We start from the raw sequence: 40,534 nt of genomic DNA, 5'->3' as shown, positions 1-40,534 counted from the left end.
CAACCCGCACACATCATCGCATGGTCCTTCTGGCGCAGAGCTCACCAGGCTGCCGCTCAACGCGCCCACTTCAAATCAAAAAAGCAACTGTAATGCTAGCATTACAGTTGCTTTGTTTGCGGGCTTCTGAATCCATGGGCAACCATGATTCGAATGTCGTGGACGCGCGCCGCGTCGATTGAGGAGACGCTTGCGTTGTGGGCGGCGTCGCTTCGAGAGGTCAAGCAGCGGATACGTCCGTTGTTCACGCAAGAGCGTGTGGCGACGAATGCAGGCCTGTTCCTGGAAGGTCTGCTCGGAGATGAGCAGCGCAAGACCGGTTGGATGCGCGCGGAGGCGGCTGGCGATCCCGGCCCATGGCGGCAGCAGGCGATCCTGGGTCGCGGGGATTGGGACGCTGATGCCCTGCGCGACATCGTCCGGGACTATGTCATCGAGCACTTGGCAGATGACGATGCGGTGCTCGTGATCGACGAGACCGGCTTTCTCAAGCAGGGTAAGTCCTCGTGCGGAGTGGCGCGGCAATACACTGGTTCGGCAGGGAAGATCACGAACTGCCAGATCGGCGTCTTCGCTACCTACGTTTCGCGTCATGGTCATGCGTTCATCGATCGCGCGTTGTATCTTCCGAAGGAATGGACCGACGATCCAGATCGTCTGGAAGCCGCATACGTGCCTGCCGATGTCGGCTTTGCGACCAAACCAAAGCTTGCGACGAAAATGATCGCACGTGCGATAGCCGCGTCTGTACCATTCAAGTGGGTTGCCGGTGACACCGTCTACGGTGTTGGCGATATCGAACAGCAGCTACGGCGGGCACGCAAAGGCTATGTGCTCGGTGTCAGCAGCTCTCATGTCTTCCGATCCTGGGGCAAGCGACAGCCGGTCTCCGGCAAGGCCGAAGACATCGCCCGGACGCGGCGCCCGTCCGACTGGAAGCGATTGTCGGCGGGAGCCGGAACCAAAGGACCGAGGCTGCATGACTGGTGTTATCTCGAACTGGCCGATCTCGAGGTCGACGAATCCAACACTGCAAATCAAGGTCTGTGGACGCGCGGTCTGCTGATCCGTCGCCATATCGCTGATGGCGATCTCGCCTTCTTCACCACCTGGTGTCCAGCGGGAACGTCCATCGAAACGCTGGTGGCGGTCGAAGGCCATCGGTGGGCGATCGAGGACAGTTTCGAAACCGCGAAAAACGAATTCGGGCTCGATCACAACGAAAGCAGGTCCTGGCATGGCTGGCATCGCCACGTCTCCCTGGTGATGCTCGCCTTCGCCATGATGGCGGCGATCCGCCATCGCGCCAATCCGCCACCGCCCAAAAAAACAAAACGCCGCCACCCGGCAAAAGCCAAAGCACACCCACGCCGCCGCTGATCCGTTGGTCAATCCAGGAAATCCGCCGCATCGCCATCAGGCTTGCTCGAAAGCGGATCCAACCCGCGCATGTCATCGCATGGTCATTCTGGCGCAGAGCCCACCAGGCTGCCGCTCAGCGCGCGCATCTCAAAGCAAAACAGCAACTGTAATGCTAGTGTGAGGTAATTTCAAAGGACCATCATCGCCAAACGTTCGGCACGAGAGGCGACGGGTGTCCTTCGCGTCGTTGTCATGCTCAGTCGCGTCCGGTTTCAGATCTATGTTCGGAGCGCGACGCTAGGGTGTAAGTATTTCGTCGGCGCGGCACAAAGTAGATGGATTTGCATCTCCTCTGGCCTGCACAGCGTTTTATGGCACGCCGATTGCTGCAGCGAGCGTAAAGCATCGTTGCGAAATGCCGATGGCCCGAGAGTTCATGAGACGGTCTCGATATATCCAAGTCAATACCCTAGACAGCAGCACTGTCGCGTGCCGTCCCGCAAATTTGCGTTTGCGTCGTGCGGTTCGAAAGAACGCCCCGAAATCGCGAAAGTTTTAGGTTCACGGCTGTGTGCCACCCGGGGCGGACGTCAAAGAAAACCGAAAGCACATCAATGTCCGAAAGCCTGATCGACCTGCTCGCTATCTTCGACGTGGAACCGATCGAAACGAACCTTTTTCGTGGCAAGAGTCCGAACACCAACGCGCAACGGGTGTTTGGCGGCCAGATGATCGCGCAGGCGATGATCGGGGCATGCAGTACGGTCGAGGGTCGGCTACCGAACTCGCTGCACGGCTATTTCATCCGGCCCGGCGACCCCCAGGTGCCGATCGTTTACCAGGTCGAGCGGCTGCGTGAGGGTAAGAGCTATTCGACGCGCCGCGTCACCGCCATCCAGCATGGCAACGCAATCTTCTCGATGGTGGTCTCGTTCCATGCCGGGGAGGAGAGCGCGTTTCACCACCAGGACAAGATTCCCCGAGTGCCGCCGCCGGAAAAGGTCATAGCGGGGAAACTGCCTAAGCAGCCGATGTATTGCGAAACGACGGAGTTCATCCGCCGCTATTACGCGATAGAGTTGCGCCCGGTCGAGATCGGCCGTTATGTCGGTCAGAAAATTGACGGCGGTCGCGTTCATATCTGGATCAGGGCCGCAGCGAGGTTGCGCGACGATCCAGCGCTGCATATGTGCGCGCTTGCCTATGCCTCCGATTACTCTCTGCTCGATGCGGTAACGGCGCGCTACGAGCGCCCACTGTTCGACAAGAGGCTGATGATTGCAAGTCTCGACCACGCGATGTGGTTCCACCGCCCGTTTCGGGCCGACGAGTGGCTACTTTACGCCAAAGAGTCGCCGAGCGCGCAAGACGGACGCGGTCTCGTGCGCGGCTTAATCTTCAAGCCTGACGGCACGCTGGTCGCGTCTGTCGCCCAGGAAGGTTCGGTTCGCGAGCGACGCTGAGCCTTCAGTATAGACGTGCGATGATCCCAGCGCCGTCGATCCTCCGGCACGTGATGCGTTCATGTCTCTTTCATGTGCCTTGTCGTGTTCGGGCGGTGTCTGGTTGGCAGCCCGACAGTAAGCGGAAGTGTCGTTGCCGAGCACATCGATTTCGCAGCTGTTCAAGTATACCGTCGTGGCACGGTGATTGCTAGGGAGCATCATTGGAATGGTCGACGCGGTAGTCTCGCTCGCACGAGTTCACTAGGAATTCTCGATCTGTCCAATTCAATATAGTCGCAGTTGGGGTTCCTTAGCTGCGAAAAGATGGACGAAAAAAAAGAATCCCCTCGGGGTGGCGCGAAAGAATGCCAGCTCTCGAGAGCTCGGCTTCGTCACTAGGCCGGCATGCCGGGGAATGATGCCGAGGAAGAACGAAAGCGCGTCAATGTCAAAAACCTCGATCGATCTATCCGCCATCTTCGACCTTGAACCGATCGAGGTGAACCTGTTTCGCGGCAAACACTCGAACACTCGCTCGCAACGGGTGTTCGGCGGCCAGGTGATAGGGCAAGCGATGGTCGCGGCATGTCGCACCGTCGAAAACAGGCTGCCGCATTCGCTGCATTGCTATTTCATTCAGGCCGGTGACCCGCAGGTTCCGATCATCTACGAGGTCCAACGGCTGCGCGATGGTAAGAGCTATTCGACACGGAGCGTAACCGCGATCCAGGAGGGTAAGCCAATCTCTTCCATCATGGTGTCCTTTCATGCAGGCGAGCAAGGCGCCTTCGACCACCAAAACAACATGCCCGATGTTCCGCCGCCAGAAGGGCTCACCGCCGAGGAATTATCCAAGCGGCCGATGTTTCCTGACATGCCGGAATTCATCCGGCGCTATTATGACTTCGATCGACCGATTGAATTGCGTCCGGTCGAGATTGGCCGTTATGTCGGTCAGAAGATCGACGACGGCCGCTTCCATATCTGGATCAAAGCCGCAGCAAAGCTGCGCGATGATCCCGCGCTGCATATGTGCGCGCTGGCCTATGCCTCAGATTTGTCGCTGCTCGATGCCGTAATGGTGCGTTATGGCCGCACTCTGTTCGACGGGCACATGATCTCGGCGAGCCTCGATCACGCAATATGGTTCCACCGCCCGTTTCGGGCCGACGAGTGGCTACTTTACGCCAAAGAGTCGCCGAGCGCGCAAGGCGGACGCGGCCTTGCGCGCGGCTTGATCTTCAAGCGTGACGGCACGCTGGTAGCGTCCGTTTCTCAGGAGGGCTCGGTGCGCGAACGTCGTTCGGTTTCCAATTGAGCAAAAACGTTCGGCGATCGGCAGTCATGCGTCTCACCCACGCCAGCAGGATTGCGATCAGGCCAATCAGCATCTGCGGCTGCGTGGATCTTCGTGCTGTGCCCTCCGCTCGCGCGGCCAATAACTTGCTTGCGCTCCCACTTTTTCTGCTCGCTGCCGAGCGGTGCGCTTTTACGTGCGTGGCGTCGATCATTTGCGTGTCCGTAGCGCGCGTCAGGCCAGCAAGCTCCCGGAACAGGATTTCCCATACCCCACGTCACCCAGCGCACGAAGCGATTGTAGATTCTAGCCGCAGGATCACACGAGCGGCAGCGACTTCTCAAAAGATGAACGACGCCGGTGATGACGCGGAGATCATCTGCAGGCTGAAACCCCGGGGACGAGGACGTTCAGTTCCCCCTCCGACTGTTCGTCACTCACGCAAGGTCGCAGCCCGCTTCCACGCGAGTCAAGATCGTATTGTCAGCGCAGAGAAAAGAGGCCTGACCCTAGTCAGTTTCAGCTCCGCCCGTTCGCATCGCCAAAAAGATTGACTTTTGCCTCCTGTCTGGCGGCTTGAGATCCGCACAAGAGGTTCGAGGACAGTGAGTACTGTTGAATTGGCATCTAAAGACGAACCAGCCCGTGAATCAACGACCAAGCGACGCAGACCTTGCGCCTGCGCGTCCACGAGGAGCGGAATCCGCCGCGACCAAACCACGACGCGTACCACGCGTCTGATAGCCCGATGAAATGCAGTGCCGCCTGATTGTCAGACTTGGACTTCCGAAGTATGCAACTGCTCGGGTGATTAATGAGAAGCGGCCACGCGGGACGCTTCAAGAAATTCGAGGAGCGTCACCTTGGCCGACGGCGTCAGGAAGGACGAGGAGTTTTCGGGCACGAGACCCGTCGAAGAGCGACATCGCATCGACGAGATCCGTCTTGATCGTTGGATGCGCAAGCATGTCGAGGGCTACTCCGGCCCCTTGACCGTCTTACAGTTTAAGGGAGGCCAATCCAATCCCACCTACAAACTCGACAGCCCCGGCCGCTCTTACGTGATGCGCAGAAAGCCTTTCGGAAAATTGCTGCGGTCGGCGCATGCGGTGGATCGCGAGTTCCGTGTCATCTCGGCGCTCGCCGATCAGGGCTTCCCGGTCGCGCATGCATTTGCGCTCTGCACTGACGATGCCGTCATTGGCACGACCTTCTACATCATGTCGATGGAGGACGGACGGGTCTATTGGGATCCGACCTTACCGAGCGAGCCGGTCGAGATGCGACCGAAGATTTTCCGCAGCAAGATCAAGACTCTCGCGAAGCTGCACATGTTTGATCCCGATACGATCGGCCTTGCGGACTTCGGAAAGGCTGGCAATTATTTCGCGCGCCAGGTCGATCGCTGGACCAAGCAGTACCGCGCCTCGGAGACGCAACATATTCCGGAGGTTCAAAAGCTGATCGAGTGGCTGCCGAGCACGGTCCCCGAGCAGAAGCGTGTCTCCATTGTGCATGGCGATTATCGGCTCGACAACATTGTCTTCCACGCAAGGCAGCCGCGCGTGATCGCGGTGCTCGACTGGGAATTGTCGACGCTCGGCGATCCCATGTCCGATTTTACCTATCTGTTGATGCAATGGATTAGGCCGGGGCTTGCGACCGCCGACCTGAAGGCGCTCAATATTCCTAGCATGGACGAGGCCGCGCAAATCTATCGCGACTACACGGGCAGCGAGCTGCCGGATTTGAACTGGTATTTTTCGTATAATCTCTTTCGCTTAGTCGGCATGACCCAAGGCATCGCAGCCCGGATCCGAGATGGCACAGCCGCCAATGCCAAGGCGATCGAAGCTGCCAAGCGCACCGTGCCGCTCGCGAAAGCGTCATGGAAATATGCGCAGAAGGCGGGCGCGAGGTAATGGAAATCGTTGAAACGAGCTCGATGTTAGGAAAGCTCTAAGTGACCAGTTCTTGCCATTAAGGTCAATAAAGTCGGCCAAGGGGCGTTGTTGGTCCGTTGAACCTCGGCTGAAGCTCGTGCGCCGCGGTTCGCGTCGAAATAGCAATAGCCCTTCTATCAAATGTACTCCTTATCAGAGTAGGTAGTGTCTCGATCAGAGTAGGTAGTGTCTCGATCAGAGTAGGTAGTGTCTCGATCCTTGTTGACGGTGTACAGCAATACTATGACAGCATACGCTATGTCGCAGGTCACAGCTGGACGGAGTACAGACATGAATATCGTAGTTGATCCGCTGCACGTCCCATTGCTGCAAGTATATGATCATGCCGCCGCCGCGAGGAGAAAGACAGGATCCGATTTCCATAAGTCTGTCGCGATCGCGCTGACTAGATCAACAAAGGCGCCCACGTCTCCAACTTTAAAGCTTGATCGCTCCCAAACAAAGTCATGCGATAGATTTTGGATGATAGGCCTCGACAAAAACCACGAGGTCGCGTTTTGTAGGTTGTTCGAGGGTATGAGCTTTCTCGCGCCAACTCTAGAGATCATCTTACAGAGGTGTTTAGCGCTGATCTGCTTCAGAAGGCACATCTTCACGACTTTATATAGCACCAAGCGCGAAAGATGACCGTTACAGTAGCCTTCCATGTGGTTTGGCTGTGAACAGCATCTTCAAAGGTAACCCCCAAAATGATGGCAAGACTAGCATTGGACCGCTCTTTTCCCATGGCTTCGTATTTTGCGTTGTAGGATCGATGGCAGCCGGACCGGTCCTTGCGCAATACGGACATGCGCATCAATGACGGCTGCGATGTCGGCTGAGGCTCTCAAAGCGTCCGGTACTAACTACCGCGGCGATGATTGTGTCCACGAGCACCGCGCGGCTCAACGGGGATCCCAACTCAGGCATCTAAGGACTTGCGGGTGTCCGGTGATGCACAGCGAGAGGCAGTGCTTCGCTGCTCCCCTGCCGCTGCCTCGACGACGGCCATTGCCCCACCGTGGTGAATACCGGCGCTCTTCATGCATGAACGGTCGGTATTCTTGTCAAGTTGCTGACAGCTTAAAAGATCTGACCTTCAATACATCGATCATCGTTTCCTATGTGCGAGCATTGTCAAAGGCAAAGCTTAATGCGTTTGAAAGCCGCAGCACGGCCGGTATCTATTTAGAAGCGGCTGCTCTGAGTGAGGAGCGCAGCAGGACTGGAACAAGGCAAAGCCGATGAAGATTACGAGCGTTCGCACTCATATCCTTCAAGCCGCGCTGTCGGAGCCTCTTGCCTCCGCGCGTGGCTGGTACGATACGCGTACAGCGATGCTGGTCGAAATCGAGACCGACCAGGGTCTTGTTGGCTGGGGCGAATGCTACGGACCGGCGAGGATGACGGCCGCCGTGGTCGAGAGCGTCGCGCCATGGCTAGTTGGCGAAGATCCGCTGCGCACAGAGTATCTCTGGCAAATGATCTATGCGCGCCTGCGCGATCACGGCCAGAAGGGTGTCGTGATAGAGGGGTTGAGCGGTATCGATATCGCGCTCTGGGACCTCAAGGGCAAGTATTTTAGCGTTCCCGTGCATCAGCTGCTCGGCGGCGCGCAGCGGAGTCACATCGTCGCCTACGCGGCTGGCCTCCACCGACGCAAAGCTGACGACCCGAGCCGGTATCTAGCTGAGGAGGCAGCGGGCTACGTCGCGGAGGGATTCTCGGCGGTGAAGCTCAAGGTCGGCTTCGGTGTCGAGGAGGATGCGGCCGCGACACGCGTCGTGCGCGAGGCGGTCGGGTCAACTGTGTTGCTGATGGTGGATGCGAACCACGCCTTTGACAGCCTCGCAGCGATCCGTCTGGGGCGGATAATCGAGAAATACGATATCGGCTGGTTTGAGGAGCCGGTAGCGCCAGAGGATCTTGCCGGCCACCGCGCGGTAAAGGGGGCGATTTCGATCCCGATCGCAGGCGGAGAATGTGAGTTCACGCGCTTCGGGTTCCGCAACGTGTTCGTCTCGCGCGCGCTCGATATAGCGCAGCCCGACATTTGCGCGGCCGGCGGTTTGACCGAATGCAAGAAGATCGCCGATATGGCAGAAGCGTTCGGCGTCCGTTACAATCCGCATGTTTGGGGCACCGGGATTGCAATTGCCGCGTCGCTGCATTTGCTCGCCGTTCTGCCGCCGCACACGCGGTCCTCGCCCATACCCGTGGCGCCGTTGCTGGAGTTCGACCGAACCGAAAACCCGCTCCGGCAGGCGATTTTCACCGAGCCCATCGAGCACACTCGCGGCATCGTCGCTGTGCCTAACGGGTCGGGATTGGGCATCGAGATCGATCGGAAGGCGCTGGCCCGATTTGCTAGGCGGTGATGCATCAGCCGCTGCGCGCGACCCCAGCATTGCTGATTGGCTTGAGTCTCGCCATCCCTGCCACACATCTGATGTTTTCGGGCAGACGGCGAGCGATGCTTCCGCGTCCTTGCTCACGTTCAGGTCGTGCCCGGTGTTGGATCAGCATTGATAAGCAAGCGGATCGAAGAGCCGTTCGGCTGGATGATGATGTCGGTGGTCTGCTTAGGACAATCTATTGCGGCAGACGGCTCGTCGAACCGGCTGGCAGGTCGGCTATGGGAGCGTCGAGGACTGCGCGCGTCGGAAGGCGTCCTGGACTGTCCTCGCAGGGCCGTCGTGCCGAAAACGCCTCAACTGCGCGACCGCCAGCATTTCGGCAAACCTGAGGCTTCTGCATCCGTCCGTTCTCATGACCACAGGGCTCGAAACGGCAGTCGAACGTTAGTCCACATCGATCCGCATCGAGCTGAGAGATAATGAAGGCTAGCAAATTTGAATCCGTTAGCCGTGCGGCAATGGAAATAACGGTCCACTCTCGATGGTTGTCCGATCTCTGACAGCGTACCATTTCTGTTCGGTTCAAAACGGAGGTCGTTGTTTGCGAAGTACGAGTCATTCTCAAAACGAATCAGAAGTTTAAAGCGCTCGAACGCGGCTGGCACGAGCGTTGCTACAGAGAGGTGGCAACCCTGAGAAGGGGCGGCTGAATGCATTTGGAGCACAGGACGAGCAATGCTTCGCTCCCGTAAACCAGGGTGCGGCATTCCTGACGGAGATAGAATGCGGGAATAGCTGCGCAAGCGTTAACGCTCGCTTGATGGGGGCAAGACGCCCTTGGTGGGACAAATCGCGTTTTGCGACAAATTGAACAGCGGGAAGTTGAGCGTGGACATAGGACGCTTTCATCCAACAGGTTCGCAGAGGCCAGGAAGGAGAAGTTCTTGGTGTCGCCACGCAAGGGCGCTAGGAACAGGCGGATGCTTTGCCCTTCGTCAGTCCCGCCGATCCTCTTCGCGTTCAGTTCTAACTCACGTCGAGGCCTCTTCCGATTGGTAAGTATGGAGAGCGTTTCGCCATCGTAGCGCGTCCCGAATTAATTCGGTTGCAGGAGAATCCGATGGATGTTGTATTCACCGAGGAAGAACAAGCCTTCCGGCAGGAAGTGCGGCAGTTTCTACGCGACAATGTATCGCCGCAGATGCGGCACAAGATGATCGAAGGTCGCCATGTGTCGAAGGAGGAAATGGTTACGTGGTGGCGCATTCTCAACAAGAAGGGGTGGAACGTAAGTTCCTGGCCGAAGGAATACGGTGGCACAGGCTGGAGCTCGGTCCAGCACTACATCTTCAGGGAGGAGCTGCAGATGTATCCTGCGCCGACGCCGCTCGCCTTTGGCGTCGGCATGGTCGGCCCGGTCATCTACACCTTCGGTAATGAGGCGCAGAAAAAGTATTACCTGCCGCGCATCGCAAACGTGGATGACTGGTGGTGCCAGGGCTTTTCGGAACCCGGCGCTGGCTCGGATCTCGCCTCGCTCACGACCAAGGCCGAACGCAGGGGCGACAAGTGGATTATCAATGGCCAGAAGACCTGGACCACGCTCGCGCAGCATGCCGACATGATCTTCTGCCTATGCCGCACCGATCCCCGCGCCAAGAAGCAGATGGGTATCTCCTTCATCGTGTTCTGCTTGAATTCCAAGGGCGTGACGGTGCGTCCGATTCAGACCATCGATGGTGGCCATGAGGTCAACGAGGTCTTCTTGGACGACGTCGAGGTGCCCTACGAAAACCTAATCGGCGAGGAGAACAAGGGCTGGGACTACGCAAAGTTCCTGCTCGGCAACGAGCGCACTGGCATTGCACGGGTCGGCGTCTCGAAGGAGCGCATCCGGCGCATCAAGGAGGTGGCTTCTTACGTCAAAAGTGGCGGCCGGCCTATGATCGAGGATCCCGCGTTCCGGGAGAAGCTGGCTATCTCCGAGATCGAGTTGAAGGCACTGGAGCTCACGCAACTACGCATTGTCGCTGACGAAGGCAAGCACGGCAAGGGTAAGCCAAATCCAGCGTCTTCCATGCTTAAGATTAAGGGCACACAAAGCCAGCAGGCTGCGACTGAACTCTTGATGGAGATGATCGGGCCATTCGCTGCGCCCTACAACGAACATCCCGAGTCTTCGTACGAAGCGATGGACTGGACCGCACAGATCACGCCGAGCTACTTCAACAACCGCAAAGTCTCGATCTACGGCGGCTCCGACGAAATTCAGCGTAACATCATTGCCAAGGCGGTGCTGGGACTCTAACTCTTCTTCCATCCCCGCAAATAGGGACCCCCAAGAGTCCAGATCCGTCGCCAGGAGAAGCTGAGATATGGACTTCAATTTGTCCGAGGAGCAGCGGCTTCTCAAGGAAAGCGTCGATGGACTCTTGACCGATGTCTACGCTTTCGAGCAGCGCAAAAAATATTCGAAGGAGAAGGGCGGCTGGAGCAGATTGATCTGGAGCCGCTTTGCTGAGCAGGGTCTGCTCGGACTTCCCTTTGTAGAAGCCGATGGCGGGTTTGGTGGCGGCGGCGTGGAGACTATGATCGTGATGGAAGCGTTCGGCCGAGCGCTTGTGGTCGAGCCCTATCTCGCCACGGTTGTGATTGGCGGCGGCTTCCTGCGCCGTGGCGGTTCGAACGCGCAGAAGGCAGATCATCTGCCTGGGATCATCGACGGCAGCAAGACCTTCGGATTCGCGCAACTTGAAAAGAACTCTCGCTATGATCTGAACGACGTGACCACCTCCGCCAAGAAGAGCCGCGATGGATGGGTCATTGACGGCGAAAAATTTGTTGTGCTCAATGGCGAGAACGCCGACACGTTGATCGTCACCGTGCGCATCAAAGGCGCTCAACGCGATAGAGGCGATATCGCGGTGCTTCTGGTGCCTGGCGACGCGAGAGGCATCTCCAAAAAGAGCTACCCGACCCAAGATGGGCTGCGCGCCGTCGACATCAGCTTCACAAGGGTCGAGGTGGGCAGCGCAGCGGCAATCGGCGATCCCGAGAATGCGCTGCCGCTTATCGAACGGGTGGTTGACGACGCCCGGACCGCGCTTTGCGCGGAAGCGGTAGGCCTGATGGACGAATCGCTGGGGACCACAGTCGATTATATGAAGACGCGAAAGCAGTTCGGGGTGCCAATCTGCTCGTTTCAGAGTCTGCAGCACCGCGCCGCGGACATGTTTGTGGCGCTCGAACAGGCGCGCTCCATGGCGATGTACGCCACCATGGCGTGGGATATCGATAATGCTGCCGAGCGTGCAAAAGCGGTTGCTGCGGCTAAAGTGCAGATCGGGAGGAGCGGAAAATTTATCGGCCAGCAGTCGATCCAGCTTCACGGCGGGATAGGCATGACCATGGCGGCTAAGGTGGGCCATTATTTTAAGCGGCTGACCATGATCGAGAACACCTTTGGGGATGCCGACTATCACCTTCGTCGGGTGAGTGAGACGGGCGCTTTGGTGTGATTGGTGACACTTAGGAAGCTAGGCGTTTAGTTCCGGCATTTGCTAGAGCGGGTTAAGTGCGAATCGTTTTGCTGGGAGCCGAGCAATTGCAGATGTAGTCGTAAAGTGTGAGACACCTTCAGTGTCCTCAGCCGCCGAGTGTAGTTGGTGTGATTGGTGACACTTAGGAAGCTAGGCGTTTAGTTCCGGCATTTGCTAGAGTGGGTTAAGTGCGAATCGTTTTGGTGGGAGCCCAGCAATTGCAGATGTAGTCGTAAAGTGTGAGACACCTTCAGTGTCCTCAGCCGCCGAGTGTAGTTGCTGGCGTTGATGAAGTCGGCAAGGTTTGCTTCGAGCCGATCGTGTCGGTTGTATTGACGGTCTTGGAAGGTTGCTTCCTTGATCGAGCGTTCATACGTCTAACTGGCAAACAAATGCTTGAGCGACAAGTAGTCCTAAGCAATTTGGTGTCGTATTAATACCGATCGCTATTAGCCGATCGTTCGTCGGGCCTGTATTTGCTAGACCGCACCCAGATTCCGCTCGAGCTTTTCAAGATCCTGCTAGGGCTAGTAGCATCAGAATAGTTGGCGATTTCGGTCCGCGTTAAATCTGACTGACATAAGTGAGTATCTGGGGAAGTGGATGACGGGGGGAGCCAAGCGCAACGGCGTCATCGCAGCCGGGGGGTTGAATGCGGTGCAATGGAAGGGACGGTTAGTGCTTGCGCCGCCGACCAACAACTAGAGCTCACTCGCGGCGCGGTCGGGCACATCATCGTTCCAGCGTACCGATCCAAACGGACGGACCAGCATACGACGGATACGCACTGGCTCAGGCCCGATATGGAAAGCCATTGCCTTCTCATCTAATGCACGTTCCGACTGGGTCCAGCGGTTGCGTTGGCGCAAATAGTCGAGCCATGTCGGGCAGTGATAGCGCTCAGTCCACAGCTCGGGGTCGGCGATATCACGCGCAATTGACCAACCATAGGCCCCGTTGCGTTGTCGGTAGAGCTGCACATCCTGCATGAGGTTGTGGAAGGCTCGGGCATTCTCCAAGGCCACCCGATATTCGAGCTCAACCACCAGTGGGCCGCTCCGGTAGGTCAGCGGGAGCCGCATCTTAGGATCGGCAAGCATCTCGGCGCCCTCCCCGCGCTCGGTGATGGCCGGCATGCGCAGCCAGCGCCCAAGCAGCGGCAAGAGCAGCATCAGTCCGGCAGAGATGAGCAGCGTGACGTCGACACCGACGGCATCGGCTAGGCGACCCCAGCCCCAACTGCCAACTGCGAGGCCCCCAGAGAACGCAGCCTGCCAAGCCGCAACGGAGCGGCCCGCAACCCAGCGCGGAGCGGAGAGCTGCACGCCAATATTGAACAGCGTCCACACGATGGTCCATACGGCACCCGCTAAAACCAGAGCTGCGGCTGTTAAGACCGAATTGTGACTGAGCGCGACCGCCGCGATTGCGCCGCTCATGGACAGTGTGCAGGCACGAACCGCAGCCTCGCCACTCATACGCCTGCGCATTTCGCCGATGTTGAGAGCTCCTACTACCGCGCCTAACCCGAACGCACCTAGCATGATGCCGTAAGTCTGAGCGCCCCCGTCCAACAGGTCGCGAGCGACCAGCGGCATTAGCGCTTGGAGCGCGCTGCCGACGAAGCCGGTTATCATGGTGCGCGCTACCACAATCCTAATCGAAGGCGAATTGGCGATATAGCGTACGCCCGAAACAATGGCGCGGCTCAGGTGTTCGCGCGGTAGCCGCGACGGCTCCGCGATACGGTTCCAGAGGAACAACGCCACGATCAGTGGTAAATAGAGGAATGCGTTGATTGCGAAGGCCGCACCCGCGCCCGCGGTCGCAACAACAATTCCCCCGACCGCGGGCCCAAAGCTACGCGCGATGTTGTAGCTAATGCCATTGAGGGCAATCGCCGCCGGCAGCGTCTTTGGCGAAACCTGCTCGCTGACCGAGGAGCTCCAGGCCGGTCCCATCAATGCCATGCCACCGCCGACCACAAAGGAAAGCACCAGGAGTAGATCCGGCGTGGTAAGCCCCGACCAATCGAGCGCAGTCAACGCTGTCGCGCCGCAGAGCGCAATAAAGAGCGCAACGAGCATCACAATTCGGCGGTCATACATGTCAGCGATGGCACCGGCCGGCACAGCGATCAACATCACAGGCAGCAACAAAGCCGTCTGCACCAACGCAACTTTATCGGCTGACGATGTCATCTCTGTCATGGCCCAGGCCGCGCCGACCCCTTGGACAAGTATACCGAGGTTCGACAGCAAGCTCGCGATCCAAATCCGGCGGAAGGTGGGGTAACACAGCGGCGCCGCAATACCATTGACGCTAAAAATCTGAGGATCGGAAAGTTTCGTCATTTAGATCCACGGACCGTGCACCACGACCTAACCAAAGTCAGTGTTTGTCGCGGAACGCCGAAGCCAAATCGGACGAGCGGTTCCGGCCCACCCTCAAACATCTGAAATTCGCGTTGTCTGCCCGGTTCGTTTAGGAATTTGCTGCTTCTACCACGACCTGCAAAAATGATATCCAGATCAAGGAATAAATTTGTCGAGTTCTCTGACAGCTTTTTAGCATTGCTCCAGCAACGATCCGATCGGGGCGTCACAGCCGCAACGGCAGTTCGATTTGCTCTCAGATGTCCGCGACGTCGCCTCACTTGGCCGCCATTCCTTCTGCTGGAGCAGCCATGCTCCTCTGCCTCAGCGCGTATCAACATCCATAGATACTACAAGAGCGCGGGTGCTTGTTTCTCGCTTTGTGAGAGGATGGGCGATGAAAAAACGCGCGAGGCCTCGAAACAACGACCGCAAAGATACGAACATCAATCTTCGTCTGGAATCTCTACCGGAATCGCAAAACCAGTCTTTACACGATCCATAACAACCATCGTCTTGAACCCCTTGATGTCAGGGTTCTCATAGAAAAAACGCCGCGTGAATTGCTCATAATCTTCCATCGTCCGCGACGTAATATACAGAACGAAGTCGGCGTCCCCAGTGACGTAGAATCCGTTGACGACCTCAGCTGACGACTTAATCGCCTTCTTGAACCTGTCTATGATATCTGCGCGCTCGCGCTCGAGGCTTACGAGCACCAGCATCTGAATAGGCCTTCCTACCGCCTTTGCCGAAACAATCGAGACATCCGCCTCGATGATGCCGTCAGACCGGAGCCTCTTCAAGCGCCTTTGGCACGCAGTTGCAGAAAGCCCAGCCAGCTCGCCGATGATCTCAGATGTCAGCCGATTATTCTTCTGCACGATCTCCAGGATACGGGCGTCAGTTCGATCATATTGCATAAGTCCGGGGCTCCGTTGAATTCCACTGCCAAGCAGCGAGGTCCTGCAGGAAACCGTCTAAACGACGGTGAAATGCGACGCAAATCTGTCTCCAACATTAGTATCCTGATTGGCAGCAGAATTTCAACAAGATGACCGCCAAGGACTTCGAAATGGTGTTGCAAGCTGCCCGGCCTAAAAGTCCACCTCTGGTCGGGCTGGCTAAGAGGCATATAGACAATTTGCTCCGTCGAGATTTTATCGCGGGAGCTGCTCTGATCGATGGTCGCTGGATCGCGGGCGACCAAAGAGATGTTGTCATCGATCCGGCAACTGGCGAAGTCTTCGCTGAAGTTGCTCGCTGCAGCGCCGCAGACATGAATCTTGCGATCGACGCGGCGCAGCGATCATTTGCTCAATGGCGAGAGCTGCTACCAGAGAGGCGGGGTGCAATTCTCAGGACTTGGGCCTCGCTAATGCTCGCCCATGCGGAGGAGCTTGCGGTCCTCATAACGAGCGAGCAAGGCAAGCCGCTTGCGGAAGCAAGGTTCGAAATTGGATATGGTGCCGGGTTTCTCCAGTGGTTTGCCGCAGAGGGAGAGCGCGCCTATGGCGAGACGATCCCAAGCCATAAGCCTGGAAGTCTGCTTCAGGTCAGAATGCAGCCAGTTGGTGTTGCAGCGGCAATCACTCCTTGGAATTTTCCTGTCGCTATGATCACGCGAAAGGCCGGCGCCGCTATGGCGGCTGGCTGCCCCGTCATCGTGAAGCCTGCGCCCGAGACGCCGCTGTCGGCTCTTGCCCTCGCAAGATTGGCTGAGGAGGCTGGAGTTCCACGTGGCGTGTTTCAGGTGCTCGTCGGCAATCCGATCGAACTCTCGGAGCCGCTGTTGCGGGATGCACGGGTGCGAGCCCTTTCGTTCACCGGGTCCACAGAAGTCGGTCGGTTGCTACTGGAGTGGGCCGCGCAGACGGTAAAGAAGGTCTCTCTCGAGCTTGGGGGACATGCCCCCTTCATTGTCTTTGATGACGTCGATCTCGATAAGGTCGTCAAAGGTGCGATGGCCGCTAAGTTTGCCACGTCGGGGCAGGACTGCCTGGCGGCTAATCGGATCTACGTACAGAGGGGCGTTTATGGCGCCTTCGTTGAGAAGTTTGCTGCGGCGATCGCTCGGCTCGGGGTTGGCCATGGCCTGGAGGCTGCGACTGATGTCGGACCGATGACGAAGTCGTCCGTGGCCGAAAAGTGCAGGGCTCAGATTAAGGATGCTGCGGCAAAAGGGGCACGGGTTATTTCTGCAAAGCAAGATGAAGTCTTCGGGCCGAACTTTGTCGCTCCAGCGCTGCTGAGCGATGTCACTGACGACATGCTCATCTCAACCGAGGAGACGTTCGGCCCGGTCGCCGCGGTACTTCCGTTCGATTCCGAAGAGGAGGTTCTCGCGCGGGCCAATTCAAGTGAAATGGGCTTGGCGGCCTATATCTACACAGACAGCTTGCGTCGGGCGCTACGACTTTCTGAGAAGATCGAATACGGAATGGTCGGCATCAATACGGCCTCATTCACTGGACCTCCAATTCCGTTTGGAGGTTGGAAGCAATCCGGGCTCGGTCGCGAAGGTTCTCGATATGGCATTCAGGAATTCATGGAATTGAAGTACGTCTGCTTCGGCGACCTGGCTTAGGAGAAATGGTATGAACGAAATCAAGACGATCGCGGAAAAAGATCGCGCGGCTGTTCTGCATCCTTTCACCCAACTTAAGGATTTTGCCACAGGTAAGCTTGGTGATCCGACCATCGTCACGGGAGGAAAGGGTATCCGCATCGAAGACGCACAGGGACATACCTATATTGACGGGTTTGCTGGCCTTTACTGCGTCAACATTGGGTACGGCCGCACCGAGGTGGCCGAGGCGATTGCGCGCCAGGCCTATAAGTTGGCCTACTACCATACATATGCTGCCCACACGACGGACGAGCTGGCAAATCTGTCAGACCGCCTCGTGCGAATGGCGCCGGGTAAGCCAAGCAAAGTCTTCTACGGGCTATCCGGATCAGACGCCAACGAAACGCAAGCCAAGCTTGTCTGGTACTATAACAATTTGCGCGGTCAGCCGAAGAAGAAGAAGATTATCTCGCGCGATCGGGGTTACCATGGTTGTTCGGTAATTTCCGGATCTATGACGGGCATGTCGTTCTACCATGATCACATGGACCTGCCCTTTCCAGGCATTTTGCACACAGGCGCGCCTCACCACTACTGGGGTGCCGAGTCAGGTGAGACGGAGGAGGCGTTCTCTGGTCGACGTGCAGCCGAACTAGAAGAGATGATCGTGCGTGAAGGACCGGAAACGATCGGCGCCTTTATTGCGGAGCCGGTGCTGGGTACAGGAGGGATCACGCCCCCGCCCGATGGTTACTGGCGTGAAATTCAAGCCGTGCTTAGGCGCTACGACGTCTTGTTGATCGCCGATGAAGTGATTTGTGGGTTCGGCCGGACCGGCGCTGAGTTCGGCAGCACTCTTTATGGAATGGAGCCTGACCTTGTAACAGTAGCGAAGGGTCTGACTTCCGGTTATATGCCCCTCTCGGCAGCAATCGTCGGGCAGAAAGTCTACGCGGTCATGGAAGAAGCAGCCGATCGCGTCGGCGCATTCTCCCACGGATATACCTATTCCGGTCATCCGATTGCGGCCGCAGCTGCTAATGCCGTCCTCGATATTGTGGAGAAGGAGCGACTAAGCGAGCGCGCGAGAACCGTGGGTTTGCATTTGTCGAAGCGGCTGAAGGAGCGGTTCGCCCAGCTTGAGATCGTCGGTGAGGTAAGGGGAGTGGGTTTGCTCGGTGCCCTTGAGTTTGTCGCCGATCGGCAAACCAAACGACGCTTTGACCCGCAGCTCAAGGTGGGCGCCCGCATCTCCAAGGCGGCGCGCGACAAGGGACTCATCGCGCGAGCGATGCCGCATGGTGACATTCTAGGTTTCGCTCCGCCTCTCGTCGTTTCCGAATTTGAGATAGATGAGATCGTCGAGATCGCCTATCGCGCGACCAAGCAAGTCATGGACGAACTTGCGAAAGAAGCGGCAATTTGAAACGTCGCTTCTTGTCTTCCGATCTGAACCAACAGGCTTGTTCATTCGCGCACCTTTGACAAGTGTGTTGCAGCTGAAACGAGCTCAGCTGAGATCGCGTAGCAAGGTCCCCCTAGCGCTCGATAACATTCGCCTGCAGGCAGGAAGCATCATGATGGGATCCTACCGGAACTTCCTTCTGTGGGTCGACCGTGCGGTGTTGCGGCTGGCCTCGCCGGATAAACCTGTCGTGAGGCGGGCGGCGCGTGTCGGTTTGAAGAGCTAGCGGTGGAGGCGAGTTACGAGCCTGTGGTTGTAAAGCCGACATATTGCAATATTTGATGGTGGAATTGCGTAGAGGTGGCCCGGGATTTGCAGTTTTTCTTTGATGGGTCGCCATTCATTGCTGGATTTGCGCGCGGATGGCTCGCCAGACGGTCTAAATGATGGCGGGAAACGATGTAGTGCTTGGGTCAGTTTGGGGAGGAGTGTCATGATTACAAGTGATAGGGCTGGCCGTTTTCATCGCGGCACGAGCCGGCGCTCATTTCTTGGAACGTCGGCGGCTTTACTGAGCGTGCCGTTCGTCGCTAAGGCTACCGCTGCCTGGGCGCAGGACAAGCTCGCCGGCAGTGGCGAAGTTGTCGTCTTCAGCTATGGCGGATCGTACACGCAAGCGGTGAGAAAATACGTTTATGAACCTTTCACAAAGGCGACGGGCATTGCTGTGGTCGATGTGACCGCTGACATTGCCGAACCCCAAGTGAGAGCAATGTCTCGCGCCGGGCGCATCGACTGGGATGTCGCCCTGATTGACGGGCAGAACTTCCCGACTATGCATGAGGCGGGTTTGTTTCAGCCCATCGACTACGGTTTGTGGGACGAAGAAGCGCTCAAGGGGGCGCCGCAGAGTGCTCGCCTCAGTGACGCAGTCGTCGCATTCCGTTCAACGACATTGCTCGCTTATGACGAGCGTTCCTTTTCGAAGGGAGGACCGCAAAACTGGGCCGATTTCTGGAATGTCAAAGCCTTCCCAGGGCCGCGGGGCCTCAGTGCCGTCGCCAGGCATATGGTGTTGGCGCTCGCAGCTGACGGCGTGCCAAATTCGGATCGTTGGCCCTTGACCGATGACAAGGTCGAGAGGGCTCTTAAGAAGCTCTCGGAGATCAAGCCGAATGTCGCGAAGTGGTGGACGGCTGGAGGGGAGCCTGTTCAAGCGTTGATCAATCGGGAGTTCGTGATGACGAGCTGTTACGATGGTCGTGCGCTGTCGGCCATCCGTCAGGGGGCGCCTATTCGCATGGTGTGGAGCGGTGGCAATCTGGTCTATGTCTACTGGACGGTGCTCAAAGGCGGTCCTAACACCGCAAACGCACAAAAGCTGGTTGCTTTCCTGAACCGGGCTCAGAACGCTGCGGGCTTTACGCTTGGGACAAACCTGACAGGTCCCAATGTGAATCAGCTCAAGTATTTGCCGGCGGATCTTGTTCCCCTCCTCAGCATTACTGAGGAGAATGCATCCCAACTCGTGGCTCAGGATGATGCTTGGCTCGCCGCCAAGCGCCCTGACGGCCAGACCAATGTAGATCATCTCCAGGAGCGCTGGCTGGCATGGCGGGCACAGTGAGTTCCATCACGATCAAGGGCCGGGCGGAATCCTCGCGACCTTGGCCCACGCCTTGGGCTTGGCTGCTGCTGCCTGGAAGCATCTTCCTCGTGGTGCTCTTTGTGGTGCCGCTCACAGGTCTTCTGTTGCTTGCCTTTGGGATGCCGAGCTGGACGCTGGCGAATTTCTCGCGCATCGCAGACACGCCCGTCTATCTGACCGTGATGCGCAACACGCTGGAGATCAGCGTGACGGTGACTGCGCTCGCCTTCGTGCTGAGCTATCCCATTGCCTACGCTCTGACGACGGGCGGAGTGGCGTTGCGCACCTTTTTGCTCATCGGGGTCGTGCTGCCTTATTTTACCAGCACTCTGGCGCGGACCTTCGCCTGGATCGTCCTTCTCGGACGCAATGGCGTCGTCAACCAGTTCTTACTCGAGCTCGGCTGGGTGTCTCAACCAGTGCCAATGCTCTATAACCGATTTGGTGTAATCCTCGGTATGACCCACATTGTCATGCCGATGATGATCCTGCCGATGTATACGGTCATGTCCAGCATTGACCCGAAGCTTCTGCGCGCCGCGAGGTCGAATGGAGCGAGCCCGATCGCTGCCTTCCTCACGATCTTTCTGCCGCTTAGCCTGCCTGGTTTGATTGCAGGGGTTCTGCTCGTCTTCATCTATTGTCTCGGCTTCTACATTACACCTGCGTTGATGGGCGGGCTGTCAGACGTCATGATTACCATGGCGATCAGCTCGCAGATCCTGGAACAACTCAATTGGAATTTTGGTGCTGCGCTTTCCGTGGTCCTCCTGGTCGCCGTCCTGAGCGTATTGTGGCTCGGCTCGCGCTTCTTCCCGATTGAGCAGCTCCTGGGATTCTCCGACGGCAAGGTCGGTTCGACCACCTCCCGCCGCCAAATGGGTGCCCGACTGTTGATGCGTGTCGGCTCGGCAGCAAACACGCTCGACCGCTGGCTTCCTTCGACGAGAGGGCGAGGTGTCCCGATTCTGGCAAGCTTTCTGGCCGTGCTTCTCCTGCTGCCGGTCGTGATCGTCGCATACTTGTCGTTCAGCGCTTCGTCGTACTTCCTCTTCCCGTTGCCAGGCTACTCGCTGCGCAACTACGAGGCCTATCTTTTCGACACGCTTTGGCTGCGCGCGACCTTCACCAGCATCCGCATTGCGCTGATGGCGGCGGGCATGGCTACTGCGCTCGGCGGTGTGCTTGCCTTCGGGTTATCGCGCGGTGGGATGCCTGGTCGCGGAGCTATGATTGGGCTCGTGCTCTCGCCTATTATCATGCCTACAGTTATCGTAGCCGTCGCGACGTATTTCTTGCTCGCGCGGTTCGGGCTGCAGGGCACCGAGTTTGGTCTGGCGCTTGGCCACGCGGTCCATGCCATTCCTTACGTGGTGGTGATTGTGGTTGCCAATCTGCGCGACCTTAACCCGACTTATGAGCGTGCGGCCCGGAGCCTTGGCGCCGGGCCGCTGGCCACCTTTCGCACGATCATCGCGCCGCTGGTCATGCCGGCGCTGATCGTCGCCAGCTTCTTTGCCTTCCTGGCGTCGTTTGACGACGTGGTCTACGTGCTGTTCCTCGGCATCGGAAAGATCACGACCTTGCCGATGCGCATGTGGGAAGGCATCCGACAGGACATTAGCCCCACTATCGCTGCTGTGGCCACACTGCAGATGCTGATCGCGACGATTGTCATTCTCGTCGGTACCCTGCTTAGACGGCAAAAAAACTCCTGACTGCTCTGAACGGGCGCGCAGCTCAAACGAAAACCGATTGCGGATTGTACCAAGGGAGCTGAAATGTTGATGAGAGCGACCGTGAGCGGCAGTGACGTGAAAACCGGAGGTATCACACTACGTAACCTGCAGAAGCGTTACGGTAACGCGATGGCCGTCGACGACGTCAGTCTTTCCGTTTCGCCCGGAGAATTCATCTCCTTGCTGGGTCCTAGCGGATCGGGAAAAACCACAACTCTGATGATGATCGCGGGTTTCGAGCTGCCCAATAGCGGTCACGTTCTGCTCGATGACAAGGACATCACGCGCCTGCCGCCTCACCGCCGCGAACTGGGCGTGATCTTCCAAAACTACGCACTGTTCCCGCATATGACAGTCGCCGAGAACGTTGCGTATCCGCTTCGCATGCGGCGTATGGCAAAGGTGGAGATCGAAACGCGGGTACGCCGCATCCTCGATCAGGTGCATCTCGGTGCCTTGGACACGCGCTACCCCCACCAAATGTCCGGCGGTCAACAGCAGCGAGTGGCGATCGCGCGGGCCCTGGTCTTCGATCCGCCCGTTCTTCTTCTTGATGAGCCTTTGGGCGCGTTGGACAAGAAGCTGCGCGAGCATCTGAGGAACGAGATCAAGACGCTGCACAAGGAGGTTGGCAAGACGATGATCTACGTCACGCACGACCAGGATGAGGCGCTCGCCATGTCCGATCGGGTCGCGGTGATGCACGAGGGACGGATCCGCCAAGTCTCCGCGCCAAAGGACATTTATCGCCGGCCGGTCGACTTGTTCGTTGCGGGTTTCGTCGGTGAGGTCAATCTCATACCTGTTAAGCTCAAGTCAGGCATCGTGCATGGTCCTGCTGACAAAACCCTACCTGCTCCGCCATGGTCTGGTGCGGACAGGGATGCAACGCTATGCCTGCGGCCGGAGAATTTGCATCTGAACAAGGGTCTCGCCAGGTCGCCCGACGGCATCCAGGGAAGCATCGTCGGCATGACCTTCGTTGGAGATGCGACGATCTTCGAATTCCGCAGCGAGTCCGGATCGAGACTAACGTCCAAGGTGCTGAACGTATCCGCTGAAACAATGCCCGACGTCGGCGATCCATGCGTCGCCTCTTGGGCCGCGAGCGATGCAACCATTCTGACTGAATAGCTTTCTGACGTGGATTACCTGCGATGCCAATGCATTTAACCCGCTATGAACACGCATTGCCCCATGCTGCGCAAGAGGGAAGCATATGGTGATCCCGGGGCTCCCTCGATTGGGAAAAGGGGCAAATTGATGCCATCATGGTCGCCTGACATCCGGTCTCCACATGAAGCTGCGCCTCTCCACCCGCGCGGCTGGCGCAATCGGACTGCTGGATAGATCGATCCTACTTGAGGTCCGGTTCAGTTAATCTCGTGCCGAGCTCCAATTATCGTCAGAAAGCTGAGAGGCTGCCGCCAGATCACTCAATTTTCGGCCATTGGCATCCGTTTCGCCTCTATCTTTTTTCAATCTCGTGCGGCTGTTGAGCGCGGCGCCGCTGCTTACTTACTTTGAGGTTGTCGATGGCACGCTCGCATTTGTCGAGAACGCAGGCTGAGCGACCGAACAACAGGCGAACTGAACCTATTAAAAAGCGCAATCGTTGGCGGGGTTGACATGATCGGCGTAGCGACAGCCATACACTTGCAACCGCGTCGCTGGTCTGCTGCGCTCCTCGACCGCCAAGAGCCGGGCTGCGAGCCGAGCTACGGCAATGCAGGCATTATGAGCCCGAACCATTTATCTGGGAACGGCACGCGCGGATCTCATCATGGCCTGGCCGCAACAGCGGCCCACTTGCAAGAGGCCGGATACATTTGTGCAGACTGCATCGTCCTCATCAAACGACCTTGCACGGGCGGGGCGGGTCATGCATTCTTTCCCAAGAGGTCCTTCAGCGCCGCATTGTCCAGCATGGCGTCGGCCAGGAGCCGCTTCAGCTTCGTGTTCTCGTCCTCCAGCGTTCTTAGCCGCTTGGCCTCAGAGACGTCCATCCCGCCGAACCTGGCCTTCATTTTGTAGATGCTGGCGTCGCTGACGCCATGCTTGCGGCACAGATCGGCCACCGACACGTCGGCCCCATGCTCCTTCAAGATCCCGATGATCTGCTCTTCCGAAAAGCGGCTGCACTTCATTCTGGTCCTTGTCGTGGGCCAGAACGAACTTCAAACTGGATTAAGCGCGGGGGCAAGGTCACTCGGTAAGGCAACGCCACGTGCCATGCCGAGCGAGCCTCTCTTCGACGAGACGAGCGGCGTAGCGCTCGACGAGACGCCCGTGCGGCTCGCTTCAGCTTGATGATGTCATCTTTGGATATGGCGTATCGCTCGTTCGGTGGAGAAGTGAAGGCGTCGAGCACCCCCACGATATGCCGTCTTCGCGATTCAGCGCCGTCACCAACTTTCAGCGATAGCTTGGCGGTATGCTGAATGTTTTTTAGCCTCAGGCACAGCGAGCGCACTCAGTACTGCCCAGCCACCCATCCTGGTAGTTTCGAGAATTCCACTCCCCGTATAGTGTGGCGCTAACCTCTGGCCATTCGCCAATCGGGAGTCTGACGCTAAAAGGAGCAAGTGATGAACATATCTGCCAGTAGCGATTTCTTCGGGGTGGGTTCGCAAGCATACTTAGCAGACTATACCCTAAAACCAGGAGATGTGTCTGACGGTGCGACATGCCTTCTGCTGTATTCTGGCGGGCTGGATACGTCATGTTGCATCAAATTTATTCAACAGGAATTCAAATTATCGGTGATTGCATTAACTTGCGACGTTGGCCAAAGTGAAGATTTCAACGAGATTGGTAGAAAAGCTGTTAATCTTGGTGCAGAGTATATCTTTAAAGATGCAAAATGGGAATTTTACACTAAGTATATTTCGAAAGCTATTCGGCTTAATGCCTGCTATTTTGATGAGCATCCTCTGGCATCTTCTTTGAGCCGACAGATTGTGAGCGATTGCGCGGTAGAGATCGCAAAGCAGAGAAAGTTGAGGATTGTCGCCCACGGAGCGACTGGCCGAGGGAACGATTCATTTCGGTTTGATAATGCGCTATTATCCCGCCTGGAAGGCGTGAAGATCCTCGCCCCTATCCGCAATAACCAACTCGATCGAGATCGGGAGATTGAGTTCGCGCACAAACATGGCATCCCGGTGTCTGCCACTCGAAAGAGCCCTTACAGTGTCGATGAGAATATGTGGGGGAGGGAGATTGAGGCGGGTTCGCTCGACGACTTGACCTTTTCGCTCCCTTCCGACGCTCTTGCGTGGGTGAAGCTCCCGCCTTCCAACGGGTATGGGCGCGTGTCGATTGAATTCGACGCAGGTCTTCCGGTGCGTGTCGAGCTCGGCGACCGAAATGGAATAGATGAAGTCACCGACATTGTGCAGGCCATCATAAAGCTGAACACGTTCGTAGGATGCCATGGCATCGGTCTGCACGATCACTTGGAAGAGCGAGCGTCAGGTGTCAAAGTGCGCGAAATCCATGAATCCCCTGCTGCGACATTGATAATCAGGGCACATAAAATTCTGGAACATGCTTCGTTGACCCCGATTGAGCTGTCAACAAAGCGATATCTTGAGACGCGCTGGGTCCAGTGTATGGTGTCCGGTAGAGCAGATCCTGTTGTATACTGCATCGACGAGTTTGCTAATGTAGCAAATCGAAGGATTACTGGCGAAGTGACATTTAAGATTGCGGCAGGACAGTGTTTTATAGAATCGATAAAGCCAGTCTATGGTCTAGATTTTCGATCTATGTACGGGGAAAATCAGGGTGCTCGCTACAATCAGGATTTTGTAGCTCCGACGATCGAGCTAATGGACGGCCCAATGCGGCAAGCGCTCAGAAATCATGAAATTGCTTCGAGCATCATTTGACCCAGCCCTGTTGCCAGATGGGGAGTGTCCCGAGAAATGTTGAAGTAGAGGAGTGAAATGGACCCGCAGAGCGGGACCACTTGAACCGGTTTGTTAGTTGGGAATCCACCGCATCCTGATCCCTTTCTATCACGCCACCAGGGATTTGAGCTGGTCGCGGTTGTCTGAACAGAATCTCCGCGTTGATAAGTGGAGCCTCTGCCGGGGTTAGGCTGCCAAGCGGATTGGCAGTGGGGTGAAGTAGGCTTGATCAGGTGTGCTGCCGTCAAGGCTCGAGTGGGGACGGCGGCGATTGTACAACAACGTTTGAGAACGCCCACAGGATCGCTCCTTGCGAAGTTCTTTATCGGCATCATCCTTGGTTTGGTCGCCGAGTTAGCGTTTATGGGGCTGTCGACAAGGCTGATGCTGTCGTTTTTCGCTGCACGCTGGATGGGTCGCGAGCAGATCGTTGGCTGGAAGTTCCAGCATGGATGTTCGACCGGACGGCATGCCCTGACGCGCAGCTTTTGACAGCTCAGCCGTTTGTCAGCATCGACGCACTTGCGGCGCTCTCTGCGCTTCTCGATCTGGCGTTGAAGGATCGAACGCCATCAGCTGCCCTGCTTTCTGGCGCATCCAGAGCCTCTCACGACCAGAATCGGGGAGAGACTCATGTCACGGCAGACGGCAATGCCAGGGAGCGGATATCAACACGATCGACAACCGCGGGCGCAGCCGCAGATGGATCTGTTCGGGAGTGGCCTGCCGAACGGCGCCATCGGCGCACCCGCATGGCTGGAGCTGCCGGCGGAAGCCCGGGCGGCCATCATGAACCTGATGACGCAGTTGATCCTCGACCATGCTGCGAGGACAGCAACGCTGCTCGCGAAGGAGGTCGATCATGATCTCTGACAAGGTTAGACCCCATCATCTGGAGCGCAAGGCGGTTCTTTACGTGCGTCAATCCTCAGCCCATCGGGTGCTGCACAATCGCGAGAGCAGCGCATTGCAATATGCCATGCGGGACCGGCTCACGGCGCTCGGGTGGTCAGAGATTGAAGTGATCGATGATGATCTCGGTCGCTCAGCCGCTGGCGGTGTACAACGCGCCGGCTTCGAGCGAATGGTGGCGGAGGTTTGCCTCGGTAAGGTTGGTGCGGTTTGCGCCCGCGAGGTCTCGCGCTTCGCTCGCAACAGCCGGGATTGGCAGCAACTCATCGAGATGTGCCGCGTGGTCGATACCGTTCTGGTCGATCAGGAGACAATCTATGCGCCGAGGCACGGCAACGACCGCCTGCTGCTCGGGCTCAAGGGCAGCCTCAACGAGTACGAGCTGGATCCGTTGCGTCAGCGCTCGCTCTCGGCCCGCTACGAGAAGGCGCGCCGGGGCGAGTTAATCGTGGTGGCGCCCGTCGGCTTCGTGAAGGCCGGGGACCGTTATGAGAAGGATCCGGATCGGCGTGTCCAGGAAGCGATCAAGCTGGTGTTCGACAAGGTCGAGGAACTGGGCAGCGCGCGACAGGCGCTCTGCTGGCTTCACGAGTACAATCTCGATCTGCCGGTGAAGGAGACCAACGGCGATACGGCCTGGCGGCGACCGAGCTACTCCGCCATCCACCGGATCATTGAGAACCCGGTCTACGGCGGCGCCTATGCCTATGGTAAGACGGCTGTGGCGGCGGGATACAGCGCCGCGGGCGTGAGCGTGAAGATCCACCGCAAGGCACGGAACGAATGGCTGGCGCTGAAGCCCAACACCCACGAAGGATATGTGAGTTGGGAGAGATTTGAGGCGATCCGCACGATGGTCAGCAGCAACGTTCCCACGGGTCGGCATCACGGCGCGCCCAAGCATGGTGACGGGCTGCTGGCCGGTCTGATCCGGTGCAAGCGCTGCGGCCGCAAGCTCACGCTCCGGTACTCCGGCATGAAGCACCATATCCCTCGCTACAGCTGCAGCCGCGCCTGGATGGATAATGGCGGCCCTCACTGCATCGCCTTCGGCGGATTGCGGGCCGATGATGCGATCGAGGAAGCACTGCTGGGTGTCGTCGGCCCGGGGGCTATTGCCGCTGCAACCGCTGCCGCTAAGGAAGCCGGAGAACGGCGGGATCAGGTGCGCGAAGCGCTCAGTCGCGACCTCGAAGCGGCGCGCTATGCCGCCGACCGGGCCTTCCGGCAATACGATGCCGCTGACCCCGCGAACCGGCTGGTGGCCAGCGAGCTTGAAGCGCGCTGGAATAGGGCGCTCGTCCATGTGGCGGAGGTCGAGGGCAAACTTGCCGCGCCTGATGCGAGTACACCTGCTCCCGCCGTCGCTCCGGCCTCGTTCGGCATCCTGGCGTCGAACCTGCGAACCGTCTGGTCAGCGCCGACGACCGATGCCCGTATCAAGAAGCGCATCGTGCGCACCCTGATCCATGAGGTCGTGGCCGATATCGACGATGCGGCCTCCGAAATCGCTCTCATCGTCCACTGGGTGGGCGGCGTCCACAGCGAGTTGCGCTTGCCCAAGCGCCGGCGCGGACAGCGCAACAGCACCTCTGCCGATATTATCCAAGCCGTGCGTCAACTGGTGCTGATCGCCAGCGACGATCTGATTGCCGGCCTCCTCAACCGCAACGGCCTCAAGACGGGCAACGGCAATCGCTGGACCCGCGAGCGCGTCACATCAATGCGCTCGAACTATCGCACCCCGGTGTTCAAGCCCGCGGAGGACGGGATAGAGCCTTGGCTCAATCTCAGCAAAGCCGCGCAGCTTCTCAAGATCGCGCCCAAGACGCTCCGGCTGGCAGCGGAGGCCGGCGAGATCGAGGCCATCCATCCCTTATCTGATGGCCCTTGGATCTTCGCCCGCGCCGCACTCACAACATCCGCTGCACAAGCCATTGCCGAACGGGCGCGGCTGAACCCAAAATACCCCGCAGGATCGCATCCCAACCAACAAAGCCTCTTCTCTTCAATCACATAGCCAGATGGGTGTTCCGATGCGCGATTGTAGAAGTCGAGATATCTGCCGATCGAGTCGCGCGCCTCGCTGACGGTCTCGTAGGCCCGCAGATACACCTCCTCGTACTTGACGCTGCGCCACAACCGCTCGACGAACACGTTGTCCCGCCAAGCCCCTTTGCCGTCCATGCTGATGGCGATGCCGTTGCCGGCGAGCACGGCGGTGAAGTCCGCACCGGTGAACTGTGAACCCTGGTCGGTGTTGAAGACGTCAGGCCGGCCGTGCAGCGCCAAGGCATCCTCCAGGGTCTCGACGCAGAAGGCCGCTTCCATCGTGATCGATAACCGCCATGACGATACTCGTCGGGTAGCCCAATCGAGCACGACAGCGAGATACACGAAGCCGCGCGCCATCGGGATGTAAGTGATGTCCATCGCCCAGACCTGGTTCGGACGCGTGATCTCCATGCCGCGCAGCAGATAGGGATAAATCTTGTGGCCGGGCTCCGGCTTCGTGGTTCGGGGGCGGCGATAGAGCGCTTCTATCCCCATCCGCCGCATCAGCGTTTTGACGTGCCGGCGGCCGATCTTGCACCCCTCGGCAGCCAGCAGGCCTCTCAACATCCGCGAACCGGCGAAAGGAAACTCCAGATGCAGCCGATCGAGACGCCGCATGACCGCGAGATCGGCGTCCGACACCGGGCGCGGCAGGTAATAGACGCTGCCACGGCTGATCTGCAAGACTTCCGCTTGCTTCGTGATCGACAAATCGTGCTCGCGGTCGATCATCGCTTTGCGCTCAGCAATCCCGCCTTGGTGAGCGCACCTTCTAAAACGTTCTCCAGCGTCAGCTCGCCGATCTTGGCGTGCAGCGACTTTACGTCCACAGCCGGCACGGCGGCCGTCACACTTCCAGATCCGAAAACCTCGGAAGCTCCTCCCTCGAGCTGCGCCTTCCACGCCATAATCTGATTGGGATGAACGTCAAATTGCTCAGCCAGTTGAGCTATCGTTCGGTCGCCCTTCACGGCAGCGAGGTGCCACCTTGGCCTTGAAAGCCGGCGTGTGGTTCCGGCGCGGTCGTCTGCTCATGGTCTCTCCTGTTCGCGGCGATTATCGCCGCCGTCAGGCAGAAACTCCACTTATCCTCCTGTTCAAATTTGCCGGGCCAGCTCTATTCTGTGTGCTGCTGTTGCTGCCAGCATGTGGTCAACGCGTCAGCGTTGTTCATCATGCTAGTCCTTGAGATAAATGTCCTCGTGCTTGAGAGACCGCCACAGCCGCTCAATGAAGACGTTGTCCGTTCAACGAGCGCTGGGTCCCTGCGCCTGCCAAAGCGTCGGTGAAGGCCGCATTGGTGAATTTGTGTAAGCGTGTAGCTGAGGCGGTTAAGACTTTGAAGCGTCAGGGCATGAGCGTATCGATCTGAGAGATCGGCCAGCCCTGCGATGCGCGCAAGAGTCTGCGTGAGCCAGGCGTGCGGATCGACGTCATTCATCTTCACGGTCTGCAGAGCCCCCCACCTAGCGGCTGAATCTCGTTGGGTCATTTGTCCCAGGAGTTCATGAGAGCGAACATATGTCTAATAGCAACAATCTCGAAGTTATCACAGCGTCAGCTGAGCGGCTTTCGGTCAGTCCCGGGCGGAGCTACCGCACCTGGTCACGGAAGGCGAAGGATCGTTTCGTCGGCGAAACGTTTGCGCCTGGAGCGAACGTCTCGGTGGTAGCTCGCTCTCACGGGCGCGATCCCTGGCAGTTGTTTGCGTAGCGATGCAAGGCGCTGCCCCCTCGGAGGTGGTCGCGCCGCTTTCCGGGACAGGCCGAGCGGTGAAGTTCGCGCGCTTTGAAGCTGTGGCGGCGAGGTGGTGGAAATTGTGATCGGCGACTTTGTGATGCGCGTCGGCAGCGATGTGAACCCTGAGCGGCTTGCTGCACTGATCCGGGCAATTCGGCAGGCATGATCCTGGCGGGAGTTCAGGTTTACGTGGCCTCTACGCCTGTCGACTTCCGCAAGGGAGCGATGGGCTTGATGGTGCTGGTGCGCGGCGGCGGGGCCGACCCGTTCAGCGGCTCATTGTAAGTGTTCCGTTCGAAAAGGGGCAGATCGGATCAAGGCGGTTGGGCTGCAAGCTGCGGCGAATTAATCAGGGGCGCTGAAAGGGTTGGGGATCGGCCGCGACTCTGTTCTGATGGCGGCGATGACGACGCCTGCTGCAGCTTCCGACGACTCTTGCCGAAGCCCACGCGCTGATCCTCGCCTTCGCCGCGGAGCTGGCGGCGATCGCATCCCCTCCGAGATGGCAACACTGAGTACGGCCAAAGCCGATCTTGCCGCGGTCAACCGGGCAGCCGATGGGCGGATCGTGGAGCTGATGGGGATCGTGAAGACGTTGGAGGTACGCTTTACGGCACGCGCTCGGAACGCTTGCGTAGCGACAGGCCAAGCGATGAGCAGATTGCCTTCGGTCTTTGACGAGATCACCGGCGGGTTGCCGGCAGTGGAAGCCGAGCTGGGTGAAGGCTGGCGGCAAGGACAAGCCGCAACGCGCAGCGGCTGCGCAGGAGTCGGCGCGCATCTGGAGCGGGTCGAGATCGTCATACAGCCCGAGGAAGGAATCGACCGACGATCCAGATGCCGGCTTTGCGACCAAACCAAATCTTGCGACGACAATGATCGCACGTGTGATAGCCGCGTCTGTACCATTCAAGTGGGTTACCGGCGATACGGTCACGCGGTCTACCGTGTTGGCGACATCGAACAGCAACCACATCGGCCAGGCAAAGGCTACGTGCTTGGGGTCAGCAGCGCTCATGTGTTTCGATCCTGGGGCAAGCGACCGCCGCCGGTAGGGCCGCGCACCTCGCCCGGACGCGGCGCTTGTCCAACTGGAAGCGCCTGTCGGAGGGAGCTGGGACCAAAGGACCGCGAATGGTCTTTGAAGCACTCGCCCGCTGCGGCAAGGATAGCGTGACGACTCCACTTCGATCACGGCGCATCGCTCGGCGAGTGGCGGAAAAGGGGGAGCATGAGCACGCGATCGGCCGCTCGCGCGGCGGGCGGACCACGAAAAGTCACGCGCCAAGCGACCCTGATTGCAAACCTTACGAATTTCATCTCACTCCAAGCCAGGACGCACATGTTGCCGCGGCTCCAGTCCTTTTGGAGCTCTCGCGCCCATGTCAGCCCTCATTGGCGATAAAGGCTACGACGGCGACGGCTTTCGCGCCGAAATCGTCGATCGTGGCTCGAAGCCAGCAATCCCAAACAAATCCAACAGGGTGACCGTCCAAAGCTTCAGCAAGCGCGCTTAAAAGACGTAATGTCATCGAGCGTTGCTGCTGCCGCCTCAGGATTTCAGGCGTGTCGCCACTCGCTACGACAAACTCGTCAGGAACTTCCTGGCTGCCGTCCACCTCGCCATCGTAGCCTATTGGATGAATTGATTCTGAACCCCTAGCTAGCAGCTGCGGCGTACGGGAAGCGAAAATGAAAGATTTGCTTTCAGCGCCAGCGCTTCTCCTCAGTGTCGTAGGCGCCGGCAAGCGGATCGCTCACGGCTACTAGCTTACGTTTGAGTACTTTATTGCTGGCGCTGGTCCTAGGAAGCACCGGAATAAACGAAATGTAACGCGGCATCTTGTACACAGCGAGATTGGAGCGGGCATGTTCGACAATGCGCTGTACGAGCATATCGCCTGGTACGACACCTTCTCTCAGCTCCACGTAGATCTTGACCTCCTCGCCACTCTTGGCATCGCGAACGGGCACGGCGGCCACATCTGCAATGTCGGGAATCTCGCGGACGACAGCCTCCACCTCCCGCGCAGCGATATTGTCGCCAGAACGTCGGATAACGTCTTTCTTGCGCCCTACCAGCCAGTGAAAGCCAAACTCATCGCGCCGCAGCAGGTCGCCCGTCTTGAACCACTCACCTTCAAAGGACCCAGCATTCGCCTCCGGTCTATTCCAATACCCTTTGAAGATTCCCCGACCACTCACCCACAGCTCGCCGACTTCGCCGACCGGGGTGGGTGTGCCATCGTCATTCATCAGTCGCAGGTCCCGAAACTGGGCGCGAATCCCTACCGATCCGGAGTCGGCCATCTCGTCAAGATCATTCGGCATTTGTGTGCCAAAACCGATTTCTGTCATTCCAAACGCATCCTGCGTTCGCACTCGAAAGCGCTTCCGGAATTTGCGTACCATATCAGGACTGAAGCCCCACGTCAGGGTCTGGATTAGGCTTGTGCCTCCGTCTTCGCCGACTGACTCGGCGTGGCGCGCTACCGCGTCTGGAAAATAGCACCACTCGATGCAGTGATGCTTCAACGAACTGATGAAGCGTGTCGGGCTCAACGACGCAGCCAGGTAGAGCGTGCCGCCCTGTCGGTACGACTTCAGTAGAGCCTGCTTTGCATCGCCATAGGAGAACATATTTGTAGTCAGATATCTCCGATACGGTTGCCCGTCCATGCATGCCGCTTGGTACGAGCTCACCCCCCAATAGTCGTGCGTCAACATGCAGCCCTTCGGAAAGCCCGTTGTCCCCGATGTAAATTGAATGTCCAACAGATCGTCGGCCCGGATATCCTCCTCAACCGGAGAGTCCTTGACGTCCTTGACCAATTCATCGAGGGTAATGGCTGTCCGATCGGAAAGCTGCCCTACGAGGAGTACTCGCTCCTTACCCAGGTGCTGCGGCCAAGGCTCCATAGCCGAGAACACTGTCCATGCGGTCTCGTCAACGATTGCGAATTTGGCCTGTGTATCGTTGAGAACGTGTTCGATCTCCCTGGGCGTGTAGCGGATGTCGATCGGAACCATCACCGCACCCAACTTGGCAATCGCGAACCATAGGATCGGGAACTCGATGCGGTTCGAGAGCATCACCCCGATGCGATCGCACTTCCGTACGCCCAATGAACGCAGCGCATGTGCATATCTGTTGGACGCCAGGTCCATCTCGGAGTAGGTCGCGCGCTCGCCGCGCTCGAAGACATCGACTGCGGTCGTTGAGTAATGCGTACTCGCCCGCATTGAAATCAATTGTCCGATCGTGATGGTCTCATAAGTGGATTCCTGCTCCTCAATTTTCCGCAACGTTTGTGCGACGCGCTCTTGCAGCTGGTTCTGTGTCAATTTTGTAGGGGACGTTGACGCGTGACACGTGAACGGATTGTCTAGGCTTGCCATGGCTGCATTTTGTCCTATCGTTATGAGCTGTGCCACCACACATTAAGGGTCGATCGTAGATCAGTAACAAGGATCGGGGCACTACCTACTCTAGGCGGTGTGGAGGCCGGTCACGTGAATCTAAAGTCCGCCACATAAAGTCTGCTGGGCTTTGTGGCAGGAGCGTTTGACGGAAGCCAAAATTCGTCTTCGGAGTTGGTCTATTCGAAGGGCTTCGGGATTTATTGCGCAGGTCAATGAAGGCAGGGATGTCGGCCTCGATCTGCCTGACGGACCTATGGACACTCGCTGGATCTGTTTTCTGGTGAGTTCACCGCACCAGCGTTCGACCTGATTGATCCATGACGCGGAAGTCGGCGTGAAGTGGACATGATAATGCCGGGCGTCGGGCGAGCCACGCTTTTCTTTGGCGTCTTGTGGGTGCCGTAGTTGTCCATGACGATATGAACATAGACCCTTCAGGGACTTGACGATCGATCTCTTTGAGAAATTTCAAGAACTCGATTGCCCGGTGACGCTTGTAGCACTTGCCGATGGCGAACCCTGACGCAATATCAAGTGCTGCAAACAGCGTGGTCGTACCATGCCGCACACGACTGTGCGTGCGACGTTCCGGCACCCCAGGAATCAGCGTCCCGCTGGCGGGCACTATATAAAACGTTTGGCGGCGCCACAACGGGCACAGTCTGAGCCAGCAGAATATCGAAGGGATCGATCACCTCACCTACGGAATCGCGTAATCCGAGCAGCAGGCGGTGATTGAGGAGCCGCGGATCATAGGCACCGTCGGGATCGATGACCAACGCGCCGGCGAGAGCGCATAGGTCGATCAAGTGATGCCAGTCGCGTCCATTGCGCGCCAGCCGCGACGCCTCGATGCAATTTAAAGCGCGTCAGATGATCAGCCCCTCGCATCGCGAATTTCATTGAGGCCAGCGGTTCCACGACCGCGCTGAAAGGCCGGACATATGACCGCACCGTTCCCGGAGGACGAAATCCAAAAAAGCACTTGCCCGCGGGGCCGTTCCAGATATGCCGCGATACAGTCAACATCGCTTCCTCGATATCAACTGTGATATTCCCCACTAGCAGGCTGTTGAAGAAGTCAGCCGCGTTCGCAAGTGAAGGCTGAATCGTCGCCATTGTGGATGTAGAAGTGGCCGACGAGCCTGCCCGCGGTGCCGATCAGAGCCCATCTGCGACCGCAGGACGGATCATTCGTCGTCGTGCCCTTCCCACGAGAACTCGGCGCAGGCAGATCCGTCGCGGGTGCCATAGCGCACGTCCAGGAAGCCCTTGAGAGCCCCAAAGGCGATTTCACCGTCGGACTTGCCCTGGAAGGTGAGATGCGCCTCTTCGACAAGATCGATGAAGTCGCTGTCCCAGACGTCCATCTCGACGATGCGCCACCGGCCGACAAAGGCCTTGGCGAAGCCGGGCACCTTGGCCATCAGCCGTCTCCGCGATCAACTTGGGCAGCCGCACCAGATTGTAGGCGGTGGCAGCGAAGGTAAAGGCCCATGCGACGCGATCACGGCCACGGAAGCTGGTCTTGCTTTGCCCGGCGACCGTCTTGATCCAGCCGAATGCCTCTTCAATGCGCTTACGGATGCGCTGGCTGACGGCATAGCCGCCGTGCCGGATCGTTCGCCCGTCAATCGCAGAGCTGCGGCCGCTGGTGTTCTGCGCAACATGCGGCGTCACGTTCATCGAGCGCAGCTCAGTGACGAAGTCTTCTGCATCGTAGGCTTTGTCGCCGCCAAGCGTGATTGCTGTCGGCCGGTCGGCCCGAGGCTCGATCATGTGCAGCGCGGCCACTCGCTCCGCATGCCCGTCGGCCTGCGTCAGGCAGGCGTCGACCAGCAGCCCGTGGCGGTTCTCCATCAGCCCATGCCCGATGAAGCACAGCTTCGTCTCCTTGCCTTTACCCTTGCGGTAGAGCCTGGCATCGGGATCGGTGGTCGAAGCATGGGTGTAGTTCGAGCGCTCCTGGCCATGGAAGTCCGCTTCGGCATTGCGCCCGCCGTCTTGCGCCGGCGGCTCGCCGGGGCCATCCTTGGGCTTGACGCTCTTCATCGAGGCCCAGGCCTCGATCAGCGCGCCGTCGACTGAGAAGTGATCGCTCGACAGAAGCCTCTTCACCTTGGGCCGCTCCAGCACCGCCGCAAGGACTTGGCCGCGATGTCGCCCTCCAGCAGCCTGTCGCGGTTCTTCGAGAACACCGAATGGTCCCAGGCTGCGTCGTCCACGCCGATTCCGACGAACTCACCGGAACAGCAGGTCGTATTCCAGCCGTTCCATCAGAAGCCGCTCCGAGCGGATCGAATAAAACGCCTGCAACAGCATCGCCCGCAGCAGCTTCTCCGGCGGAATCGACGGTCGCCCAATCGGCGAATAGAGCCCGGCAAACTCGTGCTCCAGCGCCGACAGCGCCTCGTTCACCATCGTCCGGATCGCTCGCAGCGGATGATCACGCCGCACCCGCGCCTCCAGGTCAACGTAGCTGAACAACTCGCCCGTTCGATTATCGCCCCGCGCACGCACCATCTCCGAATCTCGTCGGAGCTAATGAATCACGGTCGCCGGTCGGCGGCGAGTGCCTTTTCAAAAGCCTGCTAGAGCAGGTAGCTCCGGGATCCGTATTGGCAGGGTACCATCAATCATCGCTGCTATGACGTATAGGACAAGCTCCAGCTATGACAAACCTTGTTAATCCGTTACACGTCTCACGTTTCCTGCAAACGTACGACGATGCCGCCGTTCAAAAAGGGATTAAACTTTCGATAGGATTCGATTTTCATAAGTATGTCTCGATCACACTGACTACTCCGACAAAGAACCCCCCCGCTTTGATGTTCCAGCTAGATCGCGCACCGATCAAGCCAGGCGATGGATTCTGGATGATGGGGGTCGACAGAAACCACGAGGTCGCGCTGTTACAGGCCGCTCGGATGTTTGACCTTTCGGGTAGCAATCTTGCAGACCACATTGTAAACGTCCATTCTGCTGATCCGGCCCCGCCTTCACATCCTCAGGACTGTTGTTCTTGCACCGCCCTAAGTGCCAAGAAGATCACTGGCAAGGTAGCCTACCACGGAGATATTTGGGTGCGCGGAGACTTGAGGGGACAGGGCATGCCTAAAATTATGGCGGGAGCGGCGTTTGGCGTATGTTTTGCCATGTGGGCTCCTGATTTCATATGTGGACTTGTCGAGCGGTGGTCACTGGATAAGGGCGTGGTTACACAATACGGATATCCGCATTATGAAGCCGGCGGGTTACGTCTGGCAGGGCAAGACGTTCTGAATGACTATTTGGTTGTTTGGCTAACCGGCGACGAATTGAGGTGTCGTGTTGATCGTCACGAAAGAACCAAAGTGGCTGGTTAGCCGCGCTCCGCAACGAGCCAGGTTGCGAGACGAGCTAGGGCAATGCCAGCCCTAGCCAGAGCGAGGCTTGGCGCACATATCGAATGCCGCACGATTGGCGCGAGCTCGAACATCGCGACCGGCGGCGCCAACGCGCTATTGCCTCGAAGGGCTACCTTATCACCTCGGCCCTATTTCGTTGCTGGTAGCACTCGTTCCCTGCGGACGCACGCCCGTCTCCGCGACTTGTGGTACTACATCGCAAGCGGGCGGCTCTCGATGCGGCCGTGGTGGCGCTTGCACTAGACCTATGGTGTGAAGTTCTGTGTGATTATCAGGGGCCACCCTGTCCACAGCGGCCGCTCGCCCGCTGCGCTTCCAGGCGACGCGAGCGACGGCGGCTGCGAAAGGCGGCTCAATCAGAAACATGATCAATTTCGATGAACTTGACGCGGAGAACTTGGACGCATTCGTCGCGGCGAGGCGCAAAGCCTATAAAAAGCAGCGGCTGCGGCTGGTCTATTCTTGCAGAGGAGGATGGTGCGGTAGCGCCAGTGAAATCGATGGGTTGACCAAAGCGCGTAAGTGCCCATCTGCAGCCCGAAAGAGCCCTGCGCGAGCTGAGGAGTAGCAGAGTGAGAGGCTCCGTTATGAAGCTGCCGTTGAGCGCCCGCTCAAATCGCTTGACGACCGACTGGTCACCAGCGAGCTTGAGCGGCGCTGTGAAGCGCCTCTTGGAGCTGCGTCGAGCCAGTGAAGCCGTGGGCGTTCCTTACGATCTGAGTTCGAAGTTGCTGCATGTTGAAGGCGGAAGCACGACGTCACCAAAGAACGAATCGTCCCTCCGACTTGCGTCTGCAATCGCGATGGCTTTCCTCAGCTTCGCCACACTGATCCTGACAATGCCTCTCTATAGTCCGACACAGTTCGTCCTCCTGTGATGAGTATCTGGCTGGCTCCGACTGCCCGAGCAACCATCGGACGCGCAGTGTAGGCGAGCGACCCCAATGACAGAGGCGGACATACGGTCTTACGCTGCTCATACGAGAGTCTGAACTGCGCTCGCGAGCAACAGCGGCATAATTCTGGGCGCCGCCAGCCGCACACCAAACGTGGTAGGGGCGGGGGATCTGAAGCTAAGATCATCAAAAGACAGGTGTTCGCCACGAAACGTGAGCATCGTTCTTGCCGGTTGCGATGGCCCCATAGATCTCGATTAACTGTTGTGTAATGGCCCCAGGTTGACCGCTCCCAACAACCATCCGGTCTATGGATATCACCGGGGCGATTTCCGCAGCGGTACCGCAATATAATACTTCCTGCGCGAGGATCAGTTCGGTCCGATCTACATCGCGCTCGACGGTCTCTAACCCAAGATACTCGCGGGCTAATTCGATGACGGTTTGGCGCGTAATCGACTCCAATATGTCATTCGTCACGCTCGGCGTGATCAGTTGACCATCGCGAACAATGAACACGCACATCGCGGATGCCTCTGCCAGCTTTCCCCTCGAATTAAGAAGAAAAGTCGCATCGTAACCATCGCGTTGGGCCTGTATAAGAGCTAATCGGGAGTTATGGTAATTTGCATTGCATTTGATGCGTGCAGGCATCACGTTGTCCGGCATGCGCACCCAGGAACTAATCTGAACAGAAGCACCGTCCGCAACTTGTCTATCGGTCTCCCGTGGCACCGCTGTGATAGCGGTTCCTATGGGTCCCGTTGCGTCCAGCTCGCCGGATTCAATGAAAGCCATCATCCGGATATGTACGTCGGTAGAAAATGAATTTGCATGACATAGTTGAACGAGCGCCTTGCTTAACTCCTCGCTGGATGGACCCTGATCGAAACGCATTGCCTTTTGCGAGAAGGCATAGCGTTGAAGGTGCTCTGCGACACGAAATAGGTATAATTGCTGTGCTTCTTCGTTCCAGTAGCCACGCATTCCCTCGAATACGCCTAGGCCATACTTTGCTACCGGTGCAAAAATATGCACCTTAGCGTCATTCCACGGGACAATTTGGCCGTTGAGATATGCAAATTGTGGCGTCGACATGTAGTTCACTCCATTTAGCGGGCAATCGCTCTGTTCGAGACTTCGCTCGAAAGACGCCCAGTCGGCGAGTCAGCGCGTCTGCTATTAGAGATACTTTGCATGCCGAACTCTTGCAGTGCCTCTAAGTAATCCCACGTCGCTAAACGACTGGTGGCATGCCTTTGTCATCTGAACAATTACCGATACTGGTAGTTGATGGTTGGAGGCCTTAGAATCCGACCGTACAAGGATACAGAAGTGTCGACTAGGTGCTGACAATTTCAAGAGGCTCCGCTCATTGCTGCAGAGGTGCAACAGAGGGTCGGTTTCAACCAGCGCATGTCCAATCGTAGCCGTCGCGTCGTACCAAAGTTGATCTTGGAAGGCCTCCCCCCGGGGCCTTTTGCCACCTTCGGCACGATTGTCGCGTCGCTCGTCACGGCGGTGCTCATGGTCGCCCGCTTCTTTGCCTTCCTCGTTTGGCGTGGTCTCTACGCACTTTTAGACAGTCTTAGAGAACGTGTGGTATATGTGCTGCTCCTTGGCATCGGAAAGGTCGCGAACTTGCCGATGCGGAATCCGGCAGGATTTAGTCCCGCTATCGCTGCTGTAGCCACGCTCCAGATGCTGTTTGCGGCTGTTGTGATCGTCGTTGGAGCTATCGCCAAATTTTGGTGACGCAGGAGCCGGTCAGGCCGCGGCCGTTATGGGCTGACGGTCGGTCGGCTTGGCGATGACCTCGAGCCCATCGTTGATGTCACACGGAAACGAGTTTTGGCAGCTGGTTGTGGCCATCGAGACGACGCCAGCTTTTCTGCGCGGTCTCAAGCAGTCTGAAGACCATCGCGAGTGCCTTTTTGTTGGACAGGCAGCCCTTCGATCGGATGGTGCGGTGGCGCACGGTGGAGAAGGTGCTTTCGATCGGTTTGGTAACCGTTAGGAGATTTCTCGGTGCCAACGTTCCGCTGCAGTGTTCTGCATCGTGGCGTATGATGGCCGCATCGGGACAGACGCACCGGGAGCACGATGTGCGGGCAGGCCGATGCATACGACGAGCCGAGAGCTCGAGTTAGTAGCTGGCCGCCTCTGCGACTCGCCCAGTTGGGCTGGGAGCGCGAATCCGTAGTTGTCGTGTCGCCCGCAGCTCCCGTCATATCAAGCAGGAGGTGCAAATGCGACGGGTCATTGGCATCGACGTGCACCCAACTTTCGGGGAGGTGGTGTTTTGGGAAGACGGCAAGCTCCGACATGCGGACCGCGTTGATATGACGCGGACTGCGCTCGAGGGATTTGGCAAGACCCTGCTGGCCAGTGATGAGGTGGTGCTCGAAACGACCGGCAACAGCATGGCGGTATCGCGGGTTCTGGCACCGTTCGTGGCACGGGTGATTATCGCCAATCCGCTGCAGGTGAAGGCGATCGCCCAGGCTC

General features: G+C 58.0%; 22 protein-coding genes and 13 pseudogenes. 22 read left to right on the top strand and 13 right to left on the bottom strand.

Going from position 1 to position 40,534, the window contains the following annotated elements; all coding sequences use genetic code 11:
• Positions 1 to 144: 144 nt before the first annotated feature.
• From IVB42_RS00515 to pimD, 7 genes are all read left to right on the top strand, one after another.
• Complete coding sequence (locus IVB42_RS00515; protein ID WP_247469618.1) at positions 145 to 1,380, top strand: IS701 family transposase; 1,236 nt, start codon at positions 145 to 147, stop codon at positions 1,378 to 1,380.
• Positions 1,381 to 1,976: 596 nt separating this feature from the next.
• Complete coding sequence (locus IVB42_RS00510) at positions 1,977 to 2,825, top strand: acyl-CoA thioesterase II (RefSeq protein WP_247469616.1); 849 nt, start codon at positions 1,977 to 1,979, stop codon at positions 2,823 to 2,825.
• Positions 2,826 to 3,252: 427 nt separating this feature from the next.
• On the top strand, positions 3,253 to 4,125 hold the full coding sequence (tesB, locus tag IVB42_RS00505; protein WP_247469620.1) for an acyl-CoA thioesterase II: 873 nt from the start codon (positions 3,253 to 3,255) through the stop codon (positions 4,123 to 4,125).
• A gap of 842 nt (positions 4,126 to 4,967) precedes the next feature.
• A complete protein-coding gene (locus IVB42_RS00500) occupies positions 4,968 to 6,026 on the top strand; it encodes a phosphotransferase family protein (RefSeq protein WP_247469614.1) in 1,059 nt (352 codons plus the stop codon).
• 1,265 nt (positions 6,027 to 7,291) lie between these two features.
• On the top strand, positions 7,292 to 8,425 hold the full coding sequence (locus IVB42_RS00495) for a mandelate racemase/muconate lactonizing enzyme family protein (RefSeq protein WP_247469612.1): 1,134 nt from the start codon (positions 7,292 to 7,294) through the stop codon (positions 8,423 to 8,425).
• Between the two features lie 1,099 nt (positions 8,426 to 9,524).
• The gene (pimC, locus tag IVB42_RS00490) at positions 9,525 to 10,712 is read left to right on the top strand and encodes a pimeloyl-CoA dehydrogenase large subunit (protein WP_247469609.1); all 1,188 of its coding nucleotides are present in this window, start codon (positions 9,525 to 9,527) and stop codon (positions 10,710 to 10,712) included.
• A 67-nt stretch (positions 10,713 to 10,779) separates the two neighbouring features.
• Positions 10,780 to 11,922, top strand: coding sequence for a pimeloyl-CoA dehydrogenase small subunit (gene pimD / locus IVB42_RS00485; protein ID WP_247469607.1), 1,143 nt, complete (start codon positions 10,780 to 10,782; stop codon positions 11,920 to 11,922).
• Between the two features lie 722 nt (positions 11,923 to 12,644).
• Here the strand turns inward: pimD and IVB42_RS00480 are convergent.
• Both IVB42_RS00480 and IVB42_RS00475 read right to left on the bottom strand, forming a co-directional pair.
• The gene (locus IVB42_RS00480) at positions 12,645 to 14,297 is read right to left on the bottom strand and encodes an MFS transporter (protein ID WP_247469605.1); all 1,653 of its coding nucleotides are present in this window, start codon (positions 14,295 to 14,297) and stop codon (positions 12,645 to 12,647) included.
• 467 nt (positions 14,298 to 14,764) lie between these two features.
• On the bottom strand, positions 14,765 to 15,241 hold the full coding sequence (locus IVB42_RS00475; RefSeq protein ID WP_247469603.1) for an Lrp/AsnC family transcriptional regulator: 477 nt from the start codon (positions 15,239 to 15,241) through the stop codon (positions 14,765 to 14,767).
• 131 nt (positions 15,242 to 15,372) lie between these two features.
• Between IVB42_RS00475 and IVB42_RS00470 the strand changes: the two genes are divergently transcribed.
• The 6 genes and pseudogenes from IVB42_RS00470 to IVB42_RS42155 all read left to right on the top strand — a co-directional run.
• A complete protein-coding gene (locus tag IVB42_RS00470) occupies positions 15,373 to 16,905 on the top strand; it encodes an NAD-dependent succinate-semialdehyde dehydrogenase (protein ID WP_247469600.1) in 1,533 nt (510 codons plus the stop codon).
• Between the two features lie 10 nt (positions 16,906 to 16,915).
• A complete protein-coding gene (locus IVB42_RS00465) occupies positions 16,916 to 18,313 on the top strand; it encodes an aminotransferase (RefSeq protein WP_247469599.1) in 1,398 nt (465 codons plus the stop codon).
• Positions 18,314 to 18,785: 472 nt separating this feature from the next.
• Positions 18,786 to 19,919, top strand: a complete 1,134-nt coding sequence (locus IVB42_RS00460) for an ABC transporter substrate-binding protein (RefSeq protein ID WP_247469598.1) — start codon at positions 18,786 to 18,788, stop codon at positions 19,917 to 19,919.
• Positions 19,904 to 21,658 carry an ABC transporter permease subunit gene (locus IVB42_RS00455; RefSeq protein ID WP_247469597.1) on the top strand — a complete coding sequence of 585 codons (1,755 nt, stop codon included), beginning with the start codon at positions 19,904 to 19,906 and terminating at the stop codon, positions 21,656 to 21,658. The genes IVB42_RS00460 and IVB42_RS00455 overlap by 16 nt, the downstream gene beginning before the upstream one ends.
• Positions 21,659 to 21,739: 81 nt before the next feature.
• Complete coding sequence (locus IVB42_RS00450; RefSeq protein ID WP_247469596.1) at positions 21,740 to 22,813, top strand: ABC transporter ATP-binding protein; 1,074 nt, start codon at positions 21,740 to 21,742, stop codon at positions 22,811 to 22,813.
• A gap of 495 nt (positions 22,814 to 23,308) precedes the next feature.
• Positions 23,309 to 23,467 (top strand): annotated as a pseudogene (locus IVB42_RS42155) (FAD-dependent oxidoreductase); the annotation flags it as partial.
• Positions 23,468 to 23,568: 101 nt separating this feature from the next.
• Here the strand turns inward: IVB42_RS42155 and IVB42_RS00445 are convergent.
• Positions 23,569 to 23,826 (bottom strand): annotated as a pseudogene (locus tag IVB42_RS00445) (transposase); the annotation flags it as partial.
• A gap of 441 nt (positions 23,827 to 24,267) precedes the next feature.
• Here IVB42_RS00445 and argG point away from each other — a divergent pair.
• The 4 genes from argG to IVB42_RS00425 all read left to right on the top strand — a co-directional run bounded on the left by argG (position 24,268) and on the right by IVB42_RS00425 (position 28,525).
• The gene (argG, locus tag IVB42_RS00440) at positions 24,268 to 25,572 is read left to right on the top strand and encodes an argininosuccinate synthase (RefSeq protein ID WP_247469595.1); all 1,305 of its coding nucleotides are present in this window, start codon (positions 24,268 to 24,270) and stop codon (positions 25,570 to 25,572) included.
• A gap of 276 nt (positions 25,573 to 25,848) precedes the next feature.
• Positions 25,849 to 26,085 carry a hypothetical protein gene (locus IVB42_RS00435; RefSeq protein WP_247444826.1) on the top strand — a complete coding sequence of 79 codons (237 nt, stop codon included), beginning with the start codon at positions 25,849 to 25,851 and terminating at the stop codon, positions 26,083 to 26,085.
• A 210-nt stretch (positions 26,086 to 26,295) separates the two neighbouring features.
• Positions 26,296 to 26,466 (top strand): hypothetical protein, encoded by a 171-nt coding sequence (locus IVB42_RS00430; RefSeq protein WP_247469594.1) that lies wholly within the window; start codon positions 26,296 to 26,298, stop codon positions 26,464 to 26,466.
• Positions 26,456 to 28,525, top strand: a complete 2,070-nt coding sequence (locus IVB42_RS00425) for a recombinase family protein (RefSeq protein WP_247469593.1) — start codon at positions 26,456 to 26,458, stop codon at positions 28,523 to 28,525. Before IVB42_RS00430 ends, IVB42_RS00425 begins: the two co-directional genes overlap by 11 nt.
• A 20-nt stretch (positions 28,526 to 28,545) precedes the next feature.
• Here the strand turns inward: IVB42_RS00425 and IVB42_RS00420 are convergent.
• From IVB42_RS00420 to IVB42_RS00410, 3 pseudogenes are all read right to left on the bottom strand, one after another.
• Positions 28,546 to 29,595, bottom strand: a pseudogene (locus IVB42_RS00420) (IS3 family transposase); the annotation flags it as partial.
• A gap of 152 nt (positions 29,596 to 29,747) precedes the next feature.
• Positions 29,748 to 29,868, bottom strand: a pseudogene (locus IVB42_RS00415) (IS3 family transposase); the annotation flags it as partial.
• Positions 29,869 to 29,907: 39 nt separating this feature from the next.
• Positions 29,908 to 30,016 (bottom strand): annotated as a pseudogene (locus tag IVB42_RS00410) (transposase domain-containing protein); the annotation flags it as partial.
• Between the two features lie 1,078 nt (positions 30,017 to 31,094).
• On the opposite strand from IVB42_RS00410, the pseudogene IVB42_RS00400 reads away from it, so the two are divergent.
• Both IVB42_RS00400 and IVB42_RS00395 read left to right on the top strand, forming a co-directional pair.
• Positions 31,095 to 31,437, top strand: a pseudogene (locus IVB42_RS00400) (IS701 family transposase); the annotation flags it as partial.
• Positions 31,438 to 31,949 (top strand): annotated as a pseudogene (locus IVB42_RS00395) (IS5 family transposase); the annotation flags it as partial.
• 58 nt (positions 31,950 to 32,007) lie between these two features.
• On the opposite strand, the gene IVB42_RS00390 reads toward IVB42_RS00395, so the two are convergent.
• The 5 genes and pseudogenes from IVB42_RS00390 to IVB42_RS00370 all read right to left on the bottom strand — a co-directional run.
• Positions 32,008 to 33,699 (bottom strand): class I adenylate-forming enzyme family protein, encoded by a 1,692-nt coding sequence (locus IVB42_RS00390; protein ID WP_247469591.1) that lies wholly within the window; start codon positions 33,697 to 33,699, stop codon positions 32,008 to 32,010.
• A 120-nt stretch (positions 33,700 to 33,819) separates the two neighbouring features.
• Positions 33,820 to 34,330: pseudogene (locus IVB42_RS00385) on the bottom strand (IS630 family transposase); the annotation flags it as partial.
• 94 nt (positions 34,331 to 34,424) lie between these two features.
• Positions 34,425 to 34,589: pseudogene (locus tag IVB42_RS00380) on the bottom strand (resolvase); the annotation flags it as partial.
• A gap of 215 nt (positions 34,590 to 34,804) precedes the next feature.
• A pseudogene (locus tag IVB42_RS00375) lies at positions 34,805 to 35,150 on the bottom strand (hypothetical protein).
• A gap of 7 nt (positions 35,151 to 35,157) precedes the next feature.
• Positions 35,158 to 36,246 (bottom strand): annotated as a pseudogene (locus IVB42_RS00370) (IS5 family transposase); the annotation flags it as partial.
• 149 nt (positions 36,247 to 36,395) lie between these two features.
• Here IVB42_RS00370 and IVB42_RS00365 point away from each other — a divergent pair.
• Complete coding sequence (locus IVB42_RS00365; protein WP_247469590.1) at positions 36,396 to 37,088, top strand: hypothetical protein; 693 nt, start codon at positions 36,396 to 36,398, stop codon at positions 37,086 to 37,088.
• Positions 37,089 to 38,212: 1,124 nt separating this feature from the next.
• Here the strand turns inward: IVB42_RS00365 and IVB42_RS00360 are convergent.
• Positions 38,213 to 39,124: a branched-chain amino acid transaminase gene (locus IVB42_RS00360; protein ID WP_247469588.1), complete on the bottom strand. Its 912-nt coding sequence runs from the start codon at positions 39,122 to 39,124 to the stop codon at positions 38,213 to 38,215.
• 357 nt (positions 39,125 to 39,481) lie between these two features.
• Here IVB42_RS00360 and IVB42_RS00355 point away from each other — a divergent pair, with 357 nt between their 5' ends.
• Complete coding sequence (locus IVB42_RS00355) at positions 39,482 to 39,781, top strand: hypothetical protein (protein WP_247469586.1); 300 nt, start codon at positions 39,482 to 39,484, stop codon at positions 39,779 to 39,781.
• 12 nt (positions 39,782 to 39,793) lie between these two features.
• Here IVB42_RS00355 and IVB42_RS00350 read toward each other — a convergent pair.
• Positions 39,794 to 40,028 (bottom strand): annotated as a pseudogene (locus tag IVB42_RS00350) (IS256 family transposase); the annotation flags it as partial.
• A 247-nt stretch (positions 40,029 to 40,275) separates the two neighbouring features.
• Between IVB42_RS00350 and IVB42_RS00345 the strand changes: the two are divergent.
• Positions 40,276 to 40,534: pseudogene (locus IVB42_RS00345) on the top strand (IS110 family transposase); the annotation flags it as partial.

The organism is Bradyrhizobium sp. 45, from assembly GCF_023073155.1.
Lineage (GTDB): Bacteria > Pseudomonadota > Alphaproteobacteria > Rhizobiales > Xanthobacteraceae > Bradyrhizobium > Bradyrhizobium canariense_D.
The sequence above is the reverse complement of the archived record's forward strand: the minus strand, read 5'-3'. Positions and strand labels throughout refer to the sequence as shown.

Coding starts and splice junctions, on each gene's coding strand:
- IVB42_RS00515 (WP_247469618.1), top strand. CDS start 145: ATGATTCGAATGTCGTGGACGCGCGCCGCGTCGATTGAGGAGACGCTT.
- IVB42_RS00510 (WP_247469616.1), top strand. CDS start 1,977: ATGTCCGAAAGCCTGATCGACCTGCTCGCTATCTTCGACGTGGAACCG.
- tesB (WP_247469620.1), top strand. CDS start 3,253: ATGTCAAAAACCTCGATCGATCTATCCGCCATCTTCGACCTTGAACCG.
- IVB42_RS00495 (WP_247469612.1), top strand. CDS start 7,292: ATGAAGATTACGAGCGTTCGCACTCATATCCTTCAAGCCGCGCTGTCG.
- pimC (WP_247469609.1), top strand. CDS start 9,525: ATGGATGTTGTATTCACCGAGGAAGAACAAGCCTTCCGGCAGGAAGTG.
- pimD (WP_247469607.1), top strand. CDS start 10,780: ATGGACTTCAATTTGTCCGAGGAGCAGCGGCTTCTCAAGGAAAGCGTC.
- IVB42_RS00480 (WP_247469605.1), bottom strand. CDS start 14,297: ATGACGAAACTTTCCGATCCTCAGATTTTTAGCGTCAATGGTATTGCG.
- IVB42_RS00475 (WP_247469603.1), bottom strand. CDS start 15,241: ATGCAATATGATCGAACTGACGCCCGTATCCTGGAGATCGTGCAGAAG.
- IVB42_RS00470 (WP_247469600.1), top strand. CDS start 15,373: ATGACCGCCAAGGACTTCGAAATGGTGTTGCAAGCTGCCCGGCCTAAA.
- IVB42_RS00465 (WP_247469599.1), top strand. CDS start 16,916: ATGAACGAAATCAAGACGATCGCGGAAAAAGATCGCGCGGCTGTTCTG.
- IVB42_RS00460 (WP_247469598.1), top strand. CDS start 18,786: ATGATTACAAGTGATAGGGCTGGCCGTTTTCATCGCGGCACGAGCCGG.
- IVB42_RS00455 (WP_247469597.1), top strand. CDS start 19,904: ATGGCGGGCACAGTGAGTTCCATCACGATCAAGGGCCGGGCGGAATCC.
- argG (WP_247469595.1), top strand. CDS start 24,268: ATGAACATATCTGCCAGTAGCGATTTCTTCGGGGTGGGTTCGCAAGCA.
- IVB42_RS00430 (WP_247469594.1), top strand. CDS start 26,296: ATGGATCTGTTCGGGAGTGGCCTGCCGAACGGCGCCATCGGCGCACCC.
- IVB42_RS00425 (WP_247469593.1), top strand. CDS start 26,456: ATGATCTCTGACAAGGTTAGACCCCATCATCTGGAGCGCAAGGCGGTT.
- IVB42_RS00390 (WP_247469591.1), bottom strand. CDS start 33,699: ATGGCAAGCCTAGACAATCCGTTCACGTGTCACGCGTCAACGTCCCCT.
- IVB42_RS00365 (WP_247469590.1), top strand. CDS start 36,396: ATGACAAACCTTGTTAATCCGTTACACGTCTCACGTTTCCTGCAAACG.
- IVB42_RS00360 (WP_247469588.1), bottom strand. CDS start 39,124: ATGTCGACGCCACAATTTGCATATCTCAACGGCCAAATTGTCCCGTGG.